Consider the following 57671-nt stretch of genomic DNA (forward strand, 5'->3'; position numbering starts at 1 on the left):
GCTAAACCTGTTGTAGAAAAAGCTAAAGGTGTAGCTTCTGCTGCCATCGAGGCAAATGACCGTGCCCAAGCCGAACAAACTTCGGTTGGCCTGTTCGCTATGCTTAAAATGCTTAAAGATCCAAACGTACAACAAACGCTTCGTTTTGCTCAATCGTTCCTGAGCATCTTGAACGAGCGTCAACAAACGAAACGTTAAGACTGAGAAAGAACGGAGGATGGATATGTCGAAGCAAATTTTGATTTTGGGTGGAGGTTACGGCGGTCTGTTGACTGCGCTGACTGCGCGTCAATACTTGACTCCGGAAGAAGCGACAATTACAGTCGTGAACCGTTACCCTACGCACCAAATTATTACGGAACTGCACCGTCTTGCTGCAGGAAGCATTGCTGAGCAAGCTGTAGCACTCCCGCTCGAAAAATTGCTGCGCGGTAAAGATGTGAACTTGAAAATCGATACGGTGGATACGATCAAGCCGGACGAGAAAAAAGTCCTCATGACTAGCGGCTCCACATACTCTTACGATGCACTCGTCGTTGCCCTGGGTAGCGAAACTGCATTCTTCGGAATTCCGGGATTGCAGGAGTACAGCTTCACGCTCAAATCGGTTAGCGATGCGAACCGTATTCGTGCGCACGTTGAAGCACGTCTGGATGCTTACAAACAATCCGGCAACAAAGCAGACGCTACGTTTGTTATTGGTGGCGGCGGATTGACAGGTATCGAGCTTGTTGGTGAATTCGCTGACCTTCTGCCAGGCGTATGCAAACAGAAAGGTATCGATTTCAACGATATCTCCCTCTATACGGTAGAAGCAGGTCCTTCCATTCTGGCTGGTTTCCCGCCAGAGCTGGTTGATCGTGCGAAATCCAGTCTCGAAAAACGCGGCGTAAACTTCATCATTGGCGTAGCAATTACCGAGATGAAAGAAAACGAAGTATTGCTGAAAGACGGCAGCTCGATCCCTACGAACACACTCGTATGGACAGGTGGCGTACAAGGTAATGCGGTTGTTGCTAACAGTGGAATCGAAGTAGATCGCGGGCGTGCGAAAGTAACGGAAGTTCTGCAATCTACATCCCACAAAGATGTGTTTGTTGCTGGTGACAGCGCAGTGGTCTTCCCTAGCGAAGGCGCTCGTCCTTATCCTCCAACAGCACAACTGGCTTGGCAAATGGGTGAAACCATTGGTCACAACCTGGGCGTAATGTTCAAAGGTGGCGCAATGGAAACTTTCACACCAGTATTCTCCGGTACACTGGGAAGCTTGGGTCGTAAGGATGCTGTCGGCATGATCGGTGGTAACCAGACTCGCCTGAAAGGTCTGCCTGCAACCATGATGAAAGAAGCAAGTAACATCCGTTACCTGTCCCACATCCATGGCTTGTTCGCACTGGCTTATTAATCTATAGTGTAAACGTCAAAGGGCGCCCATTGGGCGCTCTTTTTTGTATGCCTACAAGGGTATGAACAGGAGAATTTCATCAGATATTAACAGGAACGATAGAAATCGAGATGTGTTTAACTTGGGAACGAATGAACCTCCGCTTAGAAGCATCGGCTTTCGTTTAAAAGATAGGATGAGGCTTTTTAAGAAAGTCAATAAAATAACCCGCAGGGAGCCATATGTTGTTCTCTGAGACTCTTGAGAGGAGAATGAATAATGAATGTACTAGTGATTGGAGCAAACGGACAAATTGGTAAACACTTGGTTGAACAGTTGGCACAGGAAGGCAAACATCAGGTTACGGCTATGATTCGCAAGCCAGAGCAAGCAGACGCACTGAAAAAACTTGGCGCACAGGTTGTCATGGGAGATTTGGAAGGTACCGTCGATGAGCTTGCAGAGGCCATGAAGGATCAGAATGCTATCGTATTTACAGCAGGTTCTGGTGGCTCGACGGGCCCAGACAAAACGTTGCTCATTGACCTAGATGGGGCGGTGAAAACGATGGAGGCCGCAGAGAAGCGAGGCATATCCAGATATATTATGGTCAGCGCCTATGGTGCAGATCAGCGGAGTAAATGGTCAAAAGAGATCAAACCGTATTATGTAGCAAAGCATTTTGCGGATCGAGCACTATTTGCCAGTGAACTGAACTATACGATTATTCGTCCCGGAGGTCTGGAAAATAAATCGGGAACCGGCAAGGTGGCAGTAGGAACTGACCTGAAACCGGGCAGCATTGCGCGTGAAGATGTAGCGCGTGTCATTGCAGCCTCTCTGCAGGAAGAGAAGACCTATCGGAAGGCTTTTGATCTGATAGCTGGAGAGCAGTCTGTATCGGATGCTTTGAGCAATTTGTAAACAGATGTTGTAAACTAGCGGGAGTAGGATATGACAGGGTAAGGGGGAATCCGCTTGAATGAGGCCGTGCTGGTCATTGAAGATGAGCCCAAAATTGCACGACTGCTTGAACTGGAGTTGCAATACGAGGGATATCAGGTCACAAAGGCAGGTAGCGGGACAGAAGGGCTGGAAAAGTACAGCGAAGGACAATGGGATCTGATTCTTCTGGACATCATGCTGCCTGGTCTAAGTGGCATCGAGGTTCTGCGGCGGATTCGAGCTAGGGATGCGGTCATTCCGATCCTCATGCTGACAGCGAAGGATTCGGTAGAAGATAAAGTGTCTGGGCTGGATCTCGGCGCCAATGACTATATCACCAAGCCATTTCAGATTGAAGAGCTGCTGGCAAGAGTCCGTGCAGCTCTACGGCTCGCCGCGGCTGCTTCTGCAAGGACAACCGTTCAGAACTTCGGGCAGATGGCAGAGCAGGGGACGGCAAGTCAACTGCATGAAGCAGAAGAGGCATGGTTAACCGCTGCCGACCTGAAGCTTCATGAAGGAACACGTGAAGTGTCTCGAGATGGACAAGCGATTGAGCTTACCCCTCGCGAATTTGATCTGCTGGTGTATTTGCTGCGGAATCAGCGGCAGGTGCTCAGCCGGGATCAGATTGTGCAATCCGTGTGGGGGTACGATTATTATGGTGATACCAATGTGGTGGATGTGTACATCCGTTATTTGCGCAAAAAGGTAGATAACGGATTCACACCACCCTTAATACATACTGTTAGGGGCGTGGGGTACGTCCTGAAGGAGCAATCATGAGTCTCCGCAGCAAAATCTACGGATATTCGTCGGTTTTATTTGCTGTGCTGTTAATAGCGGTGAATCTGTCTGTATATCTCGTATTCGAGCGAGTATCGATCAATAATGAGATCCGCCGGGTCGAAGCAGAAGCAGAGTCGATTGTGGCAGGGGTACGTCAGTCTGCTGGGTCCATTCCGCCAGACGATCTGCTCCGGGCTTATGCACCCATCAACGGTATGCTTCGCATTGTACATGAGGATGGCAGCAGCTCACCTGTAACCACAACTGCAGCATCCGAGCAGCTCAGCCAATTGTCTTACCAGTATGAAAATGAGAAAAAGGCAGAGTATATCCAAGTGGATCAGGTTGGCTATGTGTGGGTATCCATGCCACTTATCTGGCCGGATGGTGAAGTAGTTAACCTGCAAGTTACTCAGAGTGTAGCTGAGACGGAGGGCGGGCTTGCTACCTTGCGTACCGTATTAGTGATCGTTACCATCATAGCGCTGATTCCTGCCGTAATCTCGAGCCGGATTCTGGCGAACCGGATGACAAGACCCATCCAGCAGATGACACATACTATGCGTGATATTCAAGCTAGTGGGCATTTTAAGCGGCTTCCACTGGAGGGAGCATCCAAGGATGAGCTGAACACGATGGGTCAGACGTTTAATCGAATGATGGATCTGCTGGAATCGAACTTTGAACGGCAGGAGCGTTTTGTCTCGGATGCATCCCATGAGCTCAAAACACCGCTGACCATCATCGAAAGTTATGCCAGTCTGCTCCAGCGCAGGGGTAAGGAACGACCCGAAGTATTTGATGAAGCGGTGGAAGCAATTCTGTCTGAGTCGGTACGCATGCGCGAGATGACCGAGCAACTGTTACTGCTGGCAAAGCAGCCCGAGCAATGGAATGTTCAGCTCGAGCGTGTAGATATTGCGAAGCTCGCTGCTGAATCTACACGTGCATTCCGCGAAGCATATCACCGGGAAGTACGGTGTGACGTAACAGGCCCAATCTATGCGATCAGTGATGAGAGTAAGCTGAAGCAGTTGGTGTTTATTTTGCTGGATAACGCACGGAAGTATAGTGAAGATGCGATTGAAGTCAGACTGGATGCTCACGACGAGAACTGCTGTATACGGATTGTGGATCGAGGCATTGGTATGCGGGAGGAGGAACTTGCGAAGGTGTTCGACCGTTTCTACCAAGTGGACATCTCCAGAACCCGAAGCGGCAGTGCCAGCGGATCGGGTCTGGGACTCTCTCTTGCCAAAGAGCTGGCAGGTGCTGTTGGAGCACAGATTGAACTATCCAGTACCGAGGGTGTTGGTACGGAGGCTTGTATTATTTTGCCACGTTCCAAGACCGATCGTGCAGACAGACCACTCTCATGAAATTCTCATTCTTCTCTTCTATACTGGGTGGAGCGATGTAATCTGAGAGAATGTGAGGGAGGGAGTGCGTATGTCAGAGCAGGAACAGCGGCCTGAGATGATACGAAGTGAGCAAAAGCATAAGCATTTAAATAAAAATGAAAATGGAAGCAACGCAGGGGGCAGATCACATAAGTTGCTGCGGTGGGGGGCCGGCATCCTAACTGTGGTGCTTCTCGCAGCAGTGATGTGGTGGAAACCATGGGAACCAGCTCGTGAGCAGTTATCTGCCGATGCAGCGGCACAATCTGTACTGAATCAATATCCGGGGGAGATCATTCATTCTACCTTGAAGGACGGTACGTATCTGATGCAGCTTCGTTCGGAGACAGGTTTATATGATGTGCAGGTGGATGCTTTCACGGCAGCAGTTCAATCCATTAAACGACTGGAGGCCGCTCCGCAGGCTGAGGAGAAGACGCTGTGGAGTCGAGAGCAGATGAAATCGGAACTGCTGAAGCAAAGGGCAGGAGAACAACTTGTATCATTAGAGCTTGTGGAGCAACAGGGCAGCCCGGTGTACACTGCGGTGGTCGAAGCAAAGGATAACAGCCGTCAGGAACTGACCATCGATCCATACACGGGCGAGATTCTTTCCTCCAAAGCGATCAAGTCACCTCCTTCATCCGAAGCCGGGGAGACAGCGAACGAGCCGCAGTTTCTAAGTGAGAAACAGGCCGAGCAGAAGGCACTTGCAAGGGTTCCTGGCGAAGTAGATGATGTAGAATTGCGCGGCACGAACAGTGGCAACCCCTATTATTTGGTTGAGATTGATCTGGAAGACGGACGGGAAGCCACGGTGCAGGTTAATGCCATTTCGGGTGCTATTCGTTCGGTGACATGGGATAAAGATGACGAGTAAGAGATATTTTTGAAAATAGCATTCTGAAAAGGGATAAGTATACTCTTCTCATTTTCTCATCAAATTCTAATCTTGTTCTCCCTAATCTCTCATTCGTCTAGGTTATTCTAAGTTTGTAGACGAGAACGAGAACATGAATGAGGAGATGAATGATGATGATGAACAAACATAAACTATGGATTGGCAGCTTGTCCGCAGCGATATTGCTAGGTGGATCAGCAGTTGCAGCCAGCGGCACTATGAGCGGCGAACCAGCGCCAAAAGCACAATCGGAAACAACGCAGACCGCACCAAGTGCAGGGACACCATCCACCAATGCTAACCAGAACAACACAGATAAAATGTTGACTGTATCACAAGCTAAAGCAATAGCTCTGAAAGTAGTGGAAGGTAAAGTGGATGATGTGGATCTGGAGCGTAGAAACGGTCAAACTTTTTATGAAGTAGAGATCGACAGAAAAGGCGTTCCTGATTTGACAGTTCGATTGGATGCTTACACGGGTAAGGTTTTGGAAGTTGTTCGTGAGGATGACTTCGATGACGATGATGATGACAGCCGTGATAATGGAACGAATGGTGTTTCTAATTCATCTGCTGCCAGTCAGGTTAAACTGACAGTTGACCAAGCTTCTAACATTGCCCTGAAACAAGTTACAGGTGGTAAAGTAACGAAGGTTGAGCTGGATCGTGACAACGGTCGTTATGTCTATGAGATCGAACTGCGAACAGCTCAAGGTGAAGCGGACGTCGATATAGATGCGGGTACAGGCAAGGTACTATCCTTTGATCAGGATTTTGATGACGAGGATTAATCGTAACTCCCAAGAGGACGCTTCGAATGAAGCGTCTTTTTGTTATACATATAGTGAGCTTTCTATTAAGAGAGTTACTGCGAGTGTAATCCAAACTGTGGTAAAGTAGTATAATTGTAGAAAACAGTATAGACAAGGAGCTGGATAACCAAGTGACTTTAGAACAAATGCAGCCAAAATCAAGTAAAGAACAAGTGCTATCCATTGAAGGCTTGCGTATGAGGTACAACGGTCGTTATGTGTTGAACGGCATTGACCTCGAAGTCAATCGGGGAGAGATGATTGGATATATCGGGCCGAATGGAGCCGGCAAGAGCACAACGGTGAAGATTTTGCTCGGATTGATCGAAGGATATGTGGGGAGCGTTCGTATTTTTGGACAGGATATCGCAGATGGCAATGTGGAATATAAGCGAAGAATCGGGTATGTGCCTGAAGTGGCAGAACTGTATGAACAATTAACTCCGGCGGAATATTTGACGTTTACGGGAGAGTTGTACGGCTTGTCCTATGAAGATGCGGATTACAAAGCCAAGCTGCTGATGGATTGTTTTGGACTGGAGAGATCATACCACTCACGCATTGCTTCTTTCTCCAAAGGAATGCGTCAGAAAGTGCTGCTCATCTCGGCACTGCTGCATGATCCGGATCTCTTGTTCCTGGATGAACCGCTCAGTGGACTGGATGCAAACAGTGTGATGGTGGTAAAAGAGATTTTGTCACAGTTGTCAGCGAAAGGTACAACCATCTTCTATTCGTCACACATTATGGATGTGGTGGAGAAGATCAGCAGCCGAATTGTACTGATTGCCGAGGGTCGTGTAGTGGCGGATGGTACGTTTAAGCAGCTTCAACAGCAATCGAAGGAAGGATCACTGGAGGAAGTGTTTAATCAATTGACAGGCTTTGATGAACATCAAGCGATAGCTGAGCGTTTTGTGTCGATTGTGCGGGAGGTGAGCTGATATGGCGGAATCCTCTTCCTCTGATTTTCGTACGCTCAAAATACTGGATCGTTTTCGTCCGATTATTGCCAAGACGGGGGCTGATTATGACGTGCTGCGCCTCATCTTACGGGTGAAGTTCCAGATGGATCAGCGCAGAGTACCTATGATTATGTCTTCAAGAGCTAAGAAAACGGAGAGCAAAGAGAGTAACCTGTATGTTCGCTCTCTCTGGTTGTATATGTTGCTGGGATTAATTATGGTTCCCTTTATAGTATGGGATACAGGTCAATTCATGTTCCAGATGGGCATTCTGTTTGGTGTTTTAATGTTTATGATTATGACATCCATGATTTCGGATTTCTCATCCGTGCTCCTGGATATCCGGGATCGTAATATTATTTCGACCAAACCTGTCAATGCACGAACGGTAGGCTTGGCCCGAGCCATTCATGCAGGAGTGTATCTGTTTCTTCTAACCGGTTCTTTGACCGTTGCCCCGCTGATTGCAGGTTTAATTACGCACGGAATTGGTTTCTTCCTGCTCTTCCTATTACAGATCATTCTGATTAGTATGCTGATCTTGGTGACCACCTCTCTCATCTATCTGTTCATGATGAAATTTCTGGATGGTGAGAAGCTGAGAGACATGATTAATATGGTGCAGATTATCATGTCCGTTGGTATCGCGATTGGATATCAGTTTGTCATTCGTTCGTTTGATATATTTCATGCTGGTGTCGTATTCACTCCCGCCTGGTGGCAGTTGCTGTTACCCCCACTCTGGTATGCTTCTGCTTACGATTGGTTCTTCGCAGGTGGCGGCGGTGTTTGGATCTACACGCTCACAGCCCTTGCGGTGGTTGTCCCGGTGATATGCTTGATCATATATGTGAAGCTTATGCCATCGTTTGAGCTGTATTTGGAAAAAATGGCTCATGCCGGCCAGACGTCCAGCCGACGCCGTGGAAAATGGGATCGCAGGGTTGCCAAGCTATTCTGTCGCTCCACTGAGGAGCAAGCTTGTTTCCGCCTGTCAGCCAACATGATGCGTAATGAACGAGAGTTCAAGCTGAAAGTCTATCCTTCGCTCGGATTAGCACTAGTTATGCCTTATATCATCTGGTACACAGGATTGCAATCGAATACGTGGACGGAATTCAGGCAAGGTGCATATGTATACAGTCTTTACTTGATGCTGATTCTTGTCATTACGGTGGTGACTATGCTGAAGTATTCAGGTCAGTACAAGGCAGCATGGATTTTACGTGCGGCCCCTCTGGCTAATGAAAGTGTATTGTATAAAGGTGCATTAAAGGCATTTTTATGTAATATGTTCTTGCCTCTGTTTCTGTTAAATGCCATTGTGTTCACATGGACATTTGGGCTTCGCATTTTGCCAGATCTGGCCATCATTTTACTTGCAGGTACGGCGCTGATTCCAGCGTCAGGCAAGTTTATGCTGCAACAGCTGCCGTTCTCCCGATCCTTCAGTGTGGCTCAAGAGAGTGAAGGCTGGTATGTGTTTATAGCTATACCTGTCCTGGCATTATTTTGGGGCATTCATGTCTTTTTCCGCTCCTTCCCCATGGGGGTTTGGGTTTATGGTGCGATACTCATTTTGGCGAATGTGCTGCTCTGGACCCTAGTATACAGAGGGAAGAAACAGGAGGTTAACAAGGTTGTAATGCCTTAGGCTTACCTGCTAGAATCTCTCTTTTTCAAAACGGCCCCTTGGTGACTCGGTAGTTATTCCGTGGTGATTCCGTATAAGATACCTCATCTTGGTTGGTGGTGTGTCCGTCTTCCGCGCTAGCGTCTTGTCTATCCATTCATCCATTCATTCGCTCTCTTCCCGATTGTTCTGATCCTGGCCGGGTTGAACATGAGTACAAACGGTTTTATAATGGCAGTTCGAGGACTGTTGGACTTGAACCATATCAGAAGGAGAACAGAGGAGCGTTTAGGAAGAGGGCATAACGTCCAATGATGGATATAGAGGAAGCCGAACCCATCCAGAGGTAACTAAGGACCAGATTGATGGTAACGGCCAGGAAAGAGGGAGCGCCATTGCTTAAAATATTGTTATTTATCTTTTTGATTCAGATTGTATATGTATCAGCCTATACACTTCGCATGATCTTAACGCTCAAAGGACAGAAATACATTGCTGCCCTGATCAGCATGGGTGAGATTGTGATCTATGTGCTGGGGTTGAATCTGGTACTCAGTTATTTGACCCAGCCGTCAGCGCTGATCGTGTACGCAGTGGGATATGGACTTGGGGTCCTGCTTGGTGCATGGATTGAGGAAAAGATCGCACTTGGTTACGTTACCGTAAAAGTAATCTGCAACCAGATGGACGGTGGTCTAGCTAACGCCTTGCGAGATAAAGGGTATGGTGTAACTTCGTGGGTCGGTAGTGGTCGTGATGGAGATCGGTTGGTTATGGAGATTTTGGCGAAACGTAAAAACCAGAAGCTACTCTACCAAACCATCCTTAGTCTCGATCCCAAAGCTTTTGTCATTACCGTCGAGCCCAAACAGTTCCATGGCGGATTCTGGACACGTTCGATCAAAAAATAAGTTAAGGCAGGTCTGCATGATATGCGGTCCTGTCTTTTTAATTTCAATTTTTCGCATACGCTTCAAGCATTGTTCCCCCTTCCTCCCGCAAGCCCTGCTGCAAAAGTTAACTTCGGACGATACCAGGTTGCTTGGGGCACACTTCTCCCCCTCTATAACCTACCCATAAGGATGTGAGATCAGGATTATTGTTGTAATCGTTTTCATGTATTACTTTGTGAATATGTCACTTGCGCTGTTACATGGCTAGAGGGACAGGCAGGGAATTCAACATTAACCTTCAGGAGGCATGCATTCGATGAAAAAGACAGTACGAAGCTTATGCAGCACGGCTCTGGCTCTCACGCTGGGGTTCACCCTATTATCCGGACCTGCGAGTGTACAGGCAGCGGGCAATGCAGATTACAATCTGACCGGCTTCTCCCAAGGAAATACGGGCGGTGGAATCATTAATGAGTCGAACACATCCACGTACAAAAAAGTGTACAATGCCACCGACCTGGCGCTGGCTCTGAAAAAGAATTCTGGTGTCAAAGTCGTCGAAATTATGAACGACCTCGATTTAGGATGGAACGAGATTCCAAGTGCGGCGCAGACGTCACCTTTTGCCAAACATAACGATGCACTGACACATCCAGTACTGAAGCAGACGGGTGTCAGTAAAATTACAGTGGATGGTTTCAATGGACTTACCATTTTCTCAGCCAATGGCTCCAAAATTAAACACGCTGCTATTACCGTGAAACGAAGCACCAACGTCATTATTCGCAACCTGGAGTTCGATGAGCTGTGGGAGTGGGATGAATCTACCAAAGGCGATTATGACAAAAACGATTGGGATTACATCACTCTGGAGGATAGTAGCGGCGTATGGATCGATCACTGTACGTTTAACAAAGCCTATGATGGACTCGTCGATTCGAAAAAGGGAACCAGTGGTGTGACTATCTCTTGGTCTACCTTCAAAGGGGATGACGGCAACGCGAATAGCTGGGTTACCCGTCAGATCAATGAGCTGGAAGCCAACAAATCTTCCTATCCCATGTACAACTACCTGCGCAGCAGTGCGGTCGGTTTAAGCAAAGAAGACATTATTGCCATCTCCGGGCCGCAGAAAAAAGGGCATCTCGTCGGTGCGACCAGTCTGGAGTCGGCTAACGCCAATCTGTCCATCACGTTGCATCACAACGTGTACAAAGACATTCAAGATCGCATGCCTCGTCTGCGTGGAGGCAATGCTCATGCCTATAACATCATTATGGATGCTGTTGATGCTCGTGCAGCCAAAGCTCGTATTACAAGTGCTATGGCAACAGCCATCGCTTCCAAAGGTTATAAATTCGATATCATTAGCAACGGTGCCATCTCCACCGAAAGCGGTGCTGTACTAATTGAGAAATCCGTGATCAAAGATGTGCAGTTCCCAGTTCGCAACAATCAGACCAATCCAGCCGATGCGACCTATACGGGAAAAATCCGTGTAGTTGATACGATCTATACTCTGGATGGAAGCTCCTTCCGGGGTGACAGTGATACTGCGGGAAGTCCGCTGGCGCCGATTCCAGCCGTGATTAAACCATTCTCGTGGAATAGCTTCACTTCCCTGCCATACAGTTATCAGGCGGAAGACCCGTCTACGCTGAATGCACGCCTGACAGGTTCTAATGGAGCGGGTGCAGGCAAGCTGTCCTGGTCCAAGGATAACTGGCTGAAGACAAGCTACTAATTACGTAATGCCGTAAGGTAAAAAGATAAAGTAAATACTCTTAATGATATTCGTGATTCTTTATAAAACGTCAACGACACTAGGTTTTTATGAGCCGAGCTACCCTAAAGGTGTGTTATCCCTTTAGGGTATTTACTTTTCTATGAATGTTACGTGCGAAAGTTGATTTTAACTCCTGAGCTATTTTTGCACCTGATAGGATGACGCAATAACTTCTACATAACTGTCATATCCGATGACAAGATAATGCTTGAGATCTAGCCGATTTCGGGGATCAAAAAGTGCTCCTTTTTCATCTAAAATGGATGAATTCATCACTTGATAGAAGCCAGGATCAGGCGGATAACCGTTTCTCTCCCAGAAAGTAAGCGTGTCCTCTTGGTGATGAATGCCTTCAACCTGACCAGTGTATAGTTCAAAGAAATTAAGCGTAATACACCTTAATTCGGCAACCGTGCTGAACGTGAGTGTTGCTTCCTGATATTGATCGAGAGGCAGATCCTTCCGTGTTTGTATATCTACACGTAAAGTGACGCCGCCCGATTCGTTGTAGGTGGCACTCAAATCAGTTGTAGAGATGCGGAAGTCTACTTTTTCAGGTATCAGTACAATACTCATGCTTGATCCTCCTCTAAATGTCCAGATGGACAGGTATCAATGTTACTATTCTGGAATGGAATTAGTTACTCTTAGACGCTGTCCATCTATTATATCATCATCCAAAAGGGGATCGGACAGGATGCAAAATCATCTCTCAGAAGAGTCAGATTCACTAGGATGGACGCGATCATAATGTGGCTATGCTCTTCAGTAGAAACCACAACTTGCAGCGTGCTCACCTGCAACGTATGATGGATAGAAATCCTGCGCGGACCGGTCAGACAGAAGGGAGGATGAGTTCATGAAGCGCATGAAGGATATGAATGACATGAAGGTCATGAAGAACATAAAGCAAATGAAACATATGGAGATCATAGGGCATTCAGAGAACGTTGAGTACAACAGGCATCCAGAGCGCTGGGTGACATCGGAAGGAACATTAGATGATCAGCAGGTTAAAGAGCGGCAGATTCTCTATAAGGGCATGAACGGCAGGTATGTGGAACGATTCACGGTGCAAACTGGCCAGACTTATATTTTCAAACCGCTGACGAATCCTGCCCAGTATGGACGTGAACGCTGGATGTACGAGCATGTGATGCCGTCACTGCCACCAGTATACCCACAATTAATTGCGGTTTCGGACGAGACTATGGCTCCGGCACACAGCTGGCTGATATATGAGGACATGGGGCAGCTAGAGCATCGTATGTGTGAATCGACCTTGCTGAATGCTGCTGCACATATGGCGTCATGGCATGAACTGCCTGTAGCAGCATGGCACGAACTGCCACGTATGGGGCAGAAACCGCCCATTCAGGAGATGTTGCATGAACTGCATCAACACCAGTCAGAGACGGACGAGTTGTTAGACAGGCTAAATCTGACGTTGTCAGCAGCGGACTGGGATAGGCTTGCCATGCTGATCCTTACAGCAGAAGGCGAGTTGCCGCTGGTACTGTGTCATGGCGACCTGCACCCGGGTAACATAGCTGAGGTAGAAGGCCGATTGGTCATACTGGACTGGGAGCATGCTCACCTGAATACACCTCTATGGGACGTATACCATCTGCTCGACTTGTCTCATCCGCTTTTCCCCCGTACCATGACGCCGGAGCTGCGGGCGCATGTAATGAAGGTGTATCTGGATAAGCTGGAGAGTCTTGGCGTGCAGGTTGAACGGGGTTCTTTTGCAAAATGGTACGATGCTTATGCACTTATCTTCTCGCTCTGGATGCTGCGTCTGATCGACGGTGATCTAAGGAATCCGGCTTGTGTGTGGCCGCAGGAACAGCTGCGGAATCAATGGCAGGAGACGGCTGCGACGCTAGAGCAGTGTTTAGAGCATTTGAACGGTGTTAGTAATTAGTAATGAAACGGTAGATGTGAAGAATAGAAATAAGGGGTGACAGGTTTGCGTAAAGTCGGACTGGTTATGCGTAAAATTCAATTCACAGAGGCTCAGGGGCCGCGCGTGTTCGCGGATCGACTGAAGCAGATCGGGCTGGAATTGGGGGTGGACATCGTGTTCATCTCGCCGGAGCGTCATGTGAGCGGGTATGACTGGTTGCCAGGGTACGAACATGAGAAAGGTGACCTGGTGAACTATGATATCGTGCTGGATCAGATCTATAGCCAAAATATCGAGCATGTGATTTATACGGTATCGGGATTTACATTTTTGAAGATGTTTTTGCCGAAAAGCGTCCTGTTTCCCCACAGTTTCCCTGACCCGGCACTGACGGGGTATGAGATGATGAAGCCATTCTATGCGATGGTGGATAAAGCGATTGTGCAGACGGAGTTTTTGAAAAGAGAGCTGGGGCGCAATTTCGGTGTGCATGACGTCAACGTCATTCCAATTGGCTTCAATGAAGAGCTGGCGCACCGCCATTATGACCCAAATCAGGTCGTGCATAATCGCGTGCTCTGGATCGGGCGGGATGAGGCGAACCGCCGCCCTGATTTGGTGTTGGAGTATGCGCGGCAGAACCCGGACAAAGAAGTGTACATGGTGTTTGGCGGTGTACGTTACCAAGAAAGTATGAAGAAATACGATATCCCGGATAACGTAAAACTGAAGTTTGCACTCACTCAGGATGAGGTGTTTACGCTGATGAACACAGCGAAGGTGTACTGGAGCTGTTCGGCATTTGATACCTTTGCGATGCCGCTGACGGAGGCGATGGCGATGGGGAAAATGGTCGTGAAGCCTGAGCACGCCTGCTACGGTCACATTAGATCCACGCATGCTTTTGCCGGCAATGAGGATAACTGGTTTGAACTGGTGAACATGGCTGCGGCTGCGCCGCGCAGTGTATCGGAGGACAACCGCGAGTATGCGTTTGGTGCCTTTTCGCGAACGATTATGAAGGAAGGGTATCGGAACTTTTTTGCAGACTGGTTAAAATAAGAGATAGAGCACAAGGTTATTGAACTTTCCAGTTGTGAGGAGGAGGACGTTATCGAAGAACTCATTCTTTGGACGATCGGTATGTGGGCCGTGCAGCTGCTGATTGAATGGATAATCTATCGGGTGCAGGGACGCCGGATGACGTGGATACAATCCATTTTGCCCTGTCTGACGTTGCTCGGTGGAGCAATTATTATCATGATCAGCATCGATATTGGTGGATGGAGGGGTCTGGGGTATGGGTTGCTTGGTTTTATACTGGGAACCTCGGGACTTTTGACATTGGTCACGGTTGCCATTACAGCTCTAGTGCTTCGGCGGCGAGGAAGGAACGTGTGATGAAGAGTATATTGATGGAGCATTGGTCTGCTGAACAGCGTGAGCTGCCAGGCATGAATTGCATTGCTTTTGCTAATGGAGACATCATCATTTTAGATATTCGAAAGATTTACGACCCTAACAACAATGAGCATAAGATGTACTGTACTCCCCTGTGCGATACAACGATCGATAGTGTTGAAAAATATAACCATGATTGCTGGACGATGGTGGACGTATGGGCAAGTGTGGATTTTCGAGGCGGGAAAATCGTTGGCGGGGACGGGCAAATGGGGAATGAAGGTTTCATTGCCTGTGTAGATCATGAGGATCAATTAGTCTGGGCTATCTTTCTGGAGGACACCAATCCAATCAAAAAATTAAGTGTAAACGATAACAAGTTAATAGCGATCAATGAACATGAGGATCTGAGAATGGAGATGGATCTGCAGAATGTAGTAGATATCAAGATGACCTGTCTGGATTAAGTATCCCTTTTGGGAGAGGGAATCGGAGGCATATCAAGGGTATCATATACTGGCCTGGAATGGTTGTATGAAGACCGGAGAAACAGGCACATGACATGGAACATAGGCGCTTTAGACGGTTGCAGAGATGAAATGGTCTGTGATATATTGGAAGTACTTATGACAAAGGGAGGTGAAGACAGGTGAATCACGAGATGCTTAACAACCGTATTAGCCAGCTGCCGATTGCTATGGCTGGCATTGTTCACACTTTTCCGAACAACGGGAGAAGTCTGTCCAATTTTGAATATACGGAAGTTAACATGTACGAGAAGATGCCTGCCTTGACCTCATTCGGACGATAAGCATATTTGCTTGAATTCTGAAGAGCCGCGGAGCTAACCTCCTGCGGCTCTTTTTGTGTTGCGGTTAGGCTCTTCCACACCATAGGAGGAACCTTATTATGATGATAATTAGCGCACAACAGTTGAAACAATATCACGGAGCACATCTGGTGCTGGACGGCATTACTTTCGAAATTATGGAAGGGGATAAAGTTGCCCTGATTGGCCGTAATGGAAGCGGAAAAACAACTTTAATGCGTTTGATGGCTCGGTTAAGCCAGCCGGACGAAGGCCAGTTAATGCTGAAAAAGGATACACGCGTCGGTTACGTTGCTCAAGTGCCAGAAGGATTGGATGACCATACGGTGCTGGATGTACTGGGCCTGGGGTTCCGGGAGCTGATCGCTTGCCGTACACAGATGAAGGACTTGGAGCAGCAGATGTCCGACCCGGCCTGCGCAGCAGATCCCGCCCAGCTGGAGCGGTTGCTGAAACGATATGCAGCTCTACAGGAGCGGTTTGAACGTGAAGGTGGCTATGAGATGGATGCGCGGATTGACCAAGTCGCGGACGGACTAGATATATCCAAAGCACATTACAGCTGGCGTTTCGGTTCCCTTTCGGGCGGGGAACAGACTCGGGTTGTGCTGGCTTCACAGCTCATTATGAGTCCGGATCTGCTGTTGCTGGATGAGCCAACCAACCATCTGGATCTGGAGCGGGTGGAGTGGCTGGAAGGCTTTTTGCGCGAGTATTCCGGAACCGTTATTCTGATCTCGCATGACCGCTATTTCCTGGATCGAGTTGTGACGCGCACGCTGGAGCTGGAAGATGGTGAGGCACAGACCGCTGCGGGTGGGTACACCGAATATATGAAGGTGAAGGAACAGCGGCTGTTTCAGCAGTTTGAAGAGTTCAAAGAGCAGCAGAAGGTTATCAAAAAGATGAAGGAAACGATTCGTCAGCTTGAGGAATGGGGACGTGTTGGCGGTAATGAAAAGTTTTTTCGCCGCGCAGCTTCCATGCGCAAAGCGCTGGAGCGAATGGAGCAGGTGAAGCGGCCTGTGCTGGAGCGTCGCCATGCGGATTTTGATGTGCGTCCGACCGATCGGACAGGTAAACGTGTGGCGGTGCTGGAAGAGGTGGAGAAACGATACGGGGATCGAGCTATTTTACAAGGGGTATCGGCTTTGCTCGAGTACGGGGACAAAACGGCCTTAATCGGCCGTAACGGCTCTGGTAAAACAACACTGTTCAAGCTGTTGCTGGGTGAAGAACAGCCGGATGCAGGTAAACTGGAATGGGGCGCACGTGTAGATGTAGGATATCTGGCTCAGCAGGAGGAACCTGTGAATCCCAAGCTAAATGTGCTCGATTACTTCCGTCAGGAAGCAGGTGTGGAGGAAGGAGAGGCCCGTGGCATTTTGGCACGATATCTGTTCTATGGCGCCGATGTTTTCCGTTCAGTAGGACAGCTGTCTGGCGGGGAGTGGACTCGTCTAAGGCTGGCAATGCTGGTACAACGCAAACCGAATGTACTGCTACTGGATGAACCGACCAACCATCTGGATATTGCTTCGAGAGAGGCGCTGGAGGATTCACTGGCTGATTTTGAAGGCACCGTGCTTGCCATTTCACATGATCGATATTTTGTGAATCGTCTGGCTTCTCGTGTCTGGGAACTGGAGAATGGACAACTGACCGCATATCTTGGGGATTACGAAGCGTATCGGGAGAAAAAGCTTGATTTGCAGGCTCGGGCAGCGAAGGAAGTATCGCGAGATTCGAAGGCAAGTGAAGTGGGGAACAGATCAAAGACCGGAAGAAGAACAGATGAAAACGGAAATAGTAGAAAGATTGATAAATCCGGAGGAAGTGGAGAGAGTGTGTTGGAGTTGGAGCAGTCGATAGCGCGCATGGAATCTCGGATTCAGGAGCTTGATCAACAGCTTGAAGCGTTAGCTGAAGATTCGGCGGCTCTGGAGCAGACCTGGAATGAACGCGAGCGGTTATCCGCGGCATATGATGAGCTACTGGTCCAATGGGCTGAGATGTGAAAGCTGAATTACATCCATTACAACTGAATGTTCAACGATTGCACGTAACAAGTATGAGGTAGGGTAACTAGAGCCAGAGAAACAGAACAGGACAAAAAGGACTGTGTCACGCTTGATGTGCATGTGTGTGCATATCATCGACGTGAGACAGTCCCTTTTTATGATTTATTTCGAGCGCTGCTCTTGCTCAGATTGCATGTAAGTGTGTCCAGTGGATTCTAAAACAACAATGTTTGTTTTTACATGTCATCGTGAATAGTGTAACTTTTTTCCTCCTCATGCGTTTAATACGTTTATGTATATTGAAACAGCTCAACTACGAGCTCGCACATAGGGAGGGAATCACCATCTATTATTCTTTAATGTATCACCGTTGGTCGGAGGATAAACAGGCAGAGACGGGTATGCTTGAGCAGGTTTCGGTTACGCGGGATGAACTGTTCATGCGCAAGCTGGTGGATGCTACCCTGATGAAGAACAAGCTATGGGCCCATCTATCCAATGAGTGTCAGGATCGGCGTGAGCATGCTATTTATGTAACAGCGTATGACCAGCAAATGCCGGAAGGGCATGGTGCTGCTATTGCGGATGCAGCGCTGGGTATGTGCAAAATGTCTTCCATGTACAGTCCGGAATATATGCAGTGGAATGGACGTTCCTTTGAGGAGCTGGAGCTTGCAGAATCCTCTGGTTACACGATGGAGCTGGCTGAACAGCTCTTGGATCACTATATGGTGCGCGAAGGCAAGACGTACGAGATTTTGTATTCCGTACTGGATACGGATCGGAAGAAAGTCATGTTTTTTATGAAAGAGGTGGATCTGTAATGAAGGAAGAGGACGTGCGAAAGCTCTCATCCTTGCAGGAATCTCCAAGTGACAAGTTGGATAACAAACTCTCATCAGGGAGACCAGGCTCTAAAACCAAGCTGGTTGCATTTTCTCTGATGTTGGCCGTGCCTGCGGTACTTGCGGGATGTGGCAGCAGTGATGAGTGTGACCCTAATTATGATAACGGATGCGAATATGATTCCAGTAGTGGTCATTACTATTATGGAGGATCGTCGTATCGAGGAAGCAAAGATGGCAGCAGCTCTTATAAAAGCTCATCTAAATCGAAATCGAGCGGATTCGGCAGCTTTTTCCGAAGTTCGGGAGGTTAATGACATCATGAAGCAGGTAAGTATTCTCCGCATCAGCAGCATCTGGGGGAGGTTGGCAGAGTGAGGGAAGTCTATGCGATGCCTTTCAGTCACGAGGATATTTTCTCAGGAGAGGCTGGAGAGAAGATTCCATATCACCGCATGTACGGGAAACAGTATTGTGTGCCCGCACTGACGGTGTATACACCGGAAGAAGTGGAGGAGCTGCGTGTTGCGGCAGAGACAATCGATGCCATTTACATTAAAGTGATGCGTTTTATCCAGCGATATATGCCGGATTCGTTTCTGGAGCATCCTCTAGGCATAGATCCTGGGCTGATTCCAGCAGCACGCATGGAGGCTGTTACAGGTGGAATCACTCGTCAGGACTGGATTATTGGTGAAGCTGGTTTGAAGTGTATAGAAAATAATACGGATACACCGACAGGTATTCCTGAATCGGCAGCACTGGAGAGCATTCTGATTGGACGAACAGGAGATCAGGCTTGGTCTGCACCTTCTGCGGATATGGACGCACGTATTGAGGATTGCTTCCGCTCCTGGTTAACCTTCTATGCCGAACAAGGGCTGGAGGGCCCGGTTACGTTCACCTCATATGGCGAACATGTTGAAGATCGAACCAACACGGCCTATCTGATGGAACGCTGCCGTGAAGCCGGATATGAGGTATGGTATGCTCCGCTGGAGGAGCTTGAGATAGTACCGGGCGAAGCGCTATATCATCAGGGTCGCGAGATCCGATTGTTGTATCGGCTATATCCCTTGGAATATCTGATCGGTGATCGGGACGAAACGACTGGAGTGGATATCGGCGCTGCTCTGATTGAGCTAGTGTACAATGGGCAGCTGGGTCTGATGAATCCTGTACAGCATGTGCTAATGCAGAGTAAAGGCTTCATGGCTGCGATCTGGTCACTGTACGAACGGAATGAACAGACTCCAGAGTACTGCGGGTTTACGCTTTTTAATGAAGCGGAGATGGAAGTCATTTCACGTTATCTGCTGCCAACCTACTTCACCGCGGAGCCGTTTGAGCAGAGCAATGTACCTTACGTAGCCAAAAGCTATTGGGGTCGCGAAGGTCGTGGAACACTCTTGCTGGATAAATCAGAAGCTCAAGAGACGTTGGATGTGAATGCAGATAGAGTGACAATTACGGAAATACAGTCAGATGCTGTTTCTCATTGGAAAAAGGAGCTGGAGTCAGACGACAAAGGTGACAGACCCGCAGTTCTGAATAAAGATGATGACGAAGACGACGATGAAGACGTTACGTCCTACTACGAAAATCAGCCTAAAATATATCAGCAGCTCGTCCCGATGGAACAGGCTGTGATTCAGACAGAGGATGGCGAGTACAGTGGTTATTTGCTGACGGGTGTATTTGTGATTGGTGGACGTTTTGCCGGAATGCTGCCTCGGGTTGGAGAGAGAGTAACCGGAGATATGGCGTATTATTGCGCCGCTGCTGTACGTGAACCGATGAATGATGAGGAGGAGAAGAAATGGGAAATCTAGGAATCAACCTAGTGAATGTAGCAGTGGGGATTGGCATTCTATTAGTCGTATTAATTGTAGGGTATTTTGCATTTAGCAAACTGACCCGGTATAACGATAGTGAGGAAATGGCCAAAGGTAACGAGGCCGCAGGTATGTACATGGGCAGCAAGCTGCTGGGTCTATGCATTATTGTAGGGATGGTATCCTTCTCAACACATGCATGGCTGGATATGCTGCTGTGGTCGGCAGTGGGTATCATTATTCTGTGTCTGGTCTATATTATATTTGATTTCCTGACTCCAAAAATACGGGTATGTGACGAAATTGCACGAGGTAATATGGCGGTGGCACAGGTGCTTCGTTCTGTCATCATCGGAGTGTCCATCGTCATTGGTACGTTTTTGATGTAAAATGAACTCTGACGTTATGAATCATTACGAACACATCTTATACGGACAAAGGAGCGCGGCAGCATGAGAAGAGTCATCATTGATACGGATACAGCAGGAGACGACACGATTGCGATCCTGACAGCACTGCATCATTTTCAGGTGGAAGGTATTACGATTACAGGGGGGAACGTGCAGTTCGACCAAGAGGTTGAAAATGCACTGTACACCGTGCAAGTTGCCGGACACGGCGGCAAGGTTCCGGTATACAAGGGTTGCGAACGTCCACTGATGGCTTATGGTCAAGCTCAGCACCGTACAGTAGAAGACGTGCATGGCGATGACGGCATGGGTGGCGCGCATTTCCCTAAGGCGGATCAGCGTCCCGAGAGCGGGCATGCGGTGGATTTTATTATCGAAAAGGTGCACGCATATCCAGGCGAGATTGAACTGCTGGCGATTGCGCCGCTGACCAATATTGCGATGGCCATTCAGAAAGATCCAACGATCATCCCTGAGATAGCACACCTGTATATTATGGGCGGAACGAACAATGCACTGGGTAATATCACTCCAGCTGCAGAGTATAACTTCTATGTCGATCCGGAAGCGGCCAAAATTGTACTGCACGCAGGTATTCCGATTACGATGGTTGGCTGGGAGATGTGCACGCAATACTCGGTTATGGACGATAATGATCATGCCGAGATTGCAGCGCTAGGCACCTCGGGTGCAGACTTTTTCACAGCGATCAACAAGGTGGTTATGCAATTCAACAAGTCGGTACATAAATTGAACGGAACCACGCATCCCGATACCTTGTTAATGGCGGTGGCTGCAGATGAGTCACTGATGACCAAGTCTGGCCATTATTATGTCGATGTGGAAGCGGCAGGGGAGCTAACACGCGGATACAGTGTGGTGGATATCAACGGACGGTTTGGCAAAGAGCCGAATGTACGTGTATGTGAGGCGATTGATCGTCCAAAATTCAAATCCATGCTGCTAGATGTGTTGTCTGCAATTCAATAACTGGCTCTGCATCATCGTAACGGAAACCGAAAAGCAAGTGCTCGGTACTTGACAAATGAAGACTAATTTCAAACATTTCAGAAAAAAAGAATCGAATCCGCACCTTGAATCAGGTGTGGATTTTTATTTTGCCTAATTTTAACCAAACTACTTCATCTGTCGTAGTAACTGTGCTATACTCAAACTACTACGACAGATGAAGTAAAGAGGAGGAAAATCTTTTGTGATCAGCAGTGACGTAATACGTGGTTATAATGATACGCTGATCCTCTATATGCTGCTTGAAGGAGAATCATACGGATATGAAATCTCCAAGAACATTCGGCAGCTAACAGATGAAAAGTATGTCATGAAGGAGACTACGCTCTATTCAGCCTTCACCCGATTGGAGAAAAACGGTTATATTGAATCCTTTTATCAGGATGAAAGTAGTCTGGGCAAACGACGCACATATTACCGAATCACACCAGCTGGCCTAGACTATTACAGGGAAAAATGCGAGGAATGGAAGGTTACACAAGAGGTCGTTAATCTGTTTATCAGGGAGCTGTGATCGGATATGGAGACAATTATGGTGTATTTGGACAATATGTTTGCGGGATTGCCGAGAAGTCCTGAGGTGGAGCGGATGAAGCAGGAGCTTCTTTCGGGTATGGAGGATAAGTATCTGGAGTTAAAACAGCAGGGTAGATCGGAGAATGAGGCGGTTGGCATCGTGATCTCCGAATTCGGTAATATTGAGGAGCTGATGGCGGAGCTTGGCATTCAGCCTGAGGAAGCCGAGGAGACACTTCCGGTGCTAACGGAAGAAGAGGTACAGGCTTATATCGAGGCCAAACGAAGTGCGGGTTTTTGGACAGGGCTGGGGGTGTGGCTCTCTTCCATAGGCATAGCCTTCCTCATTTTAATGAATACGTTGTTCGAGAGTATGGGTGTTTCATCCGATGAAGGTACGGTCGGTATTGGCTCTGTGCTGGGCATAAGCGGCATGTTTATACTAGTGGCTGTTGCCGTGGGCATGTTTATCTATAGCGGTATGAAGTTAGGGCGATTCGATTATATGGAGGAAGAGTTCAAGCTTCCCCGTTCCCTCCTCATGAGTATTCAACGGAGCAAGGCGAGCTTTGCTCTTACGTATCGGGTCGCTCTCATTACGGGTGTATGCCTCTGCATCCTGTCTCCTGTGTTCATTTTTGCTGGAGCCTATGTGAACGATACCTACGCAGCTTATGGTGTGTCCGCTCTATTGGCCATGGCAGGTACTGGTGTATTTTTGTTTGTCTATTACGGTAACATTCAAAGCTCTTATACAACGTTGCTAGAGGATCAGCACCTGAGTGAAGCTAAGAGAGAAGAGGTACGAGCGGTGCGAGCCGTCGAGGCTGTTGTTTGGCCGCTAGCTACGGCGATTTTTCTCTTCACGGGGTTCGTCTACCAACGCTGGGATATTAACTGGGCGATTTTCCCGATAGTCGGCATCCTCTCCGGAAGCTTTAGCAATGTATATCACATTATGAAAAATAAAAAGCCATCCTAACCTTTGCACTACATGACGTTTCGGAAAATAGCTAAAGTCTGTTGACCCGCCTAATGAAATCCGATAAGGCGGGTTTTATGCGTAAAATGTCCAAGAAACGCAGTTGTAAGTATGCGTTATGTCTTTAAAAACGAGCGAATGCCTGTGGTAACGAGGTCATGATCTTCCTCATCAGGCAGACCCGAAATCGTGATGGTGCCTACCTGTCCTTCCTCTTGTAAAATCAGCGGAAATGCTCCGCCAGCAAGTACATAATCAGAGTCAGGTAGATCGTAATCCTTCTCCAGTGTCTTGTTCTCATTTCTTAACCGCAGAGCCGTATGCCAGGAGCTGGAGCCGAAGTGGTTCACGACATTATTTTTGCGGCGAATCCAGTTCTCGTTATCCGGGTGTGTGCCTTCCATCGCATGGAGAAAGAGACGATGCCCCTTCAGCGAAATCTCAATGGTCACGGCTTGTGAGCGGTGCTTCGCCTCTTGAGTCAGATGCAAGCCGAGCTGCAGCGCTGTTTCAGAGTTGAACGTGTTCCATACCAGTTCCAGTTCTTCTTGCTGCATTTGCTCTAATCTTGCAGTGATATCGGGATTCATTGAATTCAAATGAAAGACATCTCCTTCGTTTATGTGATGAAGCTTACCTTCGACGCAAGAGAGCGTTGTACCTGCCTGAAATGAAGTGTCGAGTTTGCTAGATGTTAGAAGAGACCGAAGGCTGGCTCATTTGGAGACGTTATAACCACTGTGGTAAAGTAAGAGGAACGTCATGATGATTTTGATTTTTACATTGACATAAAGGACAGCTTAAGCAGGCAGGAGGGGTAAACCATGCTGTTTTATTTTATTGCTTTGCTAGTTACGCTCGTGGATCAGGGTACAAAGATTGCAGTTCGAATGTACATGGATGTCGGTGAGGTTATCCATCTTGGAGATTCAGGGATGCAGCTACAGCATTATGAAAATAGCGGTATGGCCGGAAGTATGTTTCAAGGCAATGCACGTTTATTCGGAGTGATCGCCGTGCTGTTTATTGTGGGGATGTTCTATTATCGGCGCAAAGGTGAGATACGTGGTTTCTGGATGCAGGCTGGGGCTGGTTTCATGGTTGGCGGGGCGCTGGGCAATGCTATTGATCGATTTATTTTTGCGAAGGTTACCGATTTCCTTGTGTTTCCAACGGGACGAGGCATATTAAACCTTGCAGATGTAGCGATTAACATCGGTGTGATTATGATCATCATCGGCATGTTAATCCGTACCTATCATCAGCATCGGGAAAAGCGTATGCGTAATGCATTGCCTAAAGGGTAACGTTGATGAATATAATCAATGATTATGAAGAATGTTCTGATGTATAGTTGCAAAAGAGCCGAATCAGAGGTTATTCTGTTCGGCTCTTTGTTGTGGCGACTTTTTTTAAAAATTTAGTTATATGATTTGAGTAGTTCTGCGTCAAGCGCAGCTAGTTTTGTGAAAGAGGTGGTCAATTCTTTTTGTAAGTGGAGCCTGGTCAGTATTGCCTCTTCGTTTGACAATGGAGCGAAATCTTCATTGATATATTTTTTATAAATAGCTGTGTTTAATTGAACGATTTCATTTGCAAGATTTAAGCTTTTTCCCAAATTATCCGTTACAACTATTTCAGGAGTAGAGTTGCTTTGCAAAAGAAGTTTTTCAAACATAGATATACTTGAATTAAAGTAGATAAAACCAGGAACATAATTAAGAGTGATAGGTTCTGTCATGTCCAGAGAGAAAGTTTCTTTTCCTTCAGGAGAGTTGAAAGGGATTAGATAGTTAGCATATTGAATCTGGTTCTGATTTAACTGTTCATAGCTCTTGTATAAAAACAGTAATTCTTCTTTACTAATCTTCTTTTTAGCTATAGCGTTCTCCAAAGTTGACAAGATTGAATCTGAAGTGGAAAGAATGCTGTTTTCATAATCTGACAGCACCTGACTGTATTGTTGATTTAAAAAGTCTTTTAGTTTTCCGTTACTTGAATTATAACTATAAACATTTGCAACTAGAGAGGCTACAAGAACAAGAGTTAAAATGATAATAAGATTTTTTTTGCTCATTTTTCTCATAAGATAAGGATCTCCTTAGAACAACAACTTTTGATGTACAACTGCATATACACTCTATCTTAATTGCAATATCCATTTTATTCAACTACTTGACAATATATGTATTCCGTAATACCCTTGTGTTGTAATTATGAAAAAATGGGAGGTATTGTTAAATGAAAATGATATTAAAGAATGTAACCTTGCTGTCTTTAATTATTACACTAGTCTTATCCTTTAATGGAGTTAGTAGCGCTTCGAGTGAGTCTATTATTGAAAAAGGGGAGATTGCCGAAAACACAATGTCTATCCCTGGATACATGGTTTCGAAAGAGAACATTCAAAGGGTCATAGGATCAGAAGAATATTTGAATTACATCGCTGAAGAGAAGTTAGTGCATCGGACTAAACTATTAATAGATAATCTAACGCTGGATGGCGATGCTGTACATATTAATGGGCTTGTTAGATACAATGGGGGAGTTATCCCACTTCAATTGGATGGTAAGTTGTATTCAAGTCGAGAGCAATCCGATGGTATTGAAAGTTATGTAGGAGACTTGAAAGAGAATAATGATAGCTTTAAAGTTTTACATTTCAAGATAAAAACCAATGATAAGGCCGATACAAGTCTTATTTCTACAGATTTACGGAATACAGCCAATATTAAATTATATCTACAAGATAAAAAAGGCGATATGTTCTACTTTGAAGAGAAGTTGAATCATTTAAATATGGATACTTCTAAAATTACTACAGATGGATCATATGTAGACAGCCTTTTGGATGGCAACTGGTTTGAACAAATTCTTGCGCCTGCTGAGTCATATAAAATTACTAACGAGGAGATTAGCCCTTCTTCAACTCATTCCTACATTAAATCGTGTTCCACTGTTTACTACTCTAAAGTCCCATTTGGTTTAGACGTAGCAGAATTTTATTTCTGTCCTAAAGTGGAGGGTGATATCGTTGATGTTGGTTCATCAGCTAGTGCTAACTGGACGTCCAGACTAACAGTTGCAGAACATGTAAGAGTGAATGGAACTACAACAACAGGTATTGAGCAACGTTATAAAATAGGCGGAGTGACAAGTGGAGGAACTCAAACTCTCGGAACTATCGCAGCGGGTCAGAATACAAAAATAACTTCTAGATTAATCGGTGGGGTATATAAAAAATCTAGTTCAGAAGTTAAAGTTAACTGGCCAGTTATTGTAGGATATTTCACAAAAAGTGTACCTTACTATGCTGCTGGAAAATCAGCATATGATGTACTTACAAGTATCTCGTATAATACAACCACTACAAACGTAAGTAATAATACTTATGAGAATGTAATTGGTAATGCGAGTGGCTACTCTTATAAAATTGATAAATCTGGATATCTATACGATGCTAGTCACTATCTTGATTTAGGTCTTTTCGTTTCCACTTGGAGATCTCAAGAAACCAAAAACGAAAGTACTACAGCTTATATTAATTGGAAATTTGATGTTAGTTTCCTAGGTTCAAAAGTGGAGACATTAGATTGGAAAATTCCAGTTAACTACAAGGTCAACGTTAACTAGTATGATTCACTAGTATTAAAATGATATTTCATAAATTGTTGTGTCAGCTCAAACCTAAAACCATTTAATTATGTTTAGCAGGTGAAAGAGTTTATTAGAAAGAGAGAGAGAAGTGAGCAGCGCTCCGCTTCTCTCTCTTTTCTGTTCTTACTTAAGGAGAAAGGTTAAATCCATTGATTACCAAACAAAACTGTGTTATTTTGAATTCGTTAATTTAATCGATAAACAAAGTGGATCAGGGTGTAGAGAGGATAACACTGTACGACTTAATTTTATGCAAGCGCTTTAATGAAATCGCAGTAGAATAACACAGACGAACCCGGCATCAAATGTACCCCGTCATCCATAATACGGGCATGAGGTGGTGGTTTCTTTTACATGCAGACAGAGGGAGGGACTTCAGACGTTGCAGCGGAAAACAAGACATTTCAACTCACTTCGCAATCAGATCTTCGTTGGTTTTGTAATGGTCATGCTCATTGTTTTGCTACTCGCAGGCATTACGGCTTATGACCGTGTAGCGGATTTGCTGAAGAGCAATGCCGAAAAGCACATTCATCAGACTGCGGTCCAGGCCAGCGGCAGACTGGATGCCTTGATTGCTCAGGTGAATTCGTTAACTGCTCAGGTCGCAGATGATGCTTATGTGCAGCGGTTGCTGAACGAGGAGAAGCAGGGGCGAAAGGCAACTTTTCATCAGCGGCAGGCGCTGCTACAGATCGCGGGCAGTTACCAATCCTTCATTAATGGTGCGCAGAGCATGGAGATCTACACTACCGACTACAGTCGTATTTTCCCGATGGATGATCGTTCCTTAAGCCACCGGCTGGAGCGGAACTGGATTGTGAGAGCAGATGAGGGCAAAGGGCGACTAGTATGGGCTGGTTCAGATCCCGATGATCCGAGCATACTTCTGGCCATTCGGCGGATCAGCCTACTTGATCGTTCCTTTGAGCATGGAGGATACGTGGTTGTACGTATGCAGCGCAGTTTTTTTCAACTGAATGATTCGGATGGAACAGATGGCTCACAGGATTCGATCATGCTGCTGGACGGGGGCGGTGAAGTTGTAACCTCTAATCTGGATGTTCAGCTTGATCCTCAAGCCGTGATGGATAGTGAATCCGTAGTTCAGAACGGGAAAGAGTCTTATATCGTGGTGAAACAGCGATCGGAGTTAACCGGCTGGACACTGGCTGTACTGACACCGCTTCGAGAAACCACGGAAGGCGTGTCGATCCTGAGAACAGCTCTAATTGTATCGGGCATCATCGGCGTCATCCTTTTTCTAGTCATGTCCTTCTTCCTCTCTACGATGATTACTCGTCCGCTGATTCGGCTGATGCGAGCGATGCGTGGGGCAGAACCCGGTGCAATGAGGCCTAACCTCATGGTTAGCTCCACTTTAGAGATCAATGAACTGAATGATGTATATAACCAGATGGTCTACAGGCAGAATGAGCTGACGCAGGTGGTACATGAGAAAGAGGTTATGCAATCCCGGGCTGAGATGAAGGCGTTACAATCCCAGATTAACCCTCATTTTTTGTTCAATACATTAGAAGCATTCTACTGGTCGTTGGAGGAAAAAGGAGAGGAGGAGATGGCGCGAATGGTGATCGCGATGTCTCGGTTATTTCGTTACATTATCTCCAGCCCGCATCAGGATGAATGGGTGACAATGGCAGACGAGCTTGAACATGTAGAGCGGTATCTCAATATTATGCAGATGAGGCTCGGAGACAGGATGCAGTGGGAGATTAAGTTAAACGAGGAACTGCGTGGTGTACCAATGCCTAAGCTGCTCATTCAGCCGCTTGTGGAGAATGCTGTTTTGTATGGTATTGAGAGCACCTTAAAACCCGGAAGGGTCGAAATAAGCGTATCTCCATCCTCTATCACAGGTCTGGTGTGTGTGGAGGTATGGGATAACGGGCCAGGCATCAATGGGGAACGTCTGCAAGACATCAGGCATGCCCTAAACGGTGGTGAGCCGGTATCTCCAGGCCGAGGAGTTGGTGTAGGGTTGATCAATGTACATCAACGACTCCAGCTTTATTTTGGTAGTCGGCTTGGTGAACATGCCAGAATTACTGTTGAGAGCGAGGCTGGAGCAGGAACGGTGGTTCGATTCGAAATTCCGAGGGGAACGGAGGATGCGTATGATTCATGAAAAAACAATTCTGATTGTAGACGACGAACCGCGTACAAGAGAAGGGATACGCAAAACGCTGGAAGCATGGTCTGCCGGGAGGAACCGGATACAGACGGCAGCAAGTGGTGTGGAGGCCAGGGACTGGCTTGCAGGCCAGTCCGCTGATCTGCTGATTACAGATGTGCGCATGCCAGAGTTTTCTGGCTTGTCTCTGGTGGAGGCTATTCAGCATTTTCCGAGCAAACCTGCGGTACTGATTATGTCAGGGTATGCAGACTTCAACTATGCCCAGCAGGCCATTAAACTTGGGGTCGTGGAGTACTTGCTGAAACCTATTGATAAAGAGCAACTGCTACAAACGGTACAGAAGGCTCTTCATATTCATGAACAGCAGCGGCGCATTCAAGCGATGCAGGATATTGTTGACCCGAAGCTCGTGGATATCCGGGAGCGGAGAGAGCAGCAGGACAGTACACCAATTGGAGAAGCTCTGGCATATATTGAGACGCACCTGGGGGAATCGATAACCATGCGTGAGCTTGCCGATTCCCTGCACCTGAACTCCAGTTATTTCAGTGTGTTGTTCAAAGAACAGGTTGGGCTGAATTTCAGCGAGTATCTCATGCGTAAACGGGTACAAAGGGCAAAGGAATTACTGGTGCAGACGAATTTGCCGATCTCTGAAGTTGCTGAGAGAGTAGGCTACCAGACGGACAAATATTTTATCAAAGTATTCAAAAGCCTGGAGAACATCAGCCCGAGCAAATATCGCCATGCCGTAAGTGATAAGAGTTAATCACTTGGTTTAAGGAGAATTCGCTCGCCTGACAATGCAGGGGGAGAATACTCAAAATAGTGGAGTTTTACCAAATCATCCTATCCTTATAGGGTGATCGCACCCATGCTACAATTTTATTAAAGCGGTTACAATAACCGAATTCCACTATTGGGGGTTGGGAATATGAAGAAAAAGACACTGGCTATGCTTCTGTCATGGACGCTCATTTTGGCAGTCATTTTGTCTGGATGCAACAATGCAGGTTCCGGTGCGGGCAACGATTCCGGTAGTAATGCAGGCGGCGGTGACAGTGGGGGGGATGGCAAGGTAACTTTGAAATTCATGCATCTCTGGCCAGCTGGCAGCTCGGCACAACAGAACAAGCTGGTCAACGATATTATCCAGCAGTATCAAACCGATAACCCAAATGTGACGATCAAGCAGGAAGTGCTGGAAAATGAACAATACAAAAACAAACTGAAAATTCTATCTGCTTCCAACGAACTTCCTGATGTTGGTGTAACTTGGGCTGCGGGTTTCCTGGAGCCTTATGTGAAGGGTAATCTGTTTGCACCAGTTGATGAGCTGTTGAACGGATCTCTTGGCGAGAAGTTTATCGCTGGAACAACGGAGGCTTATGCGATAGACGGCAAGACATATGCGTTGCCGATTGAGCTGAACATTTCCCCGATCTATTACAACAAAGCGATTTTTGAGAAATATAATTTGCAGCCGCCAGCGACCTATGATGAATTCCTGAACGTGGTAAAGACGCTGACCGATAACGGTGAGGTGCCAATTGCGTTAGGGAACAAGGACCGCTGGACGGGTTCACTCTGGTACATGTACTTGGCAAACCGTGTAGGCGGGGATGCATTGGAGAAAGCCATTAATGGCTCCGGCAAGTTCGATGATCCGGCACTGACACAGGCTGCAGCTGAAGTGCAGAAGTTGGTGGATATGAATGCGTTTAACAAAGGATTTAACGGCTTGTCCAATGACGAGGGCAAATCCGAATTCATGAATGAGAAAGCTGCGATGTACCTGATGGGAACGTGGGAACTGCCGAACTTTACAACGAACCCGGATATTCCACAGGAATTCAAGGATAAGGTTGGATTTTTCAAATTCCCGACAATTGACGGTGGACAAGGGGACATTAACAGCTGGGTAGGCGGACCGGGTGTAGGGCTGTTTGCGGCTCAGAACTCGAAAGTGAAGGATGAAGCACAGAAATTCATTCAATACTTTGTGGAAAAATGGGGCGAAAGCTCGGTGACCGAAGCAGGCGTCATTCCAGCAACCAAAGTGGATACGGGTGCTGTGCAGCTGCCACAGCTTTACATTGATCTGTTGAACGAGCTGAACCAGGCAAGCAGCCTGACCCTCTTTGCAGACGTGCAGATGAAACCGGCTGCGGCTCAGGCTCATCTGGACATGATTCAGGCGTTGTTTGGCAAAGCAGTGACTCCGGAAGACTTTGTGAAGAATCATCAGGCTGCCATCGACAAGGGGAACTAATTCCCCCTGAGGCGAATCATGATGGCAAGGGCGAGGAACACCTCACCTGTACCATCTGAATGTTTGAATGCTTGAAGGGAGGATTATGTCTTGGACAAAGTCATGTCGAACCGTCTGGTGGCTGCGCTGTACGTATTGCCTGCGCTGCTTCTGCTGCTGGTTCTGGTCTATATTCCGATTGTGCTTACTGGCTATTACGGATTGATGCAATGGGACGGGATCGGGGCCATGACGTTTATTGGTTTGGATAATTACGCTAGACTGCTTCAGGACAGTACGTTCTGGCAGAGTGCGAATCATACCTTTTTGCTGGCCGTGTTCTCTGCGCTGAGTCTCATTGGTTATCTGATGATTGCACTGGTGCTATCCGGCAAGATCAAGGGCGCGAATCTGTTTCGCAAAATATATCTGATTCCGATGCTGCTATCCTCGGTCGCTATCGCTCAATTGTGGCTGAAAATCTATCATCCCAGCAACGGGGTACTGAACAGCTTTTTGGAATCGATCGGCTTCAGCAATCCGCCAGCATGGCTGGCGGAGCCATCACTGGTGCTGTATGCACTGTTCGTGCCGATCCTGTGGCAGTATGCAGGTTTTTATATTCTGATCTATTATGCCGCACTCAAAAATATCCCGGAATCGCTCATTGAGGCGGCGCGCATTGACGGTGCAAACCCGTGGCAGATTGCATTCCGTATCAAACTGCCGCTCATTACGGAAGTGATCAAAGTGACCGTGGTACTGGCCGTGGTCGGATCACTCAAATATTTTGACCTCATTTATGTAATGACGGATGGCGGCCCAAATGGTGCGAGTGAAGTGATGGCCTCCTATATGTATCGTCAGGCATTTCGCAGTTTTGACTTTGGATACGGCAGTGCGGTAGGTTTCTTCCTGCTCATCATCTGCCTGGTCGTGACATGGCTGCTTCGCAAGGCAACGGCATCCAAAGATACGATTCAGTATTCCTGACGTGAATGTAAAAATGAAAGGAGGTCATTCCGTTGAAGATGGAACCGGCTGTTCGGCTGCCTGTGGGCCCGGAGACGGGACATCGATCTGTATGGGCGGGAAAGCTTGGATATGTCCTGCTGTACGTGCTTCTGTCTCTAGTCGCTGTGCTTCAAATCTTACCACTTGTCTGGCTGCTGTTATTTTCACTCAAAAATAATCAGGAAGTATTCGATATGGCTCCCTTTGCCCTCCCGGCTACGCCGCGTTGGGAGAACTATGTCAAAGTATGGACAGAAGGCAATATTAGCTTATATTTTTTCAACAGTGTATGGATTACAGTTGTTTCTGTGGTATTCACAGTGCTGTTCGCAAGTCTCGTCACCTTTGCAATCACACGAATGCGGTGGAAGGGACGTTCGCTGGTGCTGGGACTGTTCATGGTAGGACTGATGATCCCGGTGCATTCCACGCTGATTCCGCTGTTCAACCTGTTCTTGAAGTTGAATCTTACCGACCATCCGTTATCGGTCATTCTCTCTTACATTGCATTTAATATGCCGATCACGATTATGATCCTGCTCGGGTTCTATTATGCGCTTCCGAGAGAGGTGGAAGAGGCGGCAGTAATGGATGGCTGTTCTGTGAACCGAATCTTCTTTCGCATTGTGCTACCGATGACGGCTTCGGTTATTGCGACAACAGCGATCATTAACATGATCTATGACTGGAACGAGTTTATTTTCGTTAATACGTTCATCAGTTCCGATACGTACAAAACGCTGACCGTCGGAGTGCAGAACTTTATCGGACAGTACACCACGGATTGGGGCGCTATTGGCGCTACGCTGATGATCAGCATCTTGCCGATTCTCATTGCCTTTCTGGTACTGAGTGAACGAATTGTTGAAGGGATCGCAGCAGGTTCGGTTAAAGGATGATGATCTGCTCCAGTTTGTATAAGGTTAAAATGTAGTACAATACAGCCCCTTCCATTAGACACGTGGTAAGCGTGATGGGAGGGGTTAGTTATGTTGATGTATCTTCGCTATGTGCATGGCGAGGGAGTGAAGGGAAAGGATTTATGAAAACGTTAATCTACCTATTTCTGGAATTTGCAAAATACTTTCAATTATTTTCGTAAAACTACTGCATTTTCAAATCACCTGTGCTAACATACCCTATGAAATTAAGCCCACGTTGGAAAGGTGAGAAAATGACAGCAATATCCTCCACCAAAGAGTCCCTCCGTTCAGATGCCCAGGATTTGAAGCTAATTCGGCTGACCTGGCCTATATTCCTGGAACTCTTCTTGTTTATGTTGATGGGGAGCGTGGATACGCTCATGCTTAGCTCTGTATCGGATAATGCCGTCTCCGGGGTGGGCGCGGCCAACCAGATTATATCCATTGCCATTCTTGTACTTGAAGTCATTGGACACGGTGCTGCCATCGTTGTAGCCCAATATATCGGTTCGAAAAAGCTGACAGAAGCCGCACAGGTTACAGGTAATGCCATTACGCTTAACCTAGCCGTTGGATTGATCCTGAGTGTGATCTTCCTGGTGTTTGGCGGACATATGCTATCGCTTTTAAATATACAAGGTGAAATCTATGATTATGCTCGTTCGTATATGAGCATTGTCGGGGGCGCGATTTTCCTGCAGGCTCTCATTAATGCACTCGCTGCAACGATTCGTACATACGGTTACACTAAGGAAACCATGTATGTGTCCGTGTTTATGAACGTCATTCACGTTATTGGTAACTATGCCCTGATTTTTGGACATTTCGGCCTGCCGAAGCTGGGTGTGGAAGGGGCAGCGATCTCTACGGTCGGTAGCCGTTTCATCTGCTTGCTGATCTTCTTCTGGCTCTTGTATCGTGTGAGCGAAGTGCGCGTAGATTTTGAATACTACATCAAATTGTCCAAACAGTTTATTGGGAAAATTCTGCGCATCGGCATTCCATCTGCAATGGAATCCATGGTATATCACTCCTGCCAGCTCGTATTCACCCTGTACGTGACTTATCTGGGTGCAGAAGCTATGGCAACCAAGCAATATGCAGGTAACATTTCTAGTTATATTTATCTGTTCAGTATGGCGATTGGCATGGGAACGTCCATCATCGTTGGTCGTCTTGTGGGAGCGCGCCGCAAGGATGACGCGTACAAACGTGTATTTGATAGTGTGAAATGGGCCCTCCTGGCTACAGTTGCCATTGATGTGATCATTATCATTTTCCGCGTGCCGCTGATGGGCATTTTCACCGATAATCCCGAGATTATCCGATTAGGAGCTCAAGTGCTTCTGCTCAGTCTGGTGCTTGAGACCGGGCGTACGTGCAACATCGTCATCATTGGTTCTCTGCGTGCGGCAGGAGATGCCAAGTTCCCGGTATATATGGGGTTGATCTCCATGGTGTGCATGAGTCTGCCTCTCGGATATCTGCTGGTATTCCAGTTGAATCTGGGGCTGGCGGGTGTATGGCTTGCCATTGCGGCGGACGAGTGGACACGTGCGGTTATTATGTACTTCCGCTGGAAGAGCCGTGCGTGGGAGAAACATGAGTTGGTAGAGCATGATGAGGAAGAGGCCGGTGCACAGCCGGTTCCGGCAGTCTGATAGGCTGTCATATACCCGAGAAGCGGCCTCATCGTAGAGTTAAGTATAATCAGTCTTAAAGTTAAGCAGAGTCAGCCAAGGACAGGTATTGTCCTTGATCTGGCTCTTTTTTTATTTTCCGCAAAAATGATCAAAACGGCTTCTGTACGAACACGTATAGTAAGGATATGGAAGGGGGACGTCTTCAATTGAGTCGATATCAGGAGATGATTCAGGACAGCTTGTTCTACATCGAGAACCATCTGCATGAAGAGATTGGTCTGGAAGACGTAGCTTCCGAGGCGCTGTTATCCCCTTATCATTATCACCGGGTATTCCGGGATGAGGTGGGCATGACGGTCGTCGATTATATTCGGCATCGGCGGATGAGTCTCGCATCTACCGCACTGCGTTGTACAGATGCAGGGATTTTGGATATTTCCCTTGCTTGCGGATTTGAAAGTCAGGAGGCATTTACTCGTGCCTTCCGCAAAATATATGGCATGCCGCCTGGACGTTTTCGCAAATTATTTGATCTGAAACTATTCACTGGAAAAACCAGAGGAGGAGAAGTAGAGATGAATTCTACAACGGCAATCAAAGGCTGGATGCTAACGGGAAGTCACCCGCAAAACTATGAGATGGGTATTGATCCTGCTGAGGTACATCACGGAAAAGCTTCAGGGTATTTGAAGGCAGTTACACCTATGGAGCCGAATGAGTTTGCAACGATGATGCAGCAGTTTCGGGCAGACAAGTATGTGGGAAAACGCATGAAGTTGTCTGGATTTGTTAAAACGGAGCGTGTGGAAGCGTTCTGCGGACTATGGATGCGTGTAGATAACCATGTCCACGATGTATTGCAGTTTGATAATATGCATGACCGGCCGATCATTGGAACGAAGCCATGGAATCAATACAGCATTGTGCTGGATGTACCGGCAGAGAGTGCAGTGATCTCGTTCGGGGTGCTTCTGAACGGGAAAGGCAAGGTCTGGGTGGATAGCTTTCGCTTTGAGGAAGTGGATGTGAACACACCTTTAACCCATATGGAAACAGAATATGAAATGTCGGACGAGCCGTTAAATCTATCGTTTGAGGAATAAGAGGAACAGGAAGGCTATTAAAGGATCGCATCGATGATGTGATCCTTTTTGCGATATGAATCAGTTATCGGCTTGAAATAGTAGGAGTGATTCTGCCATCTGGAATGAATTGGTTACTATTTTTTAAAAGATAAAATACATTTGTTAAACTTGTTGAATTTTTAAAAGAATTATACTTGAAAAAACTGTTCATGGAGGATGTAGCGTTGAAGAAAATAATCATTGGTACGATGATAGGGGCTATGTTGTTATCGGGGTGTGGAGCTAATAATTCGTCTATTCGTCCAGCAAAAGTTGAGGAAAACAAGTCCCCAGAGAGGATGGATGCTACAGCTCCTGACATACTTTTATCTGAATCATCGAATAAGAAAGCTGCTGTTTATGGTGTTCAAGAGGAAGGAGATTTGTTCTCACGCCTTGCTGTCGTTATTGATGGAGAGAGGAGAGTATTTCAGTGGAGTAATGTAACCAATCCTTCTTTTTATCCCCAAATTTCTGTTGTTGATCTTAATGAAGAGGGAAAAGAAGAAGTGGTTATTGTTCTGACTAAAGGTACAGGGACGGGAATTCGCGATTCAGAAGTACATGTCCTTCAAACCGACTTTACAGAAATCCCTGTTTCGAATCCAATAAAATTCGTACAAGATCATATTCAAATTGATTTGAAAACAGATAAAGAAAAAGAAGTTCGGGAATACACTGTTATGGACAATACACAGAAACATGTATTCAAATTCAATGAAAGTGACGCAAACCAGTGGTATGATCAGCCGACGTTTCGAAATATATTAAGATTTGGAACTAGGGATCAGGGGCTTATGGCTGAGATCCCGATTCAGATTTCAGAAGGAAATTATCTAGGGGATGCGGTTGTCAGATATGAACTGGTGGATGGAAAGTTAGAACCATCTGAACTCAGAATCACAAAAGAGCGCTAAGTGAAGAGAAGTCGATGATTGAGGGTGCGCGGACAGAAGGGGCGGCTAAAGGTAAGTTGGAAGGTAGGAAGGTAAACAAGAGATGGCACGAGAGTTGTTAGCCCTTGGTGTGGACATGTCTGCCATCATGAAGGCCTCAGGACTAACAGAAGAAGAAATCCGGAAGTTGCTGCCATAGTTTAACTTATATAATGACCATAGCACACGGCCAAACCATTATGGAATGGCTCTTTTTACTGCCTCTGGGGTATTAAAGAAGAAGGGCAAAGTAAACCTATCTACCTTCCTGCGCTGAAGATGACTACCAATGCCTAGCGTCATATACAAATACCTTATTAACGCTTGTTCCATATCTTTCATGCCTTTCTATACATTAATATTGACTAAGTCCTTCCGCTTCCGATAAACTAGTATGCAGGAATATATAGTCGAATGTAGGCAGCAGTTCGAGACGATGTTTCGGGCGGCTGTTTCTTTTCTTTTTCTGCAAGTCAAGGTGCAATGTAGTAGGCTCGCCGGAATACCGGCTAACAACATGGAAGAGGAACAGGTGATAGATATGTGCAATAGCGCGTACCGCGTGCTTTTATATTATAAGTTCGTGAAGATTGAAGACCCCGAGACATTTACACAGGAGCATCTGCAGTACTGTAAGGATCTAGGGGTAAAAGGCCGTATTCTGATCGCTTCCGAGGGCATCAATGGTACGGTATCAGGGACAATTGAACAGACGGAGCAGTATATGAAAGACATGCATGCCAACCCTCTGTTCAAGGATATGGTATTTAAGATCGATGACGTGGAAGAGCATGCGTTCAAAAAAATCTTTGTGCGGCATAAGGCAGAGCTGGTTACATTCCGCGTAGACGAAGAGCTCGATCCGAATGTGATTAGTGGTAAACGCCTTTCGCCGAAGGAATTCCACGAACATTTACAGCGGGATGACGTCATTGTCATCGATGGCCGCAATGACTATGAGTATGAGATTGGCCATTTCCGCGGTGCTATTCGTCCAGATGTAGAATCATTCCGTGAATTTCCAGAGTGGATTCGGGAGAACTTGGGCGACATGAAGGATAAAAAGATTATTACGTACTGCACAGGCGGTATTCGCTGTGAGAAGCTGACTGGCTTCATGATCAAGGAAGGGTTCCAGGATGTTGCCCAGCTTGAAGGCGGAATTGTAACTTACGGGAAAGACCCTGAGGTGCAGGGACGTTTGTTTGACGGCAAATGTTATGTGTTCGATGAGCGGATCTCGGTGCCGATTAACCGTACGGATGAAGATATTGTTATTGCTAGTTGTTATCACTGTGGTACGACACATGACCGATATATTAATTGTCCGACCTGCAACCTGCAGCATGTATGCTGTGAGGATTGTGAAGAGACGCATAACCGCTTTTGCTCGGATGCTTGCCGGGAGGCAGCGCCCGTACACGCATAAGCAGGAGAGCAGGTGCTGAATGTGAAGCGTGAAGAAGAACGTACAACGCGTGAACGAATTCTGTTCATGCTGAAACAGCAAGGAACCATGACTGCGCGAGAGATCACCGCGGAACTGGGACTGACCGGGATGGCCATTCGTCGCCATCTCACAGCACTGGAGCAGGATGGTTGGATTGAGGTACGTGAGGCTCGGGCAACAGCGGGGCGTCCATCCTCTGTATACCACCTGACAGATCGTGGAGATAATTATTTCCCGAAGTCCTACTCATCTCTGACGCTAGAGTTGCTGGAAGAATTGTCTGATACCGCAGGCAGCAGTGTGGTAGATGCCCTTTTTGAAGGTCGCCGTGACAAGCTGCTTCGCAGCGGTCTGCAGCAGATGGAGGGGCATGACCTTGCTGGACGGGTGGAAGAGCTGGCACGAATCCAGAATGCCAACGGGTATATGGCTGATGCGTCCAGAGAAGAAGATGGCACTTACGTCATCACGGAGATGAACTGCCCTATTGTACAAGTGGCGAGCGTATACAAGCAGGCTTGCCGCTGTGAGCTGGAGCTGTTCCGCTCGTTGCTGCAAGCGGATGTAGAGCGCACAGAATGTTACGCTGATGGAGACAAGAGGTGTAAGTATCAGATTCGTGAAGCGTCGGGGAACTGATCGGATGAGACGTAAATAGAAGAGTATAAAAGATGGTCTTGATTCATCGAGACTGTCTTTTTTTGTTCCCATGTAAAGTAACCTTTCATATCCGCTCACCAAATTTGGATTGGAAGCGGTTCAACCATTGACGGAAGGCGGGATGCACTTTAATATTAGGAAAACAATAAAACGCAATAAGGTATGGACTTCAGTCGCATGCCCAAAGTCTAGATTTGTCTGCTTTTGTCGATCAAAGCAACAATGCGTTGAAGCGTTCGTTTTGTCCCGCATTAAGGGGTCATATTTTACAAGATGGAGAGGGGTTCTTACAGATGAAAAAGAAGTTTTGGATGTCATTGATGATGGCTGCTTCAATGGTCGTGGCAGCAGGTTGCGGAAATAACAGCGGTTCAGGCTCGAAATCTCAAGGCTCAGATGGTACATCAGGCGGAGGCAGTGAGGAGAAATCCTATCAGATTGCCATCTCCCAGATTGTTGAACACCCGTCACTGGATGCTACACGCGAAGGTTTTATGGCAGCACTGAAAGATGCGGGCATCGAAGAGAACAAAAACCTCAAGCTTGATTACAATAATGCACAGGGCGATTCAACGAACAACCTGTCCATAGCACAGAAAATTGCGGGTGATTCCAAAAATGATCTTGTGCTCGGAATCGCTACTCCATCTGCATTAGCCCTTGCACAACAAGTGAAGGGAAAGCCCCTCCTGTTCGCAGCTGTAACGGACCCACTGGGTGCAAAGCTTGTGAGTGACATGGATAAGCCAGGTGGCAATGTAACGGGTGCTTCCGATACCAATCCAGAGGCTATTGTACAATTGGCCGATTTTATAGCTAAAAATCTGCCTGATGTGAAGACAGTGGGACTTGTGATTAACGAAGGAGAACCGAATGCAGTTGTCATGGCTAACAATGCGGAGAAAGCATTGGCAACACACAATATCAAGCTGGTCAAAGCGCCAGTAACCAATACATCCGAAGTTAAACAAGCAACAGACTCGCTGGTTGGCAAAGTCGATGCGTTCTACATTACACTCGATAACTCGGTTGTAAGTGCAGTAGATACGATTATCCAGACCGCAAACAGCAACAAAATTCCGTTCTTCTCCAGTGATCGGGATACGGTAGAGAAAGGTGCATTTGCAACGGTAGGATTCAAATATTACGACCACGGCTACCAAGTGGGTGAGATGGCTGCGGATATCCTGAAAAATGGAACAAAACCAGGTGACATGAAGGTTACCGTTCCGGACAAGCTGGATATGATCCTGAACCTGAAGGCGGCTGAAGCTCAAGGTATTACAGTAACAGATGAGATGAAGGCCGAAGTGAAAGATCAGGCAAATAACATTATTCAGTAATTTACGAGTAACCTGACCGGGCAACAATACTCGGCAGAGGGATGCGAGGCGAACGCTCAGATCGGTTCGCCTCATTCTTTTCGGATAGAGATAGACAGGAGGAAGCAGTGTGAGTATAAGTTGGAATTCCATTGAAGGGGCAATTGAGCTTGGACTGTTATACGCGCTAATGGCATTGGGTGTGTACATCACGTTCCGCATTCTTGATTTCCCCGATCTTACCGTAGACGGAAGTTTTACCACAGGAGGCGCTATTGCAGCGGTCATGATCTCCAATGATTACTCCCCTTGGCTGGCCTGTTTGGCAGCAATGGCTGGCGGCATGGTCGCTGGGGCCCTTACGGGTCTGCTGCATACCAAAGGCAAAATTAACGGGCTGTTGTCCGGGATTTTGATGATGATTGCTCTGTACTCAATCAATATGCGTATTCTTGGCGCACCGAATAAATCGATTATGGGTGTAGAAACGCCATTTTCGGGTGAACATGTCATGATCATCATTATTATTGTAGTTCTGGTATTCAAAGTGATGCTGGATCTGTTTATGAAAACAGATGTCGGACTTGCGCTCCGCGCCACAGGAGATAACAAACGCATGATTCGAAGTTTTGGTGCGAATACGGACGTAACGACCATTATTGGAGTGAGTTTGTCCAATGGACTGGTGGCTTTGTCGGGTGCATTTATTGCCCAGCAATCCGGGTTCGCCGATATCACCATGGGTATTGGTATGATCGTCATTGGTCTGGCCTCTGTCATTATTGGTGAAGCGATCCTTGGAGCCAGAACGGTATTCTGGGCGACACTGGCGGCTGTTGTCGGTTCAATTATTTACCGGATTGTGGTTGCACTGGCCTTGCAGGTAGAATGGTTCGATACATCGGATCTGAAGCTGATTACGGCTGTTATCGTTATTATTGCACTCGTATTCCCGACGATGCAGCGTTCAATGAAGCAACGTAGCCTCGCTCGCAAACGAACAGAAGAGCTGATGCGTTCTGGCGGTCAACAGGCGAAGGGAGGCATGTAGTATGCTGGAAATTACTCAGGTCACGAAATTGTTTAATCCGGGTACTACCGATGAGAAAACGGCTCTGGTCGGTGTGAATCTAACGATGAATCCAGGCGATTTTGTAACGGTCATTGGCAGTAACGGAGCCGGAAAATCAACTTTGATGAATATCATCTCGGGTGTGATGAAGCCGGATATGGGCGATGTGCTGATCAACGACCGTTCGATCAAAAATCTGCCGGAGCATAAACGCAGTAGCTGGATCGGCCGGGTCTTTCAAGACCCGATGGCTGGAACGGCGCCACATATGTCGATCGAAGAAAACATGGCGATGGCCTACAAACGAGGTAAAGGACGTGGACTCGGTTTTGGCGTGACACGTGCTAGGCGTGAAATTTTCAATGCACAGCTCGAGAAGCTTGGCATCGGGTTGGAGAAGCGCCCCAATGCCAAGGTGGGCCTTCTGTCCGGCGGTGAACGCCAGGCGCTCAGCTTGCTGATGGCGACGTTCACCCAGCCGCAGATTTTGCTGCTGGATGAACATACAGCGGCACTAGATCCCTCCCGTGCAGAGCTGATTACAGAGCTGACGGAGACCCTTGTCCGGGAGATGAGACTTACCACACTCATGGTCACGCACAATATGGAACAGGCCATTCGTCTAGGGAACCGTCTCATCATGATGGACAAAGGCCGAATTATTCTCGATGTCAGTGAAGAGCGTAAGCGCACACTTACCGTGCCCGAACTACTTGGCGAATTCGAACGGATCAGTGGTAAAAAGATGGCGGATGACCGTGTGGTATTGGGATAATATGTAGAGTGCCGACATAAAGAGTGTAGTGTATGATGATTGCCCGCCGTGCAGGTAATCCATGTTGTTAACGCCATCCTTTTCGAACCCCTTTGCGTTTTCGCAAAGGGTTTTTTTTATGATATGTTGAAGAGGTTGAGAAGGAAACAAGGGGGAACGAGACGATGTCTCTGCAATTTGATGAAGAAAATTATATGGTATCTCACCGCACAGACTCCATAGGCTTGCTGGCGAAGGAGTTTGCACTTTTGCGTTTTCTATATGAAAACAAGGACAAGGCCTTTACGCGCAGTCAACTGCTGGATCAGGTCTGGCCGATGGAATATCCCGTGGAACGCACGGTCGATGACCATATCTATCGTCTACGTAAGAAGCTGAAACGCTGGGATGAGATGAGTCTGGATACGATTCGTGGTTATGGATACCGGCTTGCTATACGAGAGAACAGAGCAGCCTTACCTTCTAACCCTTCGGTTCATGATCCCGAGATGCAGGAGGCCATCCACGGATTGCTCCAGAAATATCATTTGTTCGGACAGGGAAACTCGATACAGATGCTGGTCCAGCAGCAGGAAGCACTGGGGGTGCAGATTGCGCCGTACTACCTGCTGTATATGCATTTTATACAGGGAGATTTGGAGTGGCTGATAAACACAGCAGATTCCCCCTTGGAAGAGCGTTTGTATTGGCTGTTGATCTACGTGCATGCTCTCATTCCACCTTCGGACACGTTGGAACTCTATCAATTAGCACTCCAGTCATCTGTGTTGCCTGCCGAGTACCGCCGAGAACTACGGATTCTGAATATTATCGAAGTTTACGCCGAAACGGGACAATATCATGAAGCCAAAAAACAGCTTGAGGAAACGTACCGGGTAATAGAGGAAGATCAGTTGATTTATTTCAGGTTACCTGTGGGACTAGCCGCATTATCTGTTGAACTCTGGGGTGGAAGTGGCGAGGTCGTTGAGGAGAAGATGACGATGCTGCGAAATGAATTGAAAGATGCTCCATACTTACGCGAGATTGGCCGTTTTCAAGTGATGGAGGGCTGCTGGCTGCTTCGGCAAGGGCGGGTTCGTGAAGCAGAATTGCGAATGGATGACGGACTGGGTGTTTTGAAAATGTCACTAAATGCACCACTGCTTCTTAATTCCATCTACCAGATCGTTCTGTATATGGATCATCATCGAATTGGAGGAAGACTTCGCAGCAAATATCAGCAGCTATATAGCGAGATTAGTAAGATGTATGATGTGTCCGTGTATGGGCAGCAGATCGTAGAGACAATTCGCCAATTTTTATCGGCCGATGTATCGTCCTCTGATCTTCCTCTGACATAGCTCCTCTAAGATTACAGCCAGAGAACATAATCTGAGAGCTGGCTGTAACCAAGGAGGAATACTTGTATGACCGATAAAATATCTACACCGGATGAGTCCATCTCATCTGGTCCATCCATTTCAATCAACGAACCCCATTCATTACCCGCTGATCTACCCCGGAAGGGAATCTGGGCCAATCTACAGTTTATGCGTCTGTTCATTGCCTACGCGCTTGCCGCTTTTGGCGATTGGTTTGATGCACTGGCTATCCAGGTCATGGTGGCCTACCGCTGGGGTGCTGATCCCTTAATTATCGCACTGATTCCGGTGTGCATGGCTGTGCCGGGCATCCTGTTTGGCTCGGTAGCTGGTGCGCTAGCCGATCGGCTGCATAAAGTAAGAATCATGCTACTCTGCGATGGTATTACCGTTGCGCTAACGCTGGGGATTTTGCTAGCGCCAAGTCCGGCATGGCTACTTCCACTTCTAGCTCTACGTGCCATGATGAGTGTATTTCATGTTCCTGCCCAGCAGGCGCTGACTCGTCAGGTCGTAGCCGAGGAACAGCTCTTTCAAGCCTCATCCATGAACGGGTTCGTGAATCAGTGTGCCAAGGTAGCCGGCCCCCTTCTGGGGGCAGTTGTATTAGCCTTCTTCTCCCCCCAAATCTGTATCCTGATCAATGCATGTGCTCGCCTGTTGTCCGGTGCGGTACTGTGGCCTTTGCGCCACTTTGTTGAGAAAAAGGAAGAAGTGATGACCAGCGAGGATACCGAACAAGATCGGAAGACATCGGAGTCCTTTTTCATGCAGTGGCAGCAGGGCTGGGGGTATCTACACCGTAACCATACTGTGAGGAATACGGTCGTATTCGGGTGTTTTGGCCTGATGGCGATTCTTATGGTGGACTATCAATTCACAACCCTATTCAGAGAGATCAAGCCTGGTAATGAATCCTTGCTCGGCGGGCTTGCTTCTTCGATTGGTGGAGGAGCAATCATCATTATACTGCTGTTGAATCGTTTGCCGAGAATAGGGTACGGGTGGGGACTTGGTGGTGGTTACCTGCTCATTGGTGCCGGAATAGCAGCACTGGGCTGGATTGAGCCAAATACTTCTAACATATGGATTATCGTCTTGGGGATATGGATCGGGCTGGGGAACGGACTGTTTATGGTTACGATGAATTATGTGTTGCAAAAAGAAACCCCTTCTGACTATGTAGGACGTGTATTCGGTATTCAAAACTCGTTATTCAGCATTGTGCTGGTTGCTGCTCCGCTGGCAGGGGGTGCAATTATCCGTTCGAATGGGCCGAGTTCAACTTTTCAACTCATCGGTCTGGTTACACTGGCTATCGGTCTTGCGGGCATCTTGCTGCAGCGTATACTGTGGGCAGGCCGCAGCTCTTCCGCTGGGAGCAAGAAGGGAGAAACGGCTACACAGAGAGTGTTGTAAAAGGTTGGTCATAAAGAGAGAGCTTCAACATGGATGTGGTCTCAAAAGAATAGCATGCTGAACCACAACATATAGCCACCTTTGGGTATCACCCGAAAGGTGGCTATTTTCGATATAAGCCTGCAACAAGGTACGTGCAGGATTCACACTTCCCACCAAGTGAAATACGTTGTGGAAGCTAACAAACCGGCGACGGACAGTGATCCGGTTACGGACAGATTGATAGCCTGGCCAGGAGGGACAACGTATTTACCGAACTCATTGGACTGAAATGGTCCAACTAGTAGAGGCATGGACACCAAGGTTGTGGCACCTGTCGGAGCAGATATAGAGAATCGTACCAAAGCGATACTTGTATTCGTACTCGAGAGATTGCTGTTCACCGCAGGGAGTGTACTGGGGGATGCAAGTGTACCGTTTGCACTTAGCGTCATGGAACCGCTAAACGAAGACAACAGGTTGAGGGCAACAGTAATTCCACCCGATAATCGAGAGACGTACAGTGTTATGCCGCTTCCAGCTGGATTGGCAAGCTGTATTGTAGCCGTTACACTTCCGCCAAGCAAACCTAGTGTGGTGGAGTTGGTAGAACCAGCGTTGTACAGGTTACCTGTACTGCCTGCACTGTTTTCGGGTGGAGCCACAATGCCAGGCGAGGTATACGAGTTTGTGTTGGATGTAAATACCGGGCGGTTTAATGGATTGAACACATTGTTATTCGGCATGTTGTACACCACCTTTTATCCAAAATCAGCATTAGAACTCCCACCAAAACAGATTAATGGCCGCCGTCTGGTTACCCGTTCCTACACTAATGGATAGGGTCTGTCCTGGCGGAACTATAATGGAACCGTTCAAATCCAGCGTGTACATTCCAGCAGTGAGCGGCATGCTGAGCAAGCTTGTGAAGGCTCCTCCAAGAGTTCCCGTGTTCTGCCTCGTCGTTACGATGCTCGTATTGGTATTGCCGAGCAGCGTATTGACGGGTACGGGGGTGATGCTACCAGCGACGGCAACAGTTCCTCCTGAGTACACCACAAGTGTAGCTGCTGCTGTTGTCCCCCCGCGTAGACCGGCGATGCGGATCGTCCTGCCGCTACCTGCCGCATTTACGATTTGCAGTAGTAGATTTTGGTTGGATGGAAGTGAACTATTATTCGTAGTGAGGGCGAAAAAGCTACCTGCCGCAGCTGCACCAGTATCTGGAGCAGCACCGATTCCCGGAGCTGCGAACGTGTTAGTCAGCTGTGTGAAGAGAGGGCCATTGGATTGGTTGAACACATTCGTATTGGTCATCCTGTTTGACCTCCTCTGGACTGGTATGGATGGAGTATAAGATACAACTTATTTTTTCACATGTCCTAATTGCGAGCATTATATGAAAAAAGAAGAGGAAGCGTTTGGGGATTCTATTCGAATCTCCAAATAACGGCGAATGCCGTGCCCGCATTTCCATTCGGGGCATACGATGCGTAAGCACATTTTTTTAAGGGGAAATCGAGATGAGTCGAACAGCCAAGAGAAGCAGGAAGAGAACGAAACGGATAACCAAGCAGACCAGAAAGCATACAACCCAATATGTAAGCTGTCGTCCAACCCCTTGTTCTCGCCGCGCCAAACTGCTGAAGCCGCCTTGTTCCCGGATTACTCGTCCCAGGTTCAAACAGGGTGCTTTCTCACGCACGAAACTCCCTGGTGCTACTCACTGTTTTACAGAGCATACCTACATTGGAGCAGACACAGGTCGGGGCGAGCATGCACTTCCGCCGCAAGATACCTCTACTCTGAGCATGTACAGCTATGGGGTGGTGAATCGCGGACCAAATCCGGCGATCGTTCAGGTTCAGGTCAGTCCCAATGGCGTAGATTACGCGGTGGATAGTCAGGAAGTGATCGACGGAAAACAGACCAAGGCACTTGTACCCCAGCGATTCCTGCATTATACCCGTCTGGTGCTCCAGCCTGTTGATCCGGCTAAGCCTACACGGCTTGATGTATATTTTCAGGCTCAGCGTATGCTCGTAAGGTAGTTATATTACACAGATTGTCCAGGGAGGAGGCCGAGGCTCATGCCTAACTTTACAACCTTTAATACGAATCCCGATAACTTAAGAACACTGATTTTTGGTCAGGATAGTACAGGTACGGCCCAGCCCGTCAGAACGGATACTAGTGGAAATGTCGTAGGTATCATTCTGGACGGAACGATTAGTAATATCTCTGGTCTGACTACAGTTACCATTAACGCGGGTACGATCACCAACATCTTGAACGGAACCATTACCAATGTACTGGGTGCAACCATTACAGCTGGAACCATTACAAGTGTGCTAGGAGCGACAGTCACTGCGGGAACACTGACGAACTTGCTTAATGGTACGCTCACGAGTGTGCTTGGGGCTACCATCACTGCAGGAACGATTACAAGTGTACTAGGTGCGACAGTCACTGCGGGAACACTGACGAACTTGCTGAATGGTACGCTCACGAGTGTCCTTGGGGCAACCATTACAGCAGGAACCATTACAAGTGTGCTAGGGGCAACAGTCACTGCGGGAACACTGACGAACTTGCTGAATGGTACGCTCACCAGTGTGCTAGGGGCAACCATTACAGCAGGAACCATTACAAGTGTGCTAGGTGCGACAGTCACTGCGGGAACCTTGACGAACCTGCTGAATGGTACGCTCACGAGTGTCCTCGGAGCCACGATTACGGCCGGAACGATTACGAGTGTGCTAGGTGCGACAGTCACTGCGGGAACCTTGACGAACCTGCTAAATGGTACGCTCACGAGTGTCCTCGGAGCGACGATCACGGCCGGAACGATTACAAGTGTGCTAGGAGCGACAGTCACTGCGGGAACCTTGACGAACTTGCTGAATGGTACACTCACGAGTGTGCTCGGAGCGACGATCACCGCAGGTACATTAACCGACCTCCTGAACGGAACCATCACTAGCGTTCTCGGTGCCACCGTGACTGCGGGAACCTTGACGAACCTGCTGAATGGTACAATCACGAGTGTGCTTGGAGCCACGATTACCGCAGGTACATTAACGAACCTGTTGAACGGAACCATTACCAGCGTGCTTGGCGCAACAATTACGGCCGGTACACTGAGTAGCGTAACATCCATTTCGCAGAAAAGCTTTCAAGAGAGCCAGATTATCGGCACGCCAACTGCTAACACATTTACGCCGCTGCCTGCTGTCACAACCAGTGTGTTTGGCACATACTCCTTCTTCGTTTATAACAGGGGGCCGGGGTTGAACAGGGTAGATGCCCAGGTGGAGATTAGTGCTAATGGAACCAACTGGTATACGGATGTGACTACGGTAACTGGTATTCTGTCTGGTTCTGTCGATGTTCTGGTACCACAACGTTTTCTAAAATACACACGCCTATCTTATCGTTCAAGCCTGATCGGGGCACCAAGTACGATTGATGTGTTCTTCAATGGACAAGGCACATAACCTGCTTTGCTGTCATATAGGTACATGGAGTTCACTTTGGTGGGCTTCATGTACCTTTTTGTATACTGGGCCATTTTTGATAATGGAGGTAACTGCGGATGCAGAACCGATTACTCGGCATTCATATGATTGTGCAAAATGAAGAGCAGCGATTGCCCCGCTGTCTGGACAGCTTGAAGCAAACAGGCTCGGAGTGGTTCATTACGGATACAGGGTCATCCGACCGGACACCTGATATAGCTAGAACCTATGGTGCAACAGTGTTGCATGCCAGTTGGGAAGATGATTTTGCTAAAGCTCGAAATATTAGTCTCCCCCTGGCAACCACAGAGTGGATTCTCTGTCTCGATGCCGATGAGTATGTCATTGAAGGTCTGGATGAGTTGATGAGACTATTGCCAGGCGTCCATAAGAGTATTAGCAGATTACGTATAACGATAGAAAATCAGTATGGAGAAGGGCCGGAAGACAAAGTCCTGTCCTACCCGGTACGGCTGTTTCGAGCACAACACGGTTACCGGTACACCGGACGTATTCATGAACAGTTGATATACCATAACAATGACAGTGAGATCTGTAATGTTACACCCGATCCGTCTACAAGAGAGGTTTACGTAGCATCGGATTCACCAGAGAAATTAATCACAGCTAATGAAGGGTCAGATGAAGAACCACTTGCCCCATTACGGCTTGGTCATGATGGTTACCTCGCAACCGTAATTGCTAAAGGCGATAAGCCCAAGCGCAATCTTCACCTGATTGAGCAGGAGCTTGCGGATCATCCCGGGCAGCCGTTCCATCTGTACAATCTGGGGGTAACACACTGCCAGTTGGGGAATCTGGAACAGGCGACAGATGCTCTCAATGAATCGCTGCTCCTTGCTGAACCGAACGCTCCCTATCGAGCAACCCTTGTCAAAGATTTGGCCAGAATGCTTATTGCGCTGGAACGTTATGAACAAGCAGGCAGGCTGCTTGCGACAGAATGTGACCGGTACCCTGCATATGCCGATCTGCATCTCATTCATGGCGAGATTCTTGAGCGGCAGGGCATGGAGGAACGGGCATATCGAGCCTATGCAAGGGCAAGCACCTGTGAATCAAGTCAATGTGAACACGTAAGGGATAGTGACGGTAGAGCCGTGACCAAGACTAAACCTGTCTACGTAACAGAAATGGGCTCAGGTAGCTACAGAGCAAGTACATCCATGGCACGGCTAGCACAGAAGCGGGGATTCGTAGAAGAAGCAGTTCATCTATACGAGTTAGCTCTGGAGCAACTGTCCACGTATAGACCAGCATGGGTTGGGCTGGCAGATGCTTTGCAGCAACAGGGACTCTCAGACGAGCAGATTGCAGAAAGGCTGCTAGTTCAGTTGAAGCGCTCAAAACAACTTAAACAACAGAATCAGCGTAGAAATGGCGAAGGAATGAACGATTCAGACGAAGCACTGGGGAAAGAGATAGGTGTGCAGATAGTCAACGCGCTCGCTGATTGTGGAGCATATCACCAGGCACTTCAACTCATTAGACGTGAGACGTCCAATGCTCATATTCCAGTTGGAGATCGAATTCATTGGCTGCTGTGTGCAGGCCAAGTCACAGATGCATGGGAACTTGCAGAAGATTGCTGGGGAGGACAAAACAGAGGGACCAATGGACAAATTAGCGATAAGAGCGATGCAACTACTCGTGAAAAAAACAGTGAGAATATCAGTGCGAATATTAGTTCCAATACCAGTTCCCCTCTTGCTAACGTTTCTGGAGTAACCATGGACACCCTTACAACTCTGAGATCTGAAGAAAGAAGTGACTGGGCACTTGCTTGCTGGGCGAGCGGCAAGCGGTTATCCGCCTCTTTCCTCCATACATCGCCACCGATGGAACGAGATATGTGGAAAGTAGCCGACCGTTTGTTGTTTGATTATACGCCTCTTGCATCTGGCATGGATACAATCTCTATACAACAGGATGTACCCGATCAGCAGCTCCTGCAATGGGGTGAAGCTGTGCAGAGGGTTGCGAAACAAGTTGTGCTTCGTGCGATTCAGTGTGGCCAATTGGCCATTGCGCAGCCATTACATGAACGCTTGGCTCGCATCATGTCAGCGCATGATAGGACAGGAACGGCCATTCGGCAGAGTTATGCGAGCATGTTGTATCGGCACGGGTATACCATGCTTGCTGCCGAGATGCTGATACAGTGTATGACGGAAGGGGAGCTGGATGCGGAAGGACTCTTTTGGCTGGGGGAAACACTGTATGCCAAAGGACATCTGGAACAGGCGTTGACGCTCTTTGAACAGGCATTGGAACGCGAGCCGGAATTCAATGAAGCCCATGCTGGAGCGGCAGTATGTTCCTTGCACATGGCTCTGGATATGATTCGTCAGGAACGGAATCGTTCGCCGGAGGCTGTAGCGTTTGAAGCTCAGCAGATAGCTTTGGAGCAACAGCTGCGAACTGCGGAAGGCATACCATGGCGGACAGTATATCGTGCAAAAGAAAGGAGGAATCACGATGCAGGCACAGCAGCATCAGAGAAAGGATCAGCCGCAACGAATCTCTCTGTGCATGATCGTCAAAGATGAGGAGGAGATGCTGCCACGCTGTCTTGAGAGTGTACGCGGTGCGGTGGATGAGATCATTGTCGTAGATACCGGATCGGCAGATCGTAGTGTTGACATTGCGCGAGAGTATGATGCGCTGGTCGTGAAGTTTGCGTGGTGCGATGATTTTGCCGCGGCACGAAATGCTGGCCTGGAGCGAGCTTCTGGCGACTGGATTCTTTTTCTGGATGCGGACGAGGCGCTGGATTCAGCAGCACGGGAGCAGATCAGAAGCTGGACGGCAGTCAGCGGATGCGACGGATTGTTTTTAAACATTCATAACTATACGGGTTCGGGTCAGCAGGGCGCAACGGTGAATCCGGTGCTGCGTCTGTTTCGCAATGCTCCTGAGCATCGGTTCAAGGGACGGATTCATGAGCAGATTGCTACGGCGATCTGTGAGCGGAATCCGGAGGCTGCCTTTCATATCACGGACATGGTGATTCACCACTACGGGTACCAGACGGTGGTTGTAGAGCGCAAAGACAAGGTGAACCGCAACGTGCGTTTGCTACAGCAGGCAGTGGTGGAAGAGCCGGATCAGCCGTTTCATCACTATAATCTGGGCGTGGAGTATCTACGTGTGGGGGAAGCCGAGCAGGCACTCGAATCGTTTGGCATAGCTCGGAAGATGATCGACCCTGTCGTAACCAGCTATGCTCATCTGTTGTTGAAATACGAAGTCCGCTGTCTGGAGCATATGCAGCGCTGGCAGGAGGCATTGGAGTGCTTGGATACGGCGCTGGAGTTGTTTCCAGAATACACCGATTTGATGCACCATCGTGCGATATGTGTGGATGCTCTGGGGGATACGACGGCTGCGGAGATTTGGCTTCGTAAAGCTGTTCAGCAGGGGCCTCCACCGGCTATTTTTCACACCGAAGAAGGGATGGGCACGTACCAGACATGGTACACCTTGGGACGTTTGCTGGAAGGAAAGGCTGACCTTGAAGGGGCAGTCGATGCGTATGTGGAAGCGGTGCGTGCTAAATCCAGTCTGGTACCGCCACTCTATCGCATATTTCGAATCATGCGCGTATCAGGGCAGGAACGGCAGATTCCAGCGGTGATCAAGACACGTTTTGCGATGAATTCAGAAGAAGCTTTGACGAAGGTGCTAGGCATTTTAGAGCAGTGTCATTGCTACGATGCGGCGCTGGAGTTGCTTGGGGATTTACCGTACGCACCGTCTGGTGAGCACCGAGAGAAGCGTTCTGTCGCTGAAGCTATTCTGCATGTGCAGCGGGGGGACTGGAATGCAGCCCGTTTGAAACTCGAGACCGTGAAGCGAAAAAAGGGATCACTGGCTCCCATGGCGGCCCACTGGCTTGAACGGTTGCATTGGCTGGAAGGAAAGGAATTGGACGGAGAGGAAAACCTTACGCACTGGTTGAAGAAGGATTCACAGGCAAGCACGGGGGATTCAGATCAAGTAGGACTGTATGAAGGCTGGCAAGCAATCGGGCTTATGGTAGAAGGATGTGTGCAGTCTGGAAGATGGCAGCCGTTGCTTGCGCTGATTGAACGAGGGCGTCAGTTGTTAGGCGAAGGTACTATTACAGTGGAGAAGAGGTTAGATCAAGCAAGGATGGCTGAGGATGAGACTGGGCACGAAGGGAATTCGAAGCAACAAGGAGACCTTGGGAAAACAGGTGCCAAAGAAACGCAGATAGATCCACCTTTTCCAGGTGCCTTCGATACGATGAGCGGAACGAGCTGGCTCGTTAAAGGACTGATCAGTGCAGCCGATCGCCAACTGGCACACCTTATGTCGGACAGAGAAGAAGCAGGATTGGGGAGAAGGAAGCGCCATTCGTACTGGCCAGTCATTCAGCACATCCGGCTGGAGTTGCCGGGGACAGATGGATTCGAGGGATAAGCGGAGAGATGTGTTGCAGTGGCGAGGCAAGAGAGGGATGAAAAAAGCAGAGCGTAAAAAACAAGTAAAGTACAAAAGACAAGTAGATGCAAAAACAAGCTGAGTGCAAAAACAGGTTTTGATATCAGGGCTAGTTGTTAGGGTGGTGAAAGATGATTTGGCAGTAAGGAGGCAGGATACGGGTGAAGGACGGCATCAGCTTATGCATGATCGTGAAGGACGAAGGCAAGTTTTTAGATCGTTGTCTGCGTTCAGTGCGTGAACTCGTAGATGAGATCATTATCGTGGACACTGGCTCGACCGATAACTCGGCGGCGATCGCCCAGCGTTATGATGCAACGGTCATCGATATGGAATGGAACAGTGATTTCAGCCAGGCTCGCAATCTCTCGCTTACTGCTGCAAGTTATTCATGGATTCTTGTATTAGATGCGGATGAAGTGTGGGCGCATACGTCGCATACCAGAACGGAGTTCATGAAATGGCTGCAAACAGGGGGTGAAGAAGTCTGGGGTTATTGGATTAAGGTAACGAGTCTGCTGGGCACTTCAGGTGAAGAACGTGTAACGGATGAGGTGTGCCGTCTGTTTCGCAATGATCCCCGTATTGCTTTTCGTGGAAACATACATGAGGAGGCAGCTTCTTCTATTTTAGCTATTATGCCTACAGGAATTCGTCACTCAGAGATGGAGATTCTTCATTACGGTTATCTGGATGAGATCATTGCTGCCAAGCGAAAAGATGCGCGTAACATGCGGCTGATTCGGCTAGCTTTGGAGCAGAACCCAGAGCAGGCGGAGTTACAGTATGCATTCGCTGCCGAGTGGTTTCAGCAAGCACGGTATGATGAAGCTATCCGATTATTACTGCCACTACTGGCACAGATCGAACTGACGTGTGGCTATCACTCGGATGTGGTGCTGAAGACAGCATACGCATGGAGAGAATTAGGTCAGGTGGAACGCGCTAAGTCCGTGGTGGAAAATTGGGTATCGGTGTATAGTGATTTCCCGGATCTGCTGGAGCTTGGTGCTGTGCTGGAGCTGGATCAAGGGCGGTCCGACATGGCGCTGGACTGGTTGAAGCAGGCTAAATCAGCTGCGTCGACAGCAGGGCATTATACTTCGGTGTCTGGTGCTGGACATTACCGCAGCCTGACATTGGAAGGGATGGCGCATGAGCAGTCCGGCCGCTGGGCAGAAGCGGAAGCGGCCTATACTGCTGCACTGGGCATGCACCCCGGCAATGGGGCGGCCTGGCAGCGATTGCTGTTGCTTAGCGCAGCCACAGGAAGGCCGCAGGCCATTGCTGGCGTAGCCGAGGGGGTGAGCTTGCCGCCGGTGGCGTGGCAAGCCTTGGTCTCGGCCGCGCTGGCAGCACATCGGCCGGAGTGGCTGCTGCGCCATGCAGCGGCACTGGCCCCGGCGCTGCAAGCATTGCCGCTTGCAGCGGGGCTTGCGCTGGCCCAGCTGGGCGAGAACGCAGCCGCCAGCATGGCATTGCTGCCCTGGGCAGCACATGCACAGCATGGGCCCGAGGCTGCGCTGGCTTTGTGGGCGCTTGGCCACAAGCAGCATGACGTGCCCGGGCGCCATGCGGCGGTGACACGCCCACAGGCAGCCGGGCCCAAGGGGGCTGTGCCTGAGGCAGCGCGTGTGGCCGAGGCATTGCTGCGAGGCCATGGCGCAGCAGCTCGCGGCGATGCGTGCGCCCCTGCGGCGGCGCAGGCACTCGCCAGCGTGGGCGCCTGGCCCGCATGGCTGCGCCTGCTGCAGGCGCTGCCGCCGGGCGGTGCGCTGGCGCTGCTCGCCGCGCTCCCGCCTGCGGCCCGTTGCGGGCTGCTGCGCGCGCCCGCACACGTCCGCGAAGGGCTGCTTGCGCTATGCGGCACGCCTTACAGCGCGCAGCAGCCCTTCGCGGACGAAATGCCCGCCCCGGCGCTGGCTACGCAAGCGCTCCTGGCGGGCGTGCTCGCCCTGCTCGCCGGGCGGCAGAGCCTGGCACGTGATTGGGCCGATCAAGCGGCCCGAATCACGGCACGGCATGCTGCCGCCCAAGCCCGCCCGGTGCAGTCTCTGCCACCGGGCCTGCAAACCCTGCTGCGCCTGACGGCTTCCGGCGCAGCCACTGCCCCCGCTTACCAGCAGCAGTGCAACATGCTGCTGGTATACCTGTGATCCGGCGTCCTTATACCGCCGGATCGGCCGGGATGCCCTCCTTTGCAGCACAGCAAAAAAGCCGGGGACATCCCGGCAGACGCTATACCCATATTAAAATGCCTCACATGGAAGTCACCTCACAGAACTAGCTAGGCGCAAGTGAAACGCCAGCTCAGCACGTATTCGATCTCCCTATTCCTCTGGTTGCACAATTGCAAGGGTCTTCTTGGATGCCAGCATCAATAGACTCGATACACATTCACCTTCGTTATATCGTCCCCGTCTTACATATGACAGCCCGGAAACAGCGGATAGGTACACCATACATCTCCGAGGAGATCGCGTCCTCCGGTTCTTCCACGTTCAGTTTATCTTCAATCCTCAGGCCTGTCATTGCCATGATTGTCTCCAGCAGATCCGGCCGCATCTCGGGTACGTCGAATGTGGCAATTAACTGCCCATCCGGCTTCAGCACACGAGCGAATTCGCGGAATGCCCGCAGCATCGTCCCGGTGTCCAGATGTTCCAGAACAGAGATGCAGAACACGCGGTCGAACTGTTCGGCCGCATACGGAAGCTGAGCCAGGTTGGTCCGAGCAAGGTTAATCCTGCTCAGATAATGTTCCGGCAGATGATGAGCTGCCTGCGGACCGAAGTCAGAAGCGATATCCAACCGGATGGCCTCTTCTGACAAAATGCGTTCATCCCAGTCGCACGCATGAACTTCACGGCAGTGCTCCGCAAGCCAGAATTTAAACGGGTGAGATATGCCGCATGCTGCATCCAGCACCACATCGTCCGGGCGTGCAAACTGCCGAGCCCACTCATATTCATAAGGGCGGCTCCACCATGCCAGAGGAAGCGGGAAAACCAGCGTATCTGTTCTCGGGTCACTCTGCCGAATGTATCTCGATTCCATCATTGCTGTGATGTCGGGTGTGTCCATCATGTCTGAATCCCCTCCTTCAATCCTGTCTCAGCCAAAAAAGATTCCAGCACCCTGCTCCAACGGCTGCGCCATATGGATAGATCATAGGACAGCGCAGTTTCACGCGCATAGATGCCAAGCCGCTCACGCTCAGCGCGATTCTGAACGAGCCGAGCGAGAGCGGCAGTCAGTGCCTGTTCACCCGGAGGAACGAGCAGCCCGTTGAATCCGTCTTGAATCAGATCATTGAGTCCGCCTACATTCGAAGCGATGACCGGAAGGCCACAACTCATCGCTTCCAAACAAGCGTAAGAGGTTCCCTCCGAGAATAATGTTGGAATAACGACGATATCTGCCTGATGGTAGGCGTGACGGATCTCTCTGAAATCATACGTATGCTGGTGAATCCGTGCTGCATGTGGATGTGTACGCTGCCAGTAGCGAAAAACTCTGCCCACCGTGCTGCCTTCCACAAGTTCTCCGGCGAATTCGATCTCCACATCGGCAAAAGCGCCTAGCAGTTTATCTGCAGCCAGCATCATAGGAATGATGCCACGCTCACTGCTGATCCGGCGCGGATATAGAATGCGTATGGTAGGGGAAGACCCAGCAGGTTCATCATTCGTGTGATCCTGTATCGGATGATGAGTTGCCCAGGCAATGGTGTTTTCGACATACCCGCCATCGGGAATCTCCGTGTGATTTTGATCCAGGCTTTTTAGTCGAACCTGTCTTTCGCTGTGGCTCTTCGTCTCTGGGTAACCGTGAGGAAAGCTATCCTCTGATTCCTGAATCAACAGTTCTGGTTCTTCGGTTTGTCGAGTGCTATCATCCTTCCACGCCGCAAGCCATTCTTCCTCATCATGCTGCGCGAGCGTCCTTCTTGGGGGAGCCGGAATGAAATAGGAAGTATCCACCGCATTAGGGATCAGTACAATCTGTTCTGGATCGTTATACGTACAGGCTGCACGACAGAAGGTCTGAAAATGAGAATCCACCGAGACGATGCGCACTAGTCCATCTAGCGCCAGTTGAATATGTTCGGCAACCTGACGTTTGGTATCAATCGGCAGGCCTGGACGATCCCAGTTGATCCCGTGACAGATTCCGAGGCTGCCAGGTTTGTAGTTAATGGGCTGCCAGATGCAACTTGCATAGATGATAGGCCCGCGTGCTGCTGCAGCCATTCGGTCAAAGGCTTCCGGTACATTCTCCATATCGTAATCGTAGCCATAGACGTCAATCTGCTCGGTCCGGGTCTGGAATGCTTCGAAATAGGACAGTTGATGTACCTCGGGGATATGGCCTAGCCCGCGAATCACACTGCATAGATCAAGAATGTAACGCTCCAATCCGCCGCCAAATACACGGCCAAACTCGCGGTTATATCCATCCGTAAAACTGTGGGTCAGTATGCTGACCACGCCCATATTACAATTCCTCCTTCCACGGGAGTAACCGCGGTTCAGGGTCCAGAATAGACTCATATTGAGCCAGACTACCCCATTCCCCATGCGGATCGATGCGTTTGTAACGTAAGTATTTTCGAACCCGATCCTCCAGACTGC

54 protein-coding genes (2 of these 54 only partly in view) are annotated in these 57671 nt (G+C 48.3%); 46 read left to right on the plus strand and 8 right to left on the minus strand.

Going from position 1 to position 57671, the window contains the following annotated elements:
• From PQG66_RS14355 to PQG66_RS14405, 11 genes are all read left to right on the plus strand, one after another.
• Positions 1 to 198 carry the 3' portion of a DUF1641 domain-containing protein gene (locus PQG66_RS14355; protein WP_272038412.1) on the plus strand. The gene continues 249 nt to the left of window position 1, outside the view, so 198 of the gene's 447 nt are visible here — the last part of the coding sequence; its start codon lies off the left edge, out of view; its stop codon occupies positions 196 to 198.
• 25 nt (positions 199 to 223) lie between these two features.
• Positions 224 to 1405: an NAD(P)/FAD-dependent oxidoreductase gene (locus tag PQG66_RS14360; protein ID WP_272038413.1), complete on the plus strand. Its 1182-nt coding sequence runs from the start codon at positions 224 to 226 to the stop codon at positions 1403 to 1405.
• Positions 1406 to 1663: 258 nt separating this feature from the next.
• Positions 1664 to 2308, plus strand: a complete 645-nt coding sequence (locus tag PQG66_RS14365; protein ID WP_272038414.1) for an SDR family oxidoreductase — start codon at positions 1664 to 1666, stop codon at positions 2306 to 2308.
• Between the two features lie 54 nt (positions 2309 to 2362).
• Complete coding sequence (locus PQG66_RS14370) at positions 2363 to 3115, plus strand: response regulator transcription factor (RefSeq protein WP_272038415.1); 753 nt, start codon at positions 2363 to 2365, stop codon at positions 3113 to 3115.
• Positions 3112 to 4497: a sensor histidine kinase gene (locus PQG66_RS14375; protein ID WP_272038417.1), complete on the plus strand. Its 1386-nt coding sequence runs from the start codon at positions 3112 to 3114 to the stop codon at positions 4495 to 4497. Before PQG66_RS14370 ends, PQG66_RS14375 begins: the two co-directional genes overlap by 4 nt.
• A 70-nt stretch (positions 4498 to 4567) precedes the next feature.
• Complete coding sequence (locus tag PQG66_RS14380; protein WP_272038418.1) at positions 4568 to 5398, plus strand: PepSY domain-containing protein; 831 nt, start codon at positions 4568 to 4570, stop codon at positions 5396 to 5398.
• Positions 5399 to 5547: 149 nt separating this feature from the next.
• A complete protein-coding gene (locus PQG66_RS14385; RefSeq protein ID WP_272038419.1) occupies positions 5548 to 6210 on the plus strand; it encodes a PepSY domain-containing protein in 663 nt (220 codons plus the stop codon).
• 167 nt (positions 6211 to 6377) lie between these two features.
• Entirely contained in the window at positions 6378 to 7175 is a 798-nt protein-coding gene (locus tag PQG66_RS14390; protein ID WP_272038721.1) for an ABC transporter ATP-binding protein, read from the plus strand.
• 1 nt (position 7176) lies between these two features.
• A complete protein-coding gene (locus tag PQG66_RS14395; RefSeq protein ID WP_272038420.1) occupies positions 7177 to 8850 on the plus strand; it encodes a hypothetical protein in 1674 nt (557 codons plus the stop codon).
• A 374-nt stretch (positions 8851 to 9224) separates the two neighbouring features.
• The gene (locus tag PQG66_RS14400) at positions 9225 to 9740 is read left to right on the plus strand and encodes a DUF2179 domain-containing protein (protein WP_272038421.1); all 516 of its coding nucleotides are present in this window, start codon (positions 9225 to 9227) and stop codon (positions 9738 to 9740) included.
• A 298-nt stretch (positions 9741 to 10038) separates the two neighbouring features.
• The gene (locus tag PQG66_RS14405) at positions 10039 to 11466 is read left to right on the plus strand and encodes a pectate lyase family protein (protein WP_272038422.1); all 1428 of its coding nucleotides are present in this window, start codon (positions 10039 to 10041) and stop codon (positions 11464 to 11466) included.
• Positions 11467 to 11646: 180 nt separating this feature from the next.
• On the opposite strand, the gene PQG66_RS14410 is transcribed toward PQG66_RS14405, so the two are convergent.
• Positions 11647 to 12084, minus strand: a complete 438-nt coding sequence (locus tag PQG66_RS14410; protein WP_272038423.1) for a hypothetical protein — start codon at positions 12082 to 12084, stop codon at positions 11647 to 11649.
• 283 nt (positions 12085 to 12367) lie between these two features.
• On the opposite strand from PQG66_RS14410, the gene PQG66_RS14415 reads away from it, so the two are divergent.
• The 13 genes from PQG66_RS14415 to PQG66_RS14475 all read left to right on the plus strand — a co-directional run bounded on the left by PQG66_RS14415 (position 12368) and on the right by PQG66_RS14475 (position 23285).
• The gene (locus PQG66_RS14415; RefSeq protein WP_272038424.1) at positions 12368 to 13435 is read left to right on the plus strand and encodes a phosphotransferase family protein; all 1068 of its coding nucleotides are present in this window, start codon (positions 12368 to 12370) and stop codon (positions 13433 to 13435) included.
• A gap of 45 nt (positions 13436 to 13480) precedes the next feature.
• The gene (locus tag PQG66_RS14420) at positions 13481 to 14479 is read left to right on the plus strand and encodes a glycosyltransferase (RefSeq protein ID WP_272038425.1); all 999 of its coding nucleotides are present in this window, start codon (positions 13481 to 13483) and stop codon (positions 14477 to 14479) included.
• Positions 14480 to 14560: 81 nt separating this feature from the next.
• Complete coding sequence (locus PQG66_RS14425; protein ID WP_272038426.1) at positions 14561 to 14818, plus strand: YesK family protein; 258 nt, start codon at positions 14561 to 14563, stop codon at positions 14816 to 14818.
• Complete coding sequence (locus PQG66_RS14430) at positions 14818 to 15285, plus strand: hypothetical protein (protein ID WP_272038427.1); 468 nt, start codon at positions 14818 to 14820, stop codon at positions 15283 to 15285. Before PQG66_RS14425 ends, PQG66_RS14430 begins: the two co-directional genes overlap by 1 nt.
• A gap of 182 nt (positions 15286 to 15467) precedes the next feature.
• Positions 15468 to 15629 carry a hypothetical protein gene (locus PQG66_RS14435; protein WP_272038428.1) on the plus strand — a complete coding sequence of 54 codons (162 nt, stop codon included), beginning with the start codon at positions 15468 to 15470 and terminating at the stop codon, positions 15627 to 15629.
• Positions 15630 to 15727: 98 nt separating this feature from the next.
• Positions 15728 to 17665, plus strand: a complete 1938-nt coding sequence (gene abc-f / locus PQG66_RS14440) for a ribosomal protection-like ABC-F family protein (protein ID WP_272038429.1) — start codon at positions 15728 to 15730, stop codon at positions 17663 to 17665.
• Between the two features lie 362 nt (positions 17666 to 18027).
• Positions 18028 to 18492, plus strand: coding sequence for a hypothetical protein (locus PQG66_RS14445; RefSeq protein WP_272038430.1), 465 nt, complete (start codon positions 18028 to 18030; stop codon positions 18490 to 18492).
• Complete coding sequence (locus PQG66_RS14450) at positions 18492 to 18827, plus strand: hypothetical protein (protein WP_272038432.1); 336 nt, start codon at positions 18492 to 18494, stop codon at positions 18825 to 18827. The genes PQG66_RS14445 and PQG66_RS14450 overlap by 1 nt, the downstream gene beginning before the upstream one ends.
• A gap of 60 nt (positions 18828 to 18887) precedes the next feature.
• On the plus strand, positions 18888 to 20345 hold the full coding sequence (locus PQG66_RS14455) for a glutathionylspermidine synthase family protein (RefSeq protein WP_272038433.1): 1458 nt from the start codon (positions 18888 to 18890) through the stop codon (positions 20343 to 20345).
• Positions 20333 to 20737, plus strand: coding sequence for a DUF350 domain-containing protein (locus PQG66_RS14460; RefSeq protein WP_272038434.1), 405 nt, complete (start codon positions 20333 to 20335; stop codon positions 20735 to 20737). Before PQG66_RS14455 ends, PQG66_RS14460 begins: the two co-directional genes overlap by 13 nt.
• Positions 20738 to 20800: 63 nt before the next feature.
• Entirely contained in the window at positions 20801 to 21748 is a 948-nt protein-coding gene (locus tag PQG66_RS14465) for a nucleoside hydrolase (protein WP_272038435.1), read from the plus strand.
• A gap of 223 nt (positions 21749 to 21971) precedes the next feature.
• Positions 21972 to 22301 carry a PadR family transcriptional regulator gene (locus tag PQG66_RS14470; protein ID WP_272038436.1) on the plus strand — a complete coding sequence of 110 codons (330 nt, stop codon included), beginning with the start codon at positions 21972 to 21974 and terminating at the stop codon, positions 22299 to 22301.
• A gap of 6 nt (positions 22302 to 22307) precedes the next feature.
• A complete protein-coding gene (locus PQG66_RS14475; RefSeq protein ID WP_272038437.1) occupies positions 22308 to 23285 on the plus strand; it encodes a permease prefix domain 1-containing protein in 978 nt (325 codons plus the stop codon).
• A 116-nt stretch (positions 23286 to 23401) separates the two neighbouring features.
• Here the strand turns inward: PQG66_RS14475 and PQG66_RS14480 are convergent, their stop codons facing one another.
• A complete protein-coding gene (locus PQG66_RS14480; protein ID WP_272038722.1) occupies positions 23402 to 23875 on the minus strand; it encodes a heme-degrading domain-containing protein in 474 nt (157 codons plus the stop codon).
• 234 nt (positions 23876 to 24109) lie between these two features.
• Between PQG66_RS14480 and lspA the strand changes: the two genes are divergently transcribed.
• Entirely contained in the window at positions 24110 to 24592 is a 483-nt protein-coding gene (gene lspA / locus PQG66_RS14485) for a signal peptidase II (protein ID WP_272038439.1), read from the plus strand.
• Positions 24593 to 24705: 113 nt separating this feature from the next.
• Here lspA and PQG66_RS14490 read toward each other — a convergent pair whose 3' ends face one another.
• Positions 24706 to 25371, minus strand: coding sequence for a hypothetical protein (locus tag PQG66_RS14490; protein ID WP_272038440.1), 666 nt, complete (start codon positions 25369 to 25371; stop codon positions 24706 to 24708).
• Positions 25372 to 25526: 155 nt separating this feature from the next.
• On the opposite strand from PQG66_RS14490, the gene PQG66_RS14495 reads away from it, so the two are divergent.
• From PQG66_RS14495 to PQG66_RS14570, 16 genes are all read left to right on the plus strand, one after another.
• Positions 25527 to 26918, plus strand: coding sequence for a hypothetical protein (locus PQG66_RS14495; RefSeq protein ID WP_272038441.1), 1392 nt, complete (start codon positions 25527 to 25529; stop codon positions 26916 to 26918).
• A 406-nt stretch (positions 26919 to 27324) separates the two neighbouring features.
• The gene (locus PQG66_RS14500) at positions 27325 to 29091 is read left to right on the plus strand and encodes a cache domain-containing sensor histidine kinase (protein ID WP_272038442.1); all 1767 of its coding nucleotides are present in this window, start codon (positions 27325 to 27327) and stop codon (positions 29089 to 29091) included.
• Complete coding sequence (locus PQG66_RS14505; RefSeq protein WP_272038723.1) at positions 29081 to 29869, plus strand: response regulator transcription factor; 789 nt, start codon at positions 29081 to 29083, stop codon at positions 29867 to 29869. Before PQG66_RS14500 ends, PQG66_RS14505 begins: the two co-directional genes overlap by 11 nt.
• 165 nt (positions 29870 to 30034) lie before the next feature.
• The gene (locus PQG66_RS14510) at positions 30035 to 31372 is read left to right on the plus strand and encodes an extracellular solute-binding protein (RefSeq protein WP_272038443.1); all 1338 of its coding nucleotides are present in this window, start codon (positions 30035 to 30037) and stop codon (positions 31370 to 31372) included.
• A gap of 90 nt (positions 31373 to 31462) precedes the next feature.
• Positions 31463 to 32344 carry a carbohydrate ABC transporter permease gene (locus tag PQG66_RS14515; RefSeq protein WP_272038444.1) on the plus strand — a complete coding sequence of 294 codons (882 nt, stop codon included), beginning with the start codon at positions 31463 to 31465 and terminating at the stop codon, positions 32342 to 32344.
• Positions 32345 to 32382: 38 nt separating this feature from the next.
• On the plus strand, positions 32383 to 33264 hold the full coding sequence (locus tag PQG66_RS14520) for a carbohydrate ABC transporter permease (protein WP_272038724.1): 882 nt from the start codon (positions 32383 to 32385) through the stop codon (positions 33262 to 33264).
• Between the two features lie 275 nt (positions 33265 to 33539).
• The gene (locus PQG66_RS14525; protein ID WP_272038445.1) at positions 33540 to 34949 is read left to right on the plus strand and encodes an MATE family efflux transporter; all 1410 of its coding nucleotides are present in this window, start codon (positions 33540 to 33542) and stop codon (positions 34947 to 34949) included.
• A 167-nt stretch (positions 34950 to 35116) separates the two neighbouring features.
• A complete protein-coding gene (locus PQG66_RS14530) occupies positions 35117 to 36034 on the plus strand; it encodes a helix-turn-helix transcriptional regulator (RefSeq protein ID WP_272038446.1) in 918 nt (305 codons plus the stop codon).
• Positions 36035 to 36240: 206 nt separating this feature from the next.
• Positions 36241 to 36972, plus strand: coding sequence for a hypothetical protein (locus PQG66_RS14535; RefSeq protein WP_272038447.1), 732 nt, complete (start codon positions 36241 to 36243; stop codon positions 36970 to 36972).
• Between the two features lie 559 nt (positions 36973 to 37531).
• Positions 37532 to 38419, plus strand: a complete 888-nt coding sequence (gene trhO, locus PQG66_RS14540) for an oxygen-dependent tRNA uridine(34) hydroxylase TrhO (protein WP_272038726.1) — start codon at positions 37532 to 37534, stop codon at positions 38417 to 38419.
• A 12-nt stretch (positions 38420 to 38431) separates the two neighbouring features.
• Positions 38432 to 39079 carry a helix-turn-helix transcriptional regulator gene (locus PQG66_RS14545; protein ID WP_272038448.1) on the plus strand — a complete coding sequence of 216 codons (648 nt, stop codon included), beginning with the start codon at positions 38432 to 38434 and terminating at the stop codon, positions 39077 to 39079.
• A 314-nt stretch (positions 39080 to 39393) separates the two neighbouring features.
• Positions 39394 to 40443 (plus strand): ABC transporter substrate-binding protein, encoded by a 1050-nt coding sequence (locus tag PQG66_RS14550; RefSeq protein ID WP_272038449.1) that lies wholly within the window; start codon positions 39394 to 39396, stop codon positions 40441 to 40443.
• A 169-nt stretch (positions 40444 to 40612) separates the two neighbouring features.
• Positions 40613 to 41473 carry an ABC transporter permease gene (locus PQG66_RS14555; protein WP_442955108.1) on the plus strand — a complete coding sequence of 287 codons (861 nt, stop codon included), beginning with the start codon at positions 40613 to 40615 and terminating at the stop codon, positions 41471 to 41473.
• A 1-nt stretch (position 41474) separates the two neighbouring features.
• The gene (locus PQG66_RS14560) at positions 41475 to 42269 is read left to right on the plus strand and encodes an ABC transporter ATP-binding protein (protein ID WP_145333637.1); all 795 of its coding nucleotides are present in this window, start codon (positions 41475 to 41477) and stop codon (positions 42267 to 42269) included.
• Positions 42270 to 42433: 164 nt separating this feature from the next.
• Positions 42434 to 43612 carry a winged helix-turn-helix domain-containing protein gene (locus tag PQG66_RS14565; protein WP_272038451.1) on the plus strand — a complete coding sequence of 393 codons (1179 nt, stop codon included), beginning with the start codon at positions 42434 to 42436 and terminating at the stop codon, positions 43610 to 43612.
• A 66-nt stretch (positions 43613 to 43678) separates the two neighbouring features.
• On the plus strand, positions 43679 to 45052 hold the full coding sequence (locus tag PQG66_RS14570; RefSeq protein ID WP_272038452.1) for an MFS transporter: 1374 nt from the start codon (positions 43679 to 43681) through the stop codon (positions 45050 to 45052).
• 143 nt (positions 45053 to 45195) lie between these two features.
• Here PQG66_RS14570 and PQG66_RS14575 read toward each other — a convergent pair whose 3' ends face one another.
• Together PQG66_RS14575 and PQG66_RS14580 are read right to left on the minus strand one after the other, a co-directional pair.
• The gene (locus tag PQG66_RS14575; protein ID WP_272038453.1) at positions 45196 to 45777 is read right to left on the minus strand and encodes a hypothetical protein; all 582 of its coding nucleotides are present in this window, start codon (positions 45775 to 45777) and stop codon (positions 45196 to 45198) included.
• 31 nt (positions 45778 to 45808) lie between these two features.
• Positions 45809 to 46348, minus strand: coding sequence for a hypothetical protein (locus tag PQG66_RS14580; protein ID WP_272038454.1), 540 nt, complete (start codon positions 46346 to 46348; stop codon positions 45809 to 45811).
• Between the two features lie 206 nt (positions 46349 to 46554).
• Between PQG66_RS14580 and PQG66_RS14585 the strand changes: the two genes are divergently transcribed.
• The 5 genes from PQG66_RS14585 (at position 46555) to PQG66_RS14605 (ending at position 55193) form a co-directional block, all read left to right on the plus strand.
• Positions 46555 to 47082, plus strand: coding sequence for a DUF6385 domain-containing protein (locus tag PQG66_RS14585; protein ID WP_272038455.1), 528 nt, complete (start codon positions 46555 to 46557; stop codon positions 47080 to 47082).
• Between the two features lie 39 nt (positions 47083 to 47121).
• Positions 47122 to 48528: a DUF6385 domain-containing protein gene (locus PQG66_RS14590; protein ID WP_272038456.1), complete on the plus strand. Its 1407-nt coding sequence runs from the start codon at positions 47122 to 47124 to the stop codon at positions 48526 to 48528.
• 98 nt (positions 48529 to 48626) lie between these two features.
• Entirely contained in the window at positions 48627 to 51119 is a 2493-nt protein-coding gene (locus PQG66_RS14595) for a glycosyltransferase (protein ID WP_272038457.1), read from the plus strand.
• Positions 51049 to 53016, plus strand: a complete 1968-nt coding sequence (locus PQG66_RS14600) for a glycosyltransferase (protein WP_272038458.1) — start codon at positions 51049 to 51051, stop codon at positions 53014 to 53016. Before PQG66_RS14595 ends, PQG66_RS14600 begins: the two co-directional genes overlap by 71 nt.
• Positions 53017 to 53198: 182 nt before the next feature.
• A complete protein-coding gene (locus tag PQG66_RS14605) occupies positions 53199 to 55193 on the plus strand; it encodes a tetratricopeptide repeat-containing glycosyltransferase family 2 protein (protein WP_272038459.1) in 1995 nt (664 codons plus the stop codon).
• Between the two features lie 250 nt (positions 55194 to 55443).
• On the opposite strand, the gene PQG66_RS14610 is transcribed toward PQG66_RS14605, so the two are convergent.
• The 3 genes in view from PQG66_RS14610 to PQG66_RS14620 are tightly spaced (at most 1 nt apart) and all read right to left on the minus strand, a layout consistent with a single transcriptional unit that may run on beyond the window.
• Positions 55444 to 56124 carry a class I SAM-dependent methyltransferase gene (locus PQG66_RS14610; protein WP_272038460.1) on the minus strand — a complete coding sequence of 227 codons (681 nt, stop codon included), beginning with the start codon at positions 56122 to 56124 and terminating at the stop codon, positions 55444 to 55446.
• Positions 56121 to 57533, minus strand: a complete 1413-nt coding sequence (locus PQG66_RS14615) for a glycosyltransferase family 4 protein (protein WP_272038461.1) — start codon at positions 57531 to 57533, stop codon at positions 56121 to 56123. The genes PQG66_RS14610 and PQG66_RS14615 overlap by 4 nt, the downstream gene beginning before the upstream one ends.
• Position 57534: 1 nt before the next feature.
• Positions 57535 to 57671: the 3' portion of a glycosyltransferase family 2 protein gene (locus PQG66_RS14620; protein WP_272038462.1), read on the minus strand. Its footprint extends 808 nt past the window's final position; 137 of the gene's 945 nt are visible here — the last part of the coding sequence; the start codon falls outside the window, past its right edge; it ends in the stop codon at positions 57535 to 57537.

Source organism: Paenibacillus sp. JJ-100, assembly GCF_948329825.1.
Classification (GTDB): Bacteria; Bacillota; Bacilli; order Paenibacillales; family Paenibacillaceae; genus Paenibacillus.

Excerpts from the sequence above, each read along its gene's own strand:
- PQG66_RS14475 (WP_272038437.1), top strand. The coding sequence starts at position 22,308 with ATGGAGACAATTATGGTGTATTTGGACAATATGTTTGCGGGATTGCCG.
- PQG66_RS14575 (WP_272038453.1), bottom strand. The coding sequence starts at position 45,777 with ATGCCGAATAACAATGTGTTCAATCCATTAAACCGCCCGGTATTTACA.
- trhO (WP_272038726.1), top strand. The coding sequence starts at position 37,532 with ATGTGCAATAGCGCGTACCGCGTGCTTTTATATTATAAGTTCGTGAAG.
- PQG66_RS14415 (WP_272038424.1), top strand. The coding sequence starts at position 12,368 with ATGAAGCGCATGAAGGATATGAATGACATGAAGGTCATGAAGAACATA.
- PQG66_RS14365 (WP_272038414.1), top strand. The coding sequence starts at position 1,664 with ATGAATGTACTAGTGATTGGAGCAAACGGACAAATTGGTAAACACTTG.
- PQG66_RS14580 (WP_272038454.1), bottom strand. The coding sequence starts at position 46,348 with ATGACCAATACGAATGTGTTCAACCAATCCAATGGCCCTCTCTTCACA.
- PQG66_RS14360 (WP_272038413.1), top strand. The coding sequence starts at position 224 with ATGTCGAAGCAAATTTTGATTTTGGGTGGAGGTTACGGCGGTCTGTTG.
- abc-f (WP_272038429.1), top strand. The coding sequence starts at position 15,728 with ATGATGATAATTAGCGCACAACAGTTGAAACAATATCACGGAGCACAT.
- PQG66_RS14560 (WP_145333637.1), top strand. The coding sequence starts at position 41,475 with ATGCTGGAAATTACTCAGGTCACGAAATTGTTTAATCCGGGTACTACC.
- PQG66_RS14565 (WP_272038451.1), top strand. The coding sequence starts at position 42,434 with ATGTCTCTGCAATTTGATGAAGAAAATTATATGGTATCTCACCGCACA.
- PQG66_RS14425 (WP_272038426.1), top strand. The coding sequence starts at position 14,561 with ATGTGGGCCGTGCAGCTGCTGATTGAATGGATAATCTATCGGGTGCAG.
- PQG66_RS14410 (WP_272038423.1), bottom strand. The coding sequence starts at position 12,084 with ATGAGTATTGTACTGATACCTGAAAAAGTAGACTTCCGCATCTCTACA.
- PQG66_RS14615 (WP_272038461.1), bottom strand. The coding sequence starts at position 57,533 with ATGGGCGTGGTCAGCATACTGACCCACAGTTTTACGGATGGATATAAC.
- PQG66_RS14495 (WP_272038441.1), top strand. The coding sequence starts at position 25,527 with ATGAAAATGATATTAAAGAATGTAACCTTGCTGTCTTTAATTATTACA.
- lspA (WP_272038439.1), top strand. The coding sequence starts at position 24,110 with ATGCTGTTTTATTTTATTGCTTTGCTAGTTACGCTCGTGGATCAGGGT.
- PQG66_RS14520 (WP_272038724.1), top strand. The coding sequence starts at position 32,383 with ATGGAACCGGCTGTTCGGCTGCCTGTGGGCCCGGAGACGGGACATCGA.
- PQG66_RS14550 (WP_272038449.1), top strand. The coding sequence starts at position 39,394 with ATGAAAAAGAAGTTTTGGATGTCATTGATGATGGCTGCTTCAATGGTC.
- PQG66_RS14390 (WP_272038721.1), top strand. The coding sequence starts at position 6,378 with ATGCAGCCAAAATCAAGTAAAGAACAAGTGCTATCCATTGAAGGCTTG.
- PQG66_RS14380 (WP_272038418.1), top strand. The coding sequence starts at position 4,568 with ATGTCAGAGCAGGAACAGCGGCCTGAGATGATACGAAGTGAGCAAAAG.
- PQG66_RS14460 (WP_272038434.1), top strand. The coding sequence starts at position 20,333 with ATGGGAAATCTAGGAATCAACCTAGTGAATGTAGCAGTGGGGATTGGC.
- PQG66_RS14530 (WP_272038446.1), top strand. The coding sequence starts at position 35,117 with ATGGAAGGGGGACGTCTTCAATTGAGTCGATATCAGGAGATGATTCAG.
- PQG66_RS14595 (WP_272038457.1), top strand. The coding sequence starts at position 48,627 with ATGCAGAACCGATTACTCGGCATTCATATGATTGTGCAAAATGAAGAG.
- PQG66_RS14375 (WP_272038417.1), top strand. The coding sequence starts at position 3,112 with ATGAGTCTCCGCAGCAAAATCTACGGATATTCGTCGGTTTTATTTGCT.
- PQG66_RS14385 (WP_272038419.1), top strand. The coding sequence starts at position 5,548 with ATGATGATGATGAACAAACATAAACTATGGATTGGCAGCTTGTCCGCA.
- PQG66_RS14465 (WP_272038435.1), top strand. The coding sequence starts at position 20,801 with ATGAGAAGAGTCATCATTGATACGGATACAGCAGGAGACGACACGATT.
- PQG66_RS14590 (WP_272038456.1), top strand. The coding sequence starts at position 47,122 with ATGCCTAACTTTACAACCTTTAATACGAATCCCGATAACTTAAGAACA.
- PQG66_RS14555 (WP_442955108.1), top strand. The coding sequence starts at position 40,613 with ATGGCATTGGGTGTGTACATCACGTTCCGCATTCTTGATTTCCCCGAT.
- PQG66_RS14585 (WP_272038455.1), top strand. The coding sequence starts at position 46,555 with ATGAGTCGAACAGCCAAGAGAAGCAGGAAGAGAACGAAACGGATAACC.
- PQG66_RS14445 (WP_272038430.1), top strand. The coding sequence starts at position 18,028 with ATGTATCACCGTTGGTCGGAGGATAAACAGGCAGAGACGGGTATGCTT.
- PQG66_RS14405 (WP_272038422.1), top strand. The coding sequence starts at position 10,039 with ATGAAAAAGACAGTACGAAGCTTATGCAGCACGGCTCTGGCTCTCACG.
- PQG66_RS14430 (WP_272038427.1), top strand. The coding sequence starts at position 14,818 with ATGAAGAGTATATTGATGGAGCATTGGTCTGCTGAACAGCGTGAGCTG.
- PQG66_RS14510 (WP_272038443.1), top strand. The coding sequence starts at position 30,035 with ATGAAGAAAAAGACACTGGCTATGCTTCTGTCATGGACGCTCATTTTG.
- PQG66_RS14505 (WP_272038723.1), top strand. The coding sequence starts at position 29,081 with ATGATTCATGAAAAAACAATTCTGATTGTAGACGACGAACCGCGTACA.
- PQG66_RS14600 (WP_272038458.1), top strand. The coding sequence starts at position 51,049 with ATGCAGGCACAGCAGCATCAGAGAAAGGATCAGCCGCAACGAATCTCT.
- PQG66_RS14570 (WP_272038452.1), top strand. The coding sequence starts at position 43,679 with ATGACCGATAAAATATCTACACCGGATGAGTCCATCTCATCTGGTCCA.
- PQG66_RS14480 (WP_272038722.1), bottom strand. The coding sequence starts at position 23,875 with ATGAATCCCGATATCACTGCAAGATTAGAGCAAATGCAGCAAGAAGAA.
- PQG66_RS14525 (WP_272038445.1), top strand. The coding sequence starts at position 33,540 with ATGACAGCAATATCCTCCACCAAAGAGTCCCTCCGTTCAGATGCCCAG.
- PQG66_RS14450 (WP_272038432.1), top strand. The coding sequence starts at position 18,492 with ATGAAGGAAGAGGACGTGCGAAAGCTCTCATCCTTGCAGGAATCTCCA.
- PQG66_RS14395 (WP_272038420.1), top strand. The coding sequence starts at position 7,177 with ATGGCGGAATCCTCTTCCTCTGATTTTCGTACGCTCAAAATACTGGAT.
- PQG66_RS14610 (WP_272038460.1), bottom strand. The coding sequence starts at position 56,124 with ATGATGGACACACCCGACATCACAGCAATGATGGAATCGAGATACATT.
- PQG66_RS14490 (WP_272038440.1), bottom strand. The coding sequence starts at position 25,371 with ATGAGAAAAATGAGCAAAAAAAATCTTATTATCATTTTAACTCTTGTT.